The 57,671-nt window shown below is 68.7% G+C and carries 42 protein-coding genes and 1 tRNA gene (1 of these 43 only partly in view); 23 read left to right on the top strand and 20 right to left on the bottom strand.

All coding sequences use genetic code 11. The features are described from left to right. From IEX88_RS01280 to IEX88_RS01255, 6 genes are all read right to left on the bottom strand, one after another. On the bottom strand, positions 1–108 hold the 5' portion of the coding sequence (locus IEX88_RS01280; protein WP_188848746.1) for a BQ00720 family protein. It extends 147 nt beyond the left edge of the window; 108 of the gene's 255 nt are visible here — the first part of the coding sequence; the start codon lies at positions 106–108; its stop codon lies off the left edge, out of view. 55 nt (positions 109–163) lie between these two features. After that, positions 164–601 carry an Hsp20 family protein gene (locus tag IEX88_RS01275; RefSeq protein ID WP_188848745.1) on the bottom strand — a complete coding sequence of 146 codons (438 nt, stop codon included), beginning with the start codon at positions 599–601 and terminating at the stop codon, positions 164–166. 441 nt (positions 602–1,042) lie between these two features. After that, positions 1,043–1,543, bottom strand: coding sequence for a peptide-methionine (R)-S-oxide reductase MsrB (gene msrB, locus IEX88_RS01270; RefSeq protein ID WP_188848744.1), 501 nt, complete (start codon positions 1,541–1,543; stop codon positions 1,043–1,045). A gap of 158 nt (positions 1,544–1,701) precedes the next feature. Beyond that, on the bottom strand, positions 1,702–2,259 hold the full coding sequence (locus IEX88_RS01265; RefSeq protein ID WP_188848743.1) for a fasciclin domain-containing protein: 558 nt from the start codon (positions 2,257–2,259) through the stop codon (positions 1,702–1,704). A gap of 503 nt (positions 2,260–2,762) precedes the next feature. After that, positions 2,763–3,200, bottom strand: coding sequence for an alternative ribosome rescue aminoacyl-tRNA hydrolase ArfB (gene arfB / locus IEX88_RS01260; protein ID WP_188848742.1), 438 nt, complete (start codon positions 3,198–3,200; stop codon positions 2,763–2,765). Between the two features lie 188 nt (positions 3,201–3,388). Beyond that, positions 3,389–4,999: a phosphoenolpyruvate carboxykinase gene (locus tag IEX88_RS01255; protein WP_188848741.1), complete on the bottom strand. Its 1,611-nt coding sequence runs from the start codon at positions 4,997–4,999 to the stop codon at positions 3,389–3,391. 306 nt (positions 5,000–5,305) lie between these two features. Between IEX88_RS01255 and IEX88_RS01250 the strand changes: the two genes are divergently transcribed. The 6 genes from IEX88_RS01250 to IEX88_RS01225 all read left to right on the top strand — a co-directional run bounded on the left by IEX88_RS01250 (position 5,306) and on the right by IEX88_RS01225 (position 10,208). Then, on the top strand, positions 5,306–5,785 hold the full coding sequence (locus IEX88_RS01250; RefSeq protein WP_188848740.1) for a pyridoxamine 5'-phosphate oxidase family protein: 480 nt from the start codon (positions 5,306–5,308) through the stop codon (positions 5,783–5,785). Positions 5,786–6,061: 276 nt separating this feature from the next. Continuing rightward, entirely contained in the window at positions 6,062–6,760 is a 699-nt protein-coding gene (locus IEX88_RS01245; protein WP_188848739.1) for a response regulator transcription factor, read from the top strand. 80 nt (positions 6,761–6,840) lie between these two features. After that, a complete protein-coding gene (locus IEX88_RS01240) occupies positions 6,841–8,652 on the top strand; it encodes a sensor histidine kinase (RefSeq protein ID WP_188848738.1) in 1,812 nt (603 codons plus the stop codon). Beyond that, complete coding sequence (locus IEX88_RS01235; protein ID WP_188848737.1) at positions 8,649–9,113, top strand: HPr kinase/phosphorylase; 465 nt, start codon at positions 8,649–8,651, stop codon at positions 9,111–9,113. Before IEX88_RS01240 ends, IEX88_RS01235 begins: the two co-directional genes overlap by 4 nt. Before the next feature lie 367 nt (positions 9,114–9,480). Beyond that, complete coding sequence (locus tag IEX88_RS01230; RefSeq protein ID WP_188848736.1) at positions 9,481–9,882, top strand: PTS sugar transporter subunit IIA; 402 nt, start codon at positions 9,481–9,483, stop codon at positions 9,880–9,882. A 32-nt stretch (positions 9,883–9,914) separates the two neighbouring features. Next, positions 9,915–10,208, top strand: a complete 294-nt coding sequence (locus IEX88_RS01225; RefSeq protein ID WP_188849269.1) for an HPr family phosphocarrier protein — start codon at positions 9,915–9,917, stop codon at positions 10,206–10,208. A 576-nt stretch (positions 10,209–10,784) separates the two neighbouring features. Here the strand turns inward: IEX88_RS01225 and IEX88_RS01220 are convergent. Further along, on the bottom strand, positions 10,785–12,515 hold the full coding sequence (locus tag IEX88_RS01220) for an aq_1923 C-terminal domain (protein WP_188848735.1): 1,731 nt from the start codon (positions 12,513–12,515) through the stop codon (positions 10,785–10,787). Between the two features lie 219 nt (positions 12,516–12,734). Between IEX88_RS01220 and ahcY the strand changes: the two genes are divergently transcribed. The 7 genes from ahcY to trxA all read left to right on the top strand — a co-directional run bounded on the left by ahcY (position 12,735) and on the right by trxA (position 26,469). After that, a complete protein-coding gene (ahcY, locus tag IEX88_RS01215; RefSeq protein ID WP_188848734.1) occupies positions 12,735–14,153 on the top strand; it encodes an adenosylhomocysteinase in 1,419 nt (472 codons plus the stop codon). Positions 14,154–14,355: 202 nt separating this feature from the next. Further along, positions 14,356–16,899, top strand: coding sequence for a sensor histidine kinase (locus tag IEX88_RS01210; protein WP_244639757.1), 2,544 nt, complete (start codon positions 14,356–14,358; stop codon positions 16,897–16,899). Then, positions 16,899–18,425 (top strand): tRNA (adenosine(37)-N6)-threonylcarbamoyltransferase complex ATPase subunit type 1 TsaE, encoded by a 1,527-nt coding sequence (gene tsaE, locus IEX88_RS01205; protein ID WP_188849267.1) that lies wholly within the window; start codon positions 16,899–16,901, stop codon positions 18,423–18,425. The genes IEX88_RS01210 and tsaE overlap by 1 nt, the downstream gene beginning before the upstream one ends. 17 nt (positions 18,426–18,442) lie before the next feature. Then, entirely contained in the window at positions 18,443–19,189 is a 747-nt protein-coding gene (locus IEX88_RS01200; RefSeq protein WP_188848733.1) for a nucleotidyltransferase family protein, read from the top strand. Positions 19,190–19,336: 147 nt separating this feature from the next. After that, positions 19,337–22,456 carry a double-strand break repair protein AddB gene (addB, locus tag IEX88_RS01195; RefSeq protein WP_188848732.1) on the top strand — a complete coding sequence of 1,040 codons (3,120 nt, stop codon included), beginning with the start codon at positions 19,337–19,339 and terminating at the stop codon, positions 22,454–22,456. After that, complete coding sequence (gene addA / locus IEX88_RS01190; RefSeq protein WP_188848731.1) at positions 22,453–26,094, top strand: double-strand break repair helicase AddA; 3,642 nt, start codon at positions 22,453–22,455, stop codon at positions 26,092–26,094. The genes addB and addA overlap by 4 nt, the downstream gene beginning before the upstream one ends. A 54-nt stretch (positions 26,095–26,148) precedes the next feature. Beyond that, positions 26,149–26,469, top strand: coding sequence for a thioredoxin (gene trxA / locus IEX88_RS01185; RefSeq protein ID WP_188848730.1), 321 nt, complete (start codon positions 26,149–26,151; stop codon positions 26,467–26,469). A gap of 118 nt (positions 26,470–26,587) precedes the next feature. Here the strand turns inward: trxA and denD are convergent, their stop codons facing one another. Then, positions 26,588–27,568 (bottom strand): D-erythronate dehydrogenase, encoded by a 981-nt coding sequence (gene denD / locus IEX88_RS01180; protein WP_188848729.1) that lies wholly within the window; start codon positions 27,566–27,568, stop codon positions 26,588–26,590. A gap of 149 nt (positions 27,569–27,717) precedes the next feature. Then, complete coding sequence (locus tag IEX88_RS01175) at positions 27,718–28,470, bottom strand: SDR family oxidoreductase (protein ID WP_188849266.1); 753 nt, start codon at positions 28,468–28,470, stop codon at positions 27,718–27,720. Positions 28,471–28,807: 337 nt separating this feature from the next. Between IEX88_RS01175 and IEX88_RS01170 the strand changes: the two genes are divergently transcribed. Continuing rightward, complete coding sequence (locus IEX88_RS01170) at positions 28,808–30,094, top strand: DUF3422 family protein (RefSeq protein ID WP_188848728.1); 1,287 nt, start codon at positions 28,808–28,810, stop codon at positions 30,092–30,094. Between the two features lie 77 nt (positions 30,095–30,171). On the opposite strand, the gene IEX88_RS01165 is transcribed toward IEX88_RS01170, so the two are convergent. After that, positions 30,172–31,785, bottom strand: coding sequence for a BCCT family transporter (locus IEX88_RS01165; protein ID WP_188848727.1), 1,614 nt, complete (start codon positions 31,783–31,785; stop codon positions 30,172–30,174). Between the two features lie 158 nt (positions 31,786–31,943). Here IEX88_RS01165 and IEX88_RS01160 point away from each other — a divergent pair, with 158 nt between their 5' ends. The 3 genes from IEX88_RS01160 (at position 31,944) to IEX88_RS01150 (ending at position 35,352) form a co-directional block, all read left to right on the top strand. Next, a complete protein-coding gene (locus IEX88_RS01160) occupies positions 31,944–32,090 on the top strand; it encodes a hypothetical protein (protein ID WP_188848726.1) in 147 nt (48 codons plus the stop codon). A 109-nt stretch (positions 32,091–32,199) separates the two neighbouring features. After that, entirely contained in the window at positions 32,200–33,243 is a 1,044-nt protein-coding gene (locus IEX88_RS01155; RefSeq protein ID WP_188848725.1) for an aldo/keto reductase, read from the top strand. Between the two features lie 141 nt (positions 33,244–33,384). Beyond that, positions 33,385–35,352 (top strand): putative bifunctional diguanylate cyclase/phosphodiesterase, encoded by a 1,968-nt coding sequence (locus tag IEX88_RS01150; protein ID WP_188848724.1) that lies wholly within the window; start codon positions 33,385–33,387, stop codon positions 35,350–35,352. A gap of 28 nt (positions 35,353–35,380) precedes the next feature. Here the strand turns inward: IEX88_RS01150 and IEX88_RS01145 are convergent, their stop codons facing one another. Further along, positions 35,381–37,177, bottom strand: coding sequence for a chloride channel protein (locus IEX88_RS01145; protein WP_188848723.1), 1,797 nt, complete (start codon positions 37,175–37,177; stop codon positions 35,381–35,383). A gap of 141 nt (positions 37,178–37,318) precedes the next feature. Here IEX88_RS01145 and IEX88_RS01140 point away from each other — a divergent pair, with 141 nt between their 5' ends. The 3 genes from IEX88_RS01140 to IEX88_RS01130 all read left to right on the top strand — a co-directional run bounded on the left by IEX88_RS01140 (position 37,319) and on the right by IEX88_RS01130 (position 40,969). Beyond that, positions 37,319–39,088 (top strand): SLC13 family permease, encoded by a 1,770-nt coding sequence (locus IEX88_RS01140; protein WP_188848722.1) that lies wholly within the window; start codon positions 37,319–37,321, stop codon positions 39,086–39,088. Positions 39,089–39,211: 123 nt separating this feature from the next. Beyond that, a complete protein-coding gene (locus IEX88_RS01135; RefSeq protein ID WP_188848721.1) occupies positions 39,212–40,525 on the top strand; it encodes a DUF2254 domain-containing protein in 1,314 nt (437 codons plus the stop codon). 174 nt (positions 40,526–40,699) lie between these two features. Further along, positions 40,700–40,969: a hypothetical protein gene (locus IEX88_RS01130; protein ID WP_188848720.1), complete on the top strand. Its 270-nt coding sequence runs from the start codon at positions 40,700–40,702 to the stop codon at positions 40,967–40,969. Between the two features lie 126 nt (positions 40,970–41,095). Here the strand turns inward: IEX88_RS01130 and uxuA are convergent, their stop codons facing one another. Then, the gene (gene uxuA / locus IEX88_RS01125; RefSeq protein ID WP_188848719.1) at positions 41,096–42,280 is read right to left on the bottom strand and encodes a mannonate dehydratase; all 1,185 of its coding nucleotides are present in this window, start codon (positions 42,278–42,280) and stop codon (positions 41,096–41,098) included. A gap of 204 nt (positions 42,281–42,484) precedes the next feature. Here uxuA and IEX88_RS01120 point away from each other — a divergent pair, with 204 nt between their 5' ends. Next, positions 42,485–43,498, top strand: a complete 1,014-nt coding sequence (locus IEX88_RS01120) for an aldo/keto reductase (protein WP_188848718.1) — start codon at positions 42,485–42,487, stop codon at positions 43,496–43,498. Positions 43,499–43,642: 144 nt separating this feature from the next. On the opposite strand, the gene IEX88_RS01115 is transcribed toward IEX88_RS01120, so the two are convergent. Beyond that, positions 43,643–44,290, bottom strand: coding sequence for a pentapeptide repeat-containing protein (locus IEX88_RS01115; protein WP_244639804.1), 648 nt, complete (start codon positions 44,288–44,290; stop codon positions 43,643–43,645). Positions 44,291–44,729: 439 nt separating this feature from the next. On the opposite strand from IEX88_RS01115, the gene IEX88_RS01110 reads away from it, so the two are divergent. Continuing rightward, positions 44,730–44,806: transfer RNA gene (locus IEX88_RS01110), tRNA-Arg, on the top strand. A gap of 317 nt (positions 44,807–45,123) precedes the next feature. Here IEX88_RS01110 and IEX88_RS01105 read toward each other — a convergent pair. Next, positions 45,124–46,185: a siderophore-interacting protein gene (locus IEX88_RS01105; RefSeq protein ID WP_188848714.1), complete on the bottom strand. Its 1,062-nt coding sequence runs from the start codon at positions 46,183–46,185 to the stop codon at positions 45,124–45,126. Positions 46,186–46,520: 335 nt separating this feature from the next. Between IEX88_RS01105 and IEX88_RS01100 the strand changes: the two genes are divergently transcribed. Next, positions 46,521–48,728, top strand: coding sequence for a TonB-dependent siderophore receptor (locus tag IEX88_RS01100; protein WP_188848712.1), 2,208 nt, complete (start codon positions 46,521–46,523; stop codon positions 48,726–48,728). Between the two features lie 100 nt (positions 48,729–48,828). On the opposite strand, the gene IEX88_RS01095 is transcribed toward IEX88_RS01100, so the two are convergent. The 6 genes from IEX88_RS01095 to kdpF form a co-directional block, all read right to left on the bottom strand. Then, positions 48,829–49,542: a response regulator gene (locus IEX88_RS01095; protein WP_188848710.1), complete on the bottom strand. Its 714-nt coding sequence runs from the start codon at positions 49,540–49,542 to the stop codon at positions 48,829–48,831. Further along, positions 49,539–52,256: an ATP-binding protein gene (locus IEX88_RS01090; protein WP_188848708.1), complete on the bottom strand. Its 2,718-nt coding sequence runs from the start codon at positions 52,254–52,256 to the stop codon at positions 49,539–49,541. Before IEX88_RS01090 ends, IEX88_RS01095 begins: the two co-directional genes overlap by 4 nt. Before the next feature lie 12 nt (positions 52,257–52,268). Then, positions 52,269–52,841 carry a potassium-transporting ATPase subunit KdpC gene (gene kdpC, locus IEX88_RS01085; RefSeq protein WP_188848706.1) on the bottom strand — a complete coding sequence of 191 codons (573 nt, stop codon included), beginning with the start codon at positions 52,839–52,841 and terminating at the stop codon, positions 52,269–52,271. Between the two features lie 574 nt (positions 52,842–53,415). After that, positions 53,416–55,461: a potassium-transporting ATPase subunit KdpB gene (kdpB, locus tag IEX88_RS01080; RefSeq protein ID WP_188848704.1), complete on the bottom strand. Its 2,046-nt coding sequence runs from the start codon at positions 55,459–55,461 to the stop codon at positions 53,416–53,418. Between the two features lie 215 nt (positions 55,462–55,676). Then, on the bottom strand, positions 55,677–57,386 hold the full coding sequence (kdpA, locus tag IEX88_RS01075; RefSeq protein ID WP_188848702.1) for a potassium-transporting ATPase subunit KdpA: 1,710 nt from the start codon (positions 57,384–57,386) through the stop codon (positions 55,677–55,679). Positions 57,387–57,487: 101 nt separating this feature from the next. After that, a complete protein-coding gene (gene kdpF / locus IEX88_RS27235; RefSeq protein ID WP_188849265.1) occupies positions 57,488–57,574 on the bottom strand; it encodes a K(+)-transporting ATPase subunit F in 87 nt (28 codons plus the stop codon). Between the last annotated feature and the right edge of the window lie 97 nt (positions 57,575–57,671).

Raw genomic sequence — 57,671 nt, 5'->3', positions numbered from 1 at the left:
CTTGGCGCGGATATCGTCCGACGACATCCGGCGGAGATAGGCGACGTGTCCCTCGCCGATGGCGGCCAGTTCGCTCGTGGCGACGACAGGGCGCAATGTGTCGGTCATGATCTGTCTCCTGAGTAAGGCATCGTGGACATTGGACACGGGTGTCCGCCGGCGGTCATTCGGCAACGACAATCTCGATGCGCTTGACCACGCGCTCCGGTTCCGGTCGCGCCAGATCGATCATCAAAAGGCCGTTGCCGAGCTTGGCGCCGACGATCTGCATGCCATCGGCGAATAGAAAGCTCTTCTGGAACTGCCGCGCCGCGATGCCGCGATGCAGGTAGTCGCGATCCTTGTCGTCGGCCTGGCGGCCGCGGATGGTCAACTGGTTCTCTTCGGTCGTGACTTCAAGCTCGCCGGGGCTGAAACCGGCCACGGCCAGGGTAATGCGCAGGAGGGTCGCCCCGCCTGCCGCCTCGGCGGATTCGTCGCGGATCCGCTCGATATTGTAGGGCGGATAACCCTCGCCTCCCTTGCCGATCCTCTCCAGCGTCCGCTCGACGCTGTCGAAGCCAAGCAGCAGAGGACTGGAAAACGGCGTCATCCGGCTCATTCGGCAAGTCCTTGTTTAAAGCGACTTTTATGGAGGACCCGGTGGTATCGGCATCCTCCTCTGTGGTCCTGCATATGGCGCCGCCGGTGCGCAGTTTCAAGTTTGCGACGAGGCTCCTCTTCGACAAAACGGGGCGGTGCATGCTCGATGCTCCGCCTCTTGCGTTAACAAAGCGTGATGCCGGATCGGGGCCTGGTCGCAGGGGCGCTGGCGGCGCGAGCAAGCCGTCGCGCTGTCGGGGACGGCACGCATGGCAGCATGCCGCGGAGCTTGGCGGAAGGACGCGCGCTCTCGCCTGTCGACGTGTGCTTGGGATCGCAGCTGCCGATCCGCTCCAATGCAATGAAGAATTACAGGACAAGCGGACACGATCGCCGAGCGCCAAGGCGCAAACCGATCGCGGCGCATGGCGCGGCCGTCGAGGGCCGCGCGTTCAGGCGATCAGGACGCGACCGCGCCGGGCTTGAAGGTGAGCACCACGCCGTTGATGCAGTGGCGCTTGCCGGTCGGCGGCGGACCGTCGTCGAAGACGTGACCGAGATGGCCGCCGCAGGTCGCGCAATGCTCTTCGACACGGGGATAGATCAGCTTGTAGTCCGTGGTGTTCGCCGTGGCGCCGGGCAGGGCGGCATAGAAGCTCGGCCATCCCGTGCCGGAATCGAACTTCGTCGCCGAGGAATAGAGCGCCGTGTCGCAACCGACGCAGTGGTAGAGCCCGGACTGCTTGTTGTCGTTGAGTTGGCTCGAAAACGGCCTCTCCGTCGACTCCTGGCGGAGGACGGCGAACTGGTCGGGCGTGAGCAGCTTGCGCCACTCGTCGTCGGTCTTCGTCACGGGAAACTTGCCGTCGGCGCTGCGGGCTGCGGGGCTGAGGAAGAGCCCGGCGCCGAGGGCCGAAGCCGTCATCAGGCCACCGGTGAGGAGAAATTGTCTGCGCTGCATGGGTGATCTCCGGTGATGACGCTCGAAGCATGATTTAGACATCCCGGCCGTGCCTACCAGACCCACCGGCCGCAGCACGGCCGAAAGCACGAAAACTTGCGCGGGGCAGAGGGCGGCAGCGGCCGACCTCCCTGAGTTCGGCCGCTGCCCCTTGGATGTTACATCTTCGGCATCAGAACCGTGTCGATGACGTGCACGACGCCGTTCGACTGCATGACGTCAGCCTGCGTCACGGTCGCGACATTGCCGCTCGCATCGGTGACGGTCAGCTTGTCGCCGTCCATGGCCAGCGTCACCTCCTCGCCTTCGACGGTCTTGACCATGTGCTTGCCGCCGTCATCCTTGACCATCTGCATGGCGGCTTCCGACGTCGCCTTGGCCGGGACCACGTGGTAGGTCAGGATCTTGGTCAGCTTCTCCTTGTTCTCCGGCTTCACCAGCTCGTCGACCGTGCCGGACGGGAGCTTGGCGAAGGCGTCGTTGTCGGGGGCGAAGACGGTGAACGGGCCGGCGGTGCCGAGCGTCTCGACGAGGCCGGCGGCCTTCACGGCGGCGACGAGCGTCGTCAGGTTCGACGCGTTCGGGGCGTTCTCGGCGATGGTCTTGTCGGCATACATCGGCGCGCCGCCGACGGTGACGGTCTGAGCCGCGGCGCCGAGCGTGCCGGCGGCGAGGATCGAGGCGATGGCCAGCGAACGGATGGTGGACTTGATCATTGGGCGTTCCTTTTGGTGAAAAAGGGATGCCTTTCAGAATCGAAAGGTACCGAAGATACGGAGCGGGATGCCGATAGCTGCATTTCCTTCGGTCACAGATACTTGATGCCCGGCTATGCAGAAGCGGCCGCCGAGTGCTTCCCCGAGAGCAGTTCGACGCGAACCTGCGTCGGGGATCAGCGGGCTGCCGGCGGCAGTGTCCGGTGAGCAGGAACCTTACCCACGGCGCTCCCCTCTTCCGGCCCTTCGGGCCACCTTCTCCCCGAGGGGAGAAGAATGGCGCGAGATCTGTAGCGCTGCGAGGAGGGACGCCATTCCTCGCCCCTGTGGGGAGAGGGTGGACGTCGCGAAGCGACGGACGGGAGAGGGGGACGCCGCCCGACGAACAGAGCAAGACCCTCACCGCGCCACTGGCCACAGCGGGAGCCGCGGCAGAGGCGCCAAGTGAAGCACAAGGGCGGCAGAAGGCATAGCCGGGGCGAACGCACGACGCGGCGGCGGCGTCAGTCGTCGACGCGGCCGCGCCCCTTCTTGACGTCGGCCCTGACCCGCTTGGTCGTCAGGCGGCGCTCGACCGAGCCTTTCGACGGCCGCGTCTTCTTGCGCGGCGGCGGCGGCGGGACCAAAGCGGCGCGGATCAGCTCGGCGAGCCGCTCGCGCGCGTCCTCGCGGTTGCGCTCCTGGGTGCGGAAGCGCGAGGCCTCGATCAGGATCTCGCCGGCCTTGGTGGTGCGGCTGCCGGCCAGCCGCATCAGCCGCACCGCGACATCGTCGGCGAGCACCCGCGAGCCCCGCGCATCGAAGCGCAGCTGCACGGCGGTCGAGACCTTGTTGACGTTCTGGCCGCCCGGCCCGCTGGAGCGGATGAAGCTTTCCTCGAAATCGCCGCGCGGGATCAGAAGGCGGGCATTGATCCGCAGTCCCTCGTCCTCCTCGCTCATCGCCTCAGCCTCCGTTCCGCGCCCGGGCTTGCCGGCGCCCGACCATGTGCCCCTCCCGGCCGGCGAAGACAATGCCGCCCGATGCCGGAGAGGGTCACCGCGAAGGTTCCGGAAACGAAACGGCCCGCGACGCGCCCTTTTCGGGCAGCGGTCGCGGGCCGAGCTCCTCCCAGAGCAGGCGTGCGGCGCTATTGCGCCGCGATGGCGGAGATCGGCGAGGCTTCCATCACCTCGGCGTCGACATGCTCCTCGAACTTGCCGAAGTTCGCCCGGAACATCTCCACCAGGCGCGCGGCCTGGCGGTCATAGGCCTCGGCGTCGGCCCAGGTCGAGCGCGGATCGAGGATGGCCGGATCGACGCCCTCCACCGCCACGGGCACCTGGAAGCCGAAGGACGGATCGGTGCGGAATTCGGCATCCTTCAACGAGCCGTCGAGAGCCGCCGACAGCAGCGCGCGCGTCGCCTTGATCGGCATGCGGCTGCCCGTGCCGTAGGCGCCGCCGGTCCAGCCGGTGTTGACCAGCCAGCAGTCGACATCGTGCTCGGCGATGAGGTCGCGCAGGAGATTGCCGTAGACGGAGGGGTGGCGCGGCATGAAGGGCGCGCCGAAGCACGTCGAGAAGGTCGCTTCCGGCTCGGTCACGCCCTTTTCCGTGCCCGCCACCTTGGCGGTGTAGCCGGAGAGGAAGTGGTACATGGCCTCGGCCGGGGTGAGCTTGGCGATCGGCGGCAGCACGCCGAAGGCATCGGCCGTCAGCATGATGATGTTCTTGGGATGCCCGGCGCGGCCGCTGGCACTGGCGTTCGGAATGAAGTGCAGGGGATAGGCGGCGCGGGTGTTCTCGGTCAGCGACTTGTCGTCGAAGTCCGGCACGCGGTCCGAGTCGAGCACGACGTTTTCCAGAACGGTCGAGAACATCTTCGTCGTGGCGAAGATTTCCGGCTCCGCCTCGGCCGAGAGCTTGATCGTCTTGGCGTAGCAGCCGCCCTCGAAGTTGAAGATGCCGTCCTTGCCCCAGCCGTGCTCGTCGTCGCCGACGAGGGTGCGCTTGGGATCGGCCGACAGCGTCGTCTTGCCGGTGCCCGACAGGCCGAAGAACACCGCCGCGTCGCCGTCCGGGCCGACATTGGCCGAGCAGTGCATCGGCATCACGTGCTTTTCCGGCAGGAGATGGTTGAGGACGGTAAACACCGACTTCTTCATCTCGCCGCCATAGGAGGTGCCGCCGATCAGGACGATCTTGCGCGAGAGGTCGCAGGCGATGACGGTCTCCGAGCGGCACTCGTGGCGCTCGGGATCGGCGCGGAACGACGGCAGGTCGATGATCGTCAGTTCCGGATCGAAGTCGATCAGCGCCTGCCGGTCGGGCCGGATCAGGAGATGGCGGATGAACAGGGCGTGCCAGGCATATTCGGTGACGACGCGGGTGGCGATGGCATTCTCGGGATCGGCGCCGCCGACGAGATCCTGGACGAACAGGTCGCGGCCCGCGGCATGCGCCTTGAAGTCGTCGTAGAGACGCTCGAAGGCTTCTGGCGTCATTGCCCGGTTGTTGTCCCACCAGATCACCGGATCGGTGTTCTCGTCGCGGACGACGAACTTGTCCTTGGCCGAACGGCCGGTGTGCTGTCCCGTCGTCACCACCAGAGCGCCGTGGGCGGTGAAGCGGCCTTCGCCGCGACGGATGGCGGTTTCGACCAGATCGACCGCGTTGAGATTCCAGCGCAGCGATCCGAGATCCGCCAGTCCGGTCGTCTCGATGCCCCTGGTGCGATTGCGCAACCCGATCTCGTCCATCCCGCCCATTCTCCCGTCGCTGCGTCGGGCGCAGCGCCGACCGGCCAACCCAATACTGCGACGCGGCATGACCATCAAGCAAAAACCAAGAATCCGTTAGCTTAATCAGTGTATTAATCGATTAAAAGAATTCACGGCCAATCTAATCGGTTTGATTTTCGGCGCCTTGCCCGGCTTGGGCAGTCGATCGAGACGCCGACAGACAGTGCCAGGGTCGGGCTGATCACGGCACCTTTTGGCCGCTCGCTCATTCCTGTCCCGGTATACGGCTGCGGCCGACGCCGCCGATGGACGAAAGGATGCGACATGACCGAGAACAAGACCGACGAATTCTGGAAGCTGGTCGAGGATTTCGACACCTGCATGGTGGTGACCCGCAAGGGCGGCCGCTTGCGGGCCCGGCCGATGGCGCCGCGGGTCTCGGAGGAGCGCCGGGAGATCCTGTTCCTGACCGAGGCCGAGTCGCACAAGGTGGACGAGATCGAGGCCGACAGCGAAGTCGCGCTCACCTTCTCCAAGCACGGCAAGTACGTCTCGGTCTCCGGGCATGCCCGGATCTCCGGCGACCGCGCCCTGGTGGCGAAGATCTGGGACAGCGAGGCGGAAGCCTGGCTGCCGGAGGGCAAGGACGATCCGAACGTCGTGGTGCTCGTCGTCGATCCCCACGATGCCGAGCTCTGGAACGTCAAGGCGAGCAAGATCGAGCAGGCCTGGGAATTTGCCCGCGCCTATCTCGGCGACAAGGACCGGCCGGATACGACGCGTCACCAGACCGTCAAGCTCTGATCTCTCCCTGACAGAGGCGCCCCTCGAGCCGCACGCCGCACCCTTCAGAGGTGCGGCGGCGCGCTAATTCGGCGCGCCTGGGTGCTTGCCCTGGCTTTTGCCGGGTTTCGCCACATTTAATGCTGATTGATGTTGCGACAACAGCACAGCGTGCGCGCTGCTTTGTAGCGCGGCGTTGACAAAGGCGTATCGACGGATACGCGCCCGCAAAGGGCGCCTATCCCGCGCCAGGGCGGCCTTTGGCGCCGCCGGCCAACCGACGAGGAGTATGACACGATGCCGACTATCGCGCTGGTGGACGACGACAGGAACATCCTGACGTCGGTGTCGATCGCGCTGGAGAACGAGGGCTATCGGGTCGAAACCTACACCGACGGGGCCTCGGCCCTCGAGGGCCTGCAGTCCCGCCCCCCGCATCTGGCGATTTTCGACATCAAGATGCCCCGCATGGACGGGATGGAACTCCTGCGCCGTCTGCGGCAGAAGTCCGACCTGCCGGTGATCTTCCTGACGTCGAAGGACGAGGAGATCGACGAGCTGTTCGGCCTGAAGATGGGCGCCGACGACTATATCCGCAAACCCTTCTCGCAGCGTCTCCTGGTGGAGCGCGTCCGGGCGATCCTGCGGCGCGGCGCGGCCCGCGATGCGGCCAAGACCGGCCCGACGCCGGAGTCCTCGCTCGAACGCGGCCAGCTGGTCATGGACCAGGAGCGACACACCTGCACCTGGATGGAGCAGCCGGTGACGCTCACCGTCACCGAGTTCCTGATCCTGCATTCGCTGGCGCAGCGACCCGGCGTGGTGAAGAGCCGCGACGCCCTGATGGACGCCGCCTATGACGAGCAGGTCTATGTCGACGACCGCACCATCGACAGCCACATCAAGCGCCTGCGCAAGAAGTTCAAGGCCATTGACGACGACTTCGACATGATCGAGACCCTCTACGGCGTCGGTTACCGCTTCCGCGAGATCTGACCGCCGGGGACGGGATCGCCGTTCCGCCAAGCCGCCGGCGCCAGGGCGCCGGCTTCGCACTGACCTGCATGGACCGAAGAATGGTGGCGAACGCCGAAGGCGACACCGGGACGGACGCCGCGGCCGCGCGCCGGAGGCGACGCGAGGCGGCGACGCGCTCGCGGCTGCGCCGCCTGCCGCTGGTGCGGCGGGCGCTGCATCGCGCGCGCTGGGTGCTCGGCCATTCGATCTTCTCCTCCCTCACCCGTCGCATCGTCTTCCTCAACCTGGTGGCGCTGATCGTCCAGGTCTCAGGCATCTTGTATCTCAACCAGTTCCGCGCCGGCCTCACCGATGCGCGGGTGGAGAGCCTGTTGACGCAGGGCGAGATCATCGCCAGCGCCATCGCCTCCTCGGCGACGGTCGAAACCAACTCGATCACGCTCGATCCGGAAAAACTGCTGGAGCTGCAGGCCGGGCAGACACTGCAGCCGGGCCTCGATTCGGCCGACAGCCTCGACTTTCCGATCAATCCGGAGCGCGTCGCGCCGCTTCTGCGCCGCCTGATCTCGCCGACGCGCACGCGCGCGCGGCTCTACGACCGCGACGCCAACCTCATTCTCGACTCGCGCCATCTCTACTCGCGCGGCCAGATCCTGCGCTACGACCTGCCGCCGATCACCGACGACGAGCCGGAGATCGTCGACCGCATCACCGCCTGGGCGCAATGGCTGTTCCAGCGCGCCGACCTGCCGCTCTATGCCGAAAGCCCCGGCGGCTCGGGCACGATCTACCCGGAAGTGATGAATGCCCTGACCGGCGGGCCGGCCGCCGTCGTGCGCGTCACCGACAAGGGCGAGCTGATTGTCTCCGTCGCCGTGCCGATCCAGCGCTTTCGCGCGGTTCTGGGCGTCCTCCTCCTGTCGACGCAGGGCGGCGACATCGACAAGATCGTCCAAGCGGAGCGGATGGCGATCGTGCGCGTCTTCGCCGTCGCCGCCATCGTCACGGTGGTGCTGTCGATCCTCCTCGCCTCGACCATTGCGACGCCTTTGCGCCGGCTCTCGGCCGCCGCCATCCGGGTGAAGCGCGGGGTGAAGTGGCGCGAGGAGATTCCCGATTTCGGCGACCGCGCCGACGAAGTCGGCAATCTCGCCACGGCGCTCCGGGAGATGACCAACGCGCTCTACAAGCGCATGGACGCGATCGAGAGTTTTGCCGCCGATGTCAGCCACGAGCTGAAGAACCCCCTCACCTCGCTGCGCTCGGCCGTCGAGACCCTGCCGCTCGCGCGCAACGAAAACTCCAAGCAGCGCCTCCTGGCCGTGATCGAGCACGATGTCCGCCGCCTCGACCGGCTGATCACCGACATTTCCGACGCCTCACGGCTCGACGCGGAACTGGCGCGCGAGGGCACCGGCCGCGTCGACCTCGCCGCCCTGATCGGCTCGGTCGTTGACGGCGCCCGGGCCCACCGCAAGGAGGGCTGGGACACGGTGATCATGCTGAAGGTCGAGCCGCTGCCGGCCGGCCGCAGCTACGTCGTCGCCGGGCATGACCTGCGGCTCAGCCAGGTCTTCACCAATCTCATCGACAATGCCCGGTCCTTCGTCGCGATGGAGGGCGGTCGCATCGTCGTGACGCTCCGGCGCGAGGCGAAGCAGATCGTCGTCGGCGTCGAGGACAACGGCCCCGGCATCCAGGCCGAAAAGATCGAGCGCATCTTCGAGCGCTTCTACACCGACCGCCCCTCGGCAGAAGCTTTTGGCCAGAATTCCGGTCTCGGCCTGTCGATCTCGCGGCAGATCGTCGAGGCGCATGGCGGCACGCTCGAGGCCGAGAACATTTTTGACGCGCGCGAACCCGGCATCGTCCGCGGCGCCCGCTTCACGGTCCGGCTGCCCGGCGAATGAGCCCCGTCAACCTCCATGGCACCGTCATCGCGCTCGGCGGCATCGGCATCCTCATCCGCGGCCCGTCGCGCAGCGGCAAGTCGGCGCTGGCGCTCTCGGCCCTGCGCCGCGCCGAGATGCTGGGCCTGTCCGCCGCGCTGGTCGCCGACGACCAGGTCTTCATCGAGATACGCGAAGGCCAGGTCGAGGCCGTCGCCCCCGCCCCGATCCGCGGCCTGATCGAAATCTCCGGCGTCGGCATCCTGCACGAGGCCTCGATTGACCGGATCGCGCTCCAACTCGTCGTCGACCTCTGCGAACCCGAGACGCTTCATCGCCTTCCCGGCGTGCTGAGGACCGCCATTGCCGGCACCGACCTGCGGCTGATCGTCCTGCCGGCACGGCAGGCGGCGTTCTCGGCCGATGTCCTGGTCAGCCTGGCGCGCGGCGGCGCGGCGGATTTCGGGCTGCTGGAGGCCTGATCCCCCGTCGCGAATGCCCTCGCCAAGCCTGGATCGGTCGCCGTATTTCGGCCACAGTCCGGCCCGGTCTTTACCGAGTTTGCCGTGCAGCATTGCCGGACAGCCTTATCCTGGTGCATGATCTCGGAGCCTGTCGACTGGGATCGCCCTCGGCCGATCCCCAGCGTGAGATTCCGGCGCTGGGAAGCGTCGGCGCCTTGCGCATAAAGCCGTCGAAAAGAGACCGGAGCTCATCGATTGACGTTTACTCCTTCAGCGATGGCGCGATGCGCCCGAGACTGATCCTGCACGCCGGTTCGCCGATCCGCCTTTGCCGGCAGCACGCCTCTCCCCCGGGATTTCTGCCAGGCATCGGAGCCGGGCGCGCATGATCGGCCTTGTGCTCGTCACCCATGGACAGCTGGCGCGGGAGTTCCGCCTGGCCGTCGAACACGTCGTCGGTCCGCAGGATGCCTTCGAGACGATCTCGATCGGCCCCGAGGACGACATGGAGCAGCGCCGCAACGACATCGTCGAGGCCGTCGCTTTGGCCGACCGGGGCGAAGGGGTGATCATCGTCACCGACATGTTCGGCGGAACGCCGTCCAATCTCGCCATCTCGGTCATGGACGGCAGCAATGTCGACGTCCTCGCCGGCATGAACCTGCCGATGCTGATCAAGCTCGCCAGCGTCCGGCAGGACCGCAACATCACCGATGCCCTGGTGTGCGCCCAGGAGGCCGGCCGCAAATACATCAACGTCGCCAGCCGGATTCTCAGCGGAAAGTGACGATGGACAGCGGCGTGCCGAAAGGATCGGGGATGGAAGGCGATCAGGCTCGCGAGCCGCTGCTGCGGCATCTTCCGATCGTCAACAAGCGGGGCCTGCATGCGCGCGCCTCGGCCAAGTTCGTCCAACTCGCCGAGACCTTCGACGCCGAGCTGACCGTCAGCCGCGACGGCCTCAGCGTCGGCGGACAGTCGATCATGGGTCTGATGATGCTGGCCGCCGGCCTCGGCTCGACCATCGAGGTCTCCGCCACGGGCCCGCAGGCCCCGGAGGCCCTCGACGCCATCGCCCGCCTCGTCGCCGACAAGTTCGGCGAGGAAGCTTAGGGTCTCGGCCTCGACGGGGGGATTGCGAGTATCGCGCGGCGCCAGTGGCGGGTCTCATTCCCGCACGGCTTCGAACCTTGAATCAGAGAAGCTTCACTCTTGGAGCGGCTCACGACTGCTCTGGTGCCGGTGCCTGCCGGTTTGAAGCGGGATGCTCCCTCCGAAAGTTAGTCATCTTCGGGCTTGACCCGAAGACCCATGCCGAGACGGGGGACCATCCGTCACGCGGCCAGAGGGGATAATTCTGACCCGATTGGGCAGTTGCACCGCTGAGGCATGGGTTCTCGGGTCAAGCCCGAGAATGACTATCCTGAGAGGGATGCGCGGGGAGACGCACCTGGCGTCCACCCACCCCAACGGCAGTTTACGGGTCCGATTCAGGGTCCAGCGTCGTCATCCCGGCCTTGAGCCGGGATCCATTCCAAATCGCTGAACATGATCGGTCCGGTGGCCCTTCCGTTCTGCAACGGACCGCCCCGACCGCCGCTGAGGAATGGATCCCGGGTCAAGCCCGGGATGACGAGATTGGGGCGTTTGCGCCCAGCGGGCTCTACCTCTCACTCCTTGGCGCTCAGCTTACGGCTTGTCCGGCGCCGCCGGTTCGCCGGCCGCAGTGACGATCGTCTGCCAGATCGTCGCGGCATCGGCGCGGGCGACGTCCGGGGCGAAGGCGAGGCGGTTGGCGCGCAGGCCGGCCAGGAGGTCGTCGCGCAGCGTGGTGGCGATGCGGTCGCCGCCCGCCGCCGCGACGGACGCGAAGGTGAAGGCGCGCGTCACGTTGCGCGGCACGCCTGCGCCCTCGTAGTAGTCGAAGGCGAGATCGCGCAGCGCGCCCCAGTCGCGCGCCTCGATCGCGGCGCTCTCGCGGCCCTCCTGTCCCTCGCCGTCGCTCTCGCGCCATTGCGCCAGCGCCAGCTTTTCCTGCGCGGCGACCTGCTCCGGCGTCAGCCGGGCGCGGACGGCGCCGAGAATCGCCTCCGGCACCGCCGTGCCGCGCGCCTGGGCGAGGAGAAGCAGCACATAGGAGGAGGCGGCCGTGTCGGCGGTCACGGCGGAATCGGGATCGAGCACGATGCCGCGCACGACGATGGCGGCGGCCTCCGGCTGGCCGGCGGCGATGTCGGACAGAGCGAGCGCCACGCCGCGCTTCACGTCCTGCGGAATGCCGAGCCCCTCGACCAGCCGCTCGGCCAGCGACAGGTCGTCGGCGCCGATCGCCGCGCCCGAGCGGGGATCTACGAGGGCGGTGACCTCGCTCGCTTCGGCGGAAACCTCCGGGTTGAGCGCCAGGATCATCGTCTCGTCGAGTGCGACGCCCGGCTTCAACTGGGCGAGGTCGAAAGGTTCCTCCGGCGAGAAGCGGATCTCGATGTGCTGGGGGTCGGCGAGATAGGCCTGCAGCGCTCCCGACCAGCCGACGGCCCGCTGCATCAGTTCCGGGCTGGCGCCGCCCGGCATGTCCTGGAACAGGCTGGCGATCATCGGCACCAGCATGGTGGCGATCGCCCCCTGCAACTGGCCGGCCGTCATCTGCTGCGCCTCAGCCGCGATCTGGAAGCCGATTTCCGTGAGGCCGGCATCGTCATAGGTCAGCGAAGCGCTCTGCAGCCGGCCGGCGAGCACCGGCGCCTCGCTCGCCGCGTCCGGCTCGGCCGGCATGGCGCCGTCGGTCCCCGGCGGCTCCAGCTCGGCGGCGACCTCGTCCAGCGGCAGCAGCACGTGAAAACCCTCGACCTTCGCGGCGAGGCCGAGGGCGCCGATGTTCTCGAAGCGCGCCTTGACGTCGATGTCGTAGCTGGCGGAAGCGATGTCGGCGACGACCGAGGAGACGACGTCGCCGCGGATGATCTCGGCGTCCAGCTTTTTCAGCGTGTCGCGGGCTGCCGCCTCCATCGGGATGGCCCGCGTGTCGATGGCGATGCCCTCGTAGAGCTGGGTCGCGGCATTGATGCGGATCCGGTCGATGGCGACGTCGACCCCCGCGCGCCCGATCGACAGGCCGCGGACGACGAAGTCGCGGGTGACGGGGTCGTAGCCGCGCGACTGGTAGGTGATCACCGCCACGCTGCGCGCGAACGTCACCACGATGTCGAAGATGTAAGGCGCATAGGGCAGGACCCATTGCGAGAGGCTGAGGTTCGGCGAGCCGGCAAAGCTCGCCAGCGGCGCCATCGCCGTCAGGGCCTCCAGGCCCGCGTCCTGCGCCCGGGCAGGCGCCTGCGTCAGGAGGAGGGCCGCGGCGCAGCCGCTGGACAAAGCGAGGTTGCGAAAGCGGCGTAAGGGGCGGCCATGGGTGGAGCGGAACATGCGGTGATCTCCCGAGATGCGTTCGGGCGACGATAGCCGAACCGAGCGGGCCGGCGAAGGGGCATCGTATCGGAAGGGACGAGAACCATATAAAGAAATGCTTATATCCGCTTGTGTCGATGTCGGCTGGCTGGTAGAGGATCGGCAGCCGCGAGGCCCAAGGCCTGGCGCCGGGGGTTTTGCCTTCGACCTTCCCTTTTCCGCAGAGAGGACGCCCGCATGGCCTTCGCACAGGACTTCGTCATCGAGAATGACTTCGTCATTCGGGATCCCGAGCTGGCCTCGTGGGGCCGCAAGGAAATGGACATCGCCGAGACCGAGATGCCCGGCCTGATGGCCTGCCGCGAGGAATTCGGCACCGACAAGCCTCTGACCGGCGCGCGTATCACCGGCTCGCTGCACATGACGATCCAGACCGCGGTGCTGATCGAGACCCTGCAGGAACTCGGCGCCAAGGTCCGCTGGGCCTCGTGCAACATCTTCTCGACCCAGGACCACGCCGCGGCTGCGATCGCCGCGACCGGCACGCCGGTCTTCGCCGTCAAGGGCGAGAGCCTGACGGAATACTGGGACTATACCGACCGGATCTTCAACTGGACCGACGGCGAGCCGTCGAACATGATCCTCGACGATGGTGGCGACGCCACGATGTACATCCTCACCGGCGCCCGCGCCGAGGCCGGCGAAGACGTCCTGTCGAACCCGACCAATGAGGAAGAGGAAATCTTCGTCGCCCAGATCAAGAAGCGGATGGCGGCGACCCCCGGCTTCTTCACCCGGCAGCGCGACGCCATCAAGGGCGTCACCGAAGAGACCACGACCGGCGTCAACCGCCTGTACCAGCTGCAGAAGAAGGGCCTCCTGCCCTTCCCGGCGATCAACGTCAACGACTCGGTCACCAAGTCGAAGTTCGACAACAAATACGGCTGCAAGGAGTCGCTGGTCGATGGCATCCGCCGCGCCACCGACGTGATGATGGCCGGCAAGGTCGCGGTCGTCTGCGGCTATGGCGATGTCGGCAAGGGCTCGGCCGCCTCGCTGCTCGGCGCCGGCGCCCGCGTCAAGGTCACGGAAGTCGACCCGATCTGCGCCCTGCAGGCCGCGATGGACGGCTTCGAGGTCGTCACCCTCGAGGATGCGGCGCCCACCGCCGACATCATCATCACCACCACCGGCAACAAGGACGTGGTGACGCTCGACACCATGCGCCTGATGAAGGACATGGTGATCCTCGGCAATATCGGCCATTTCGACAACGAGATCGAAGTGCTCTCGCTGCGCAACATGAAGTGGACGAACATCAAGCCGCAGGTGGACATGATCCACTTCCCCGACGGCAAGCGTATCCTGCTCCTGTCGGAAGGCCGTCTCCTCAACCTCGGCAATGCGACCGGACACCCGTCCTTCGTGATGTCGGCCTCCTTCACCAACCAGACGCTGGCGCAGATCGAGCTCTTCACCAAGGGCGAGAAGTACGGCAAGGAAGTCTACGTGCTGCCCAAGCACCTCGACGAGAAGGTCGCCCGCCTGCACCTCGCCAAGCTCGGCGCCAAGCTGACCGTTCTCAGCGACGAACAGGCCGACTACATCGGCGTGTCGCCGCAGGGCCCGTTCAAGGCCGAGCAGTACCGCTACTGAGCACATAGCTTCGTTTCGCGTATGATTCAGACAAGCCGCCGGGGAGCAACCTCCCGGCGGCTTTTCTTTTTGTCCACCCGAGGCATGCCCGTGCTTTGCCGGGATTTGCGTTGCGGTTAAGTTGGCCGAATCATCCCCGGCAGCCGGTGCGGACAGACCGCGGCGGCCGGGACGAACATCAGCCGCAGCGAAGGACGGGGGCATGCCTTCGATGATGCCAAGACGCCGCATGGACCGGGTGCCGGGATCCGGCCGGCCCGAATTTTCGGCCACCCCGCGAACCGGAAGACCCGGGCTCGGTCTGGCCGGCCTGGCCGTCCTGGCTCTGTCGGCGAGGCCCGCCGCCGCCCAGTCGATCGAACAGCGCCTGGGAATCGACATCCCCGCCAACGAGATCCTTTATCTCGCCCTCTTCGCCCTCGTCGTCGGCGTCGCCATGCTGGCGGTGGTCTGGCTCATCCAGCAGCGCAGCCGCGTCGAGGAGGCCAACGAGCAGCTGCGGGCGGAACTGGCCGAAAGCCGCTTCGAGGCCGAGACGCGCGGGGCGCTGCTTTCCGGCGACGACCAGCAGATCATCGTCTATTCCGGCGATCGGGTGGTCGACATTCTCGGCGCCCTGCCCGCCGCCACCGGCGCGCCGTCCGATTCCCGGCGCTTTCTCGACTTTCACGAATGGCTGCAGCGGCCGGCCGCCGCGCGGCTGGAAGGGCTCATCGACCGGCTGAAGACCCGCGCCGAACCGTTCTCGCTCACCATCGACCATCTCGACGGCCAGCCGATCGAGGCGACGGGCCGCACCATCGGGGCGCGCGCGATCGTCCGCTTCTCGCCGCTCTCCGGCCTGCGCGAGGAACTGACCCGGCTCCGGCGCGAGCATGCGGGCCTCCTGGAGACCGTCGAGACGCTGCAGAGCCTCTGCGACGCGCTGGCCATGCCGGTCTGGCTGCGCGACCGCCAGGGACGGCTGGTCTGGGTCAACCGCGCCTATGCCGCCGCCGTCGACGGCAAGGGCGTGGCCGATGCGGTCGAACGCCAGCTGGAATTCCTCGGCGAGCAGGACCGCGCCGCGATCGCGCTGGCGCGCGAGACCAAGAGCGTCTTCGTCGACCGGCTGACCACCGTCGTCGACGCGGACCGCCGCAGCTTCAGCGTCATCGACGCCGCCGGCCCGCTCGGATCGGCGGGCCTTGCCGTCGACGTCTCGGAGGCCGAGGCCGTGCGCCAGGAGCTCAACCAGACGGTGAAGAGCCATTCGGAAACCCTCGACCATCTGACGACGGCGGTGGCCCGCTTCGACGAGAAGACCCAGCTGATCTACCATAATGCCGCCTTCCAGCGGCTGTTCGACCTCACCAGCGCCTATCTCGACACCGCCCCCGACCACGTCGCGATGATGGACCAGCTGCGCTCGCGCGGCGTGCTGCCGGAGGACCGCTCGCTGCGCGATCTCAAGCACGAGATCATCGCCGCCTACCGCGCCACCGAGCCGACCGAACTGATGTGGCACCTCGCCGACGGCCGGACGCTGCGCATCTTCGTCAGCCCGGAGCCGCAGGGCGGCGCAACCTGGGTGTTCGAGGACCTGACCGAGAAGCTGGAGCTGGAAAGCCGGCTGAAGGCGCTCGTCCAGCTGCAGGGCGAGACGCTCGATTATCTCAGCGAGGCTGTCGCGGTGTTCGGCCAGGACGGCCGCCTGCGCCTGTCGAACCCCGCCTTCGGCGAGATGTGGGGCGTTGCCGAAGAGCTTCTGGCCGCCAAGCCGCACATCAAGGCCCTCGGGAAGAACGTCGCGGTGGCGATCCGCCCGCCGGAAGACGACCGGCCGGCCGTCGACTGGGCCTTCTTCTGCCAGGCCGTCACCGCCTTCGACGAGGGTGCGCGCGAGGCCACCTCCGGCGAATTCGTGCTCGCCGACGGGCGCATCGCCAGCTTCGGCATCGTGCCCCTGCCGAACGGCCAGAGCATGCTGACCTTCTCCGACATTTCCGACGCCCGCCGGGCCGAGCGGATGCTGCGCGAGCGCAACGAGGCGCTGGAAGTGGCCGACCGGATCAAGACCGACTTCGTCAAGCACGTGAACTACGAGCTGCGCTCGCCGCTCACCAACATCATCGGCTTCTCCGCCCTCCTGCGCTCCAAGGAAACCGGGCCGCTGACGGCGCGCCAGAGCGAGTATCTCGACTACATCTCGATCTCGACCTCCTCGCTGATGACCATCGTCAACGACATTCTCGACCTCGCCTCGATCGACGCGGGTACGATGGATCTCGAAATGTCCGACGTCGACATCGCCGACACCGTGAACAAGGCCGCCGAGGCGGTGCGCGACCGGCTGAAGGAAGGCGACATCGGCATCGACATCGACGTCTCCGGGGCCGGCACGAGCTTTCGCGCCGACGAGCACCGGGTCACGCAGATCCTCTTCAACCTTCTGTCCAACGCCGCCAATTTCGCCCCGGCCGGCTCGACCATCGGCGTCCGGGCGCTACGCGACAATGGCGAGGTCGCCTTCCTCGTGCATGACGACGGGCCGGGCATCGCCCCCGACCAGGTGGCGCGCATCTTCGAGCGTTTCGAATCCGATCCCGTCGGCGGCCGCAACTCCGGGGCCGGGCTCGGCCTCTCGATCGTCAAGAGCTTTCTCGATCTGCACAAGGGCTCGATCGCCATCGATTCCTCGAAGGGCGGCACCACGGTGATCTGCCGCTTCCCGGCCGGCGACGCGTTCGGCGAGGCCGCGGAGTGATGGACGACCCGGCGCCGGCGCCCGTTCTGCTCCACCTTGCCGACGACGCCGCGACGCGCCGGCTCGGCGAGGACATGGTCCTCATGCTGCGCCAGGGCGACGTCGTCGCGCTTTCCGGCGATCTCGGCGCCGGCAAGTCGACGCTCGCCCGCGCCATGATCCGCGCCCATGCGGACGATGCCGATCTCGACGTGCCGTCGCCGACCTACACGCTGGTCCAGACCTACGACACGGCCCCGCCCATCGCCCATTTCGACCTCTACCGCCTGTCGGACGCGGCTGAACTGGACGAGCTCGGCTTCGACGAGGCGGCGGAGGCCGGCATCGTCCTCTGCGAATGGCCGGAACGCGCGCCCGCGGTGGTGACCGCCGCCAGCCTTCGCGTCGAGCTCTCGATCGACGGCGACGGCCGCCGCGCCGAGATTTTTGGCACGCCGCAGGCCCTGGCACGCCTGCGCCGGACGCTGGCGATCCGCGCCTTCCTCGATGCCGAAAACCTCCCGGTCACCCACCGCCGCCGCTTCTTCGGCGACGCCTCGCCGCGCCGCTACGAGAGCGTCCTGCGCGGCGGCCATCCGGCGCTCCTGATGGATGCGCCGAGACAGACGCAAGGCCTGCCGGTGCAGGACGGCCTGCCCTATGCCCGCATCGCCCACATCGCCGAGGACGTCTCGCCCTTCGTCGCCGTCGCCAAAGCCCTGCGCGCAGAAGGCTTTGCCGCGCCCGAAATCTATGCCGCCGATCTCGATCAGGGCTTCGTCCTGATCGAGCATCTGGGCGGGGGCACCGTGCTCGACGCCGAGGGCCGCCCGATCCCCGAGCGCTACGAGGCCGCCGCGCTGATGCTGGCCGAACTGCATGCGAAGCGCTGGGACCCGGCCCTGCCGGTCGAGGGCGACACCTTCCACACCGTGCCAGACTTCGACCGGCGCGCCATGGCCATCGAGGTCGGCCTCCTCCTCGACTGGTATTTTCCGCGCATGCGCGGTGCGCCGGCGACGGCGGAGGAAAGGGCGGAGTACACTTCCGTCTGGGCCGATCTCTTCGATACCCTGCGCGAGGCCGAGACGAGCCTCGTTCTGCGCGACCTGCACTCGCCCAACATCGTATGGCGGGGCGAGCGCGCCGGGCTGGACCGGATCGGGCTCGTCGATTTCCAGGACGCGATGATCGGCCCGGCCGCCTACGACCTCGCCTCGCTCGCCCAGGATGCCCGCGTCGACGTGGCGCCGGAACTGGAGATGCGGCTGGTCGCCGCCTATGCCGCGGCGCGCAGGGCCCAGGGCAGCTTCGACGCCTACGCTTTCGAGCGCGATTACGCGATCATGGCGGCGCAAAGGGCGTCGAAGATTCTCGGCATTTTCGTGCGGCTCGACGAACGCGATGGCAAGCCGCAATACCTGCGTCACATTCCGCGGCTTAAGGGATATCTCGCGCGCACGCTGGATCATCCCGCGCTGGCCGCACTGCAATCCCTGTATTCCCGGTGGGGCCTTCTCGGCGACGACGCGCCGAAGCGCCGCTGATGTTCGAGGCTCTGACGATGACGCGACGTGACAAATTCAGGCCGAAGACGGCGATGGTCCTGGCGGCCGGGCTCGGCAAGCGCATGCGGCCGATCACCTCGACCATCCCCAAACCCCTGATCGCGGTGCGCGGCAAGGCGCTAATCGACTATTCGCTGGATGCCCTGGCCCGCAACGGCGTCGAGAAGATCGTCGTCAACGTGCATTACCTCCCCGACCTGATGCGGGCGCATCTGCGCCGCCGCCAGGGACCGGAGATCGTCATCTCGGACGAGACCGACATGCTGCTCGAATCGGGCGGCGGCATCGTCAGGGCGCTGCCGGAACTCGGGCCCAATCCCTTCTTCGTCATCAATTCCGACACGTTCTGGATCGACGGCTACCGCGACAATCTCGACCTAATGACCGATCTCTGGGATCCCGCCCGGATGGACGCCATGCTGCTCATCGCCGACATGCGCCAAGCCACCGGCTACGACGGCAAGGGCGACTTCACCATGGATGTCGAGGGTCGGCTCGCCCGCGTCGGCGAGCGCGACATGTCGCCCTTCATCTATGCCGGCGCCGCCATCCTGAAGCCGGAACTCTTCGCCGGCATGGCGGAGGAGAAATTCTCGCTGAACCGCATCTTCGACCAAGCGATCGAGGCCGACCGGCTGTTCGGCGCAAGGCTCGACGGCTTGTGGCTGACGGTTGGCACCCCCGGCGCCATCGCCGAGGCCGAGGCGACCTTCTTGGCCAGCGCCAGCGCCAGCGCGGCCTGAGGCAGGGCCGGCCTGAGCCAGGGCCTGACTGAGACGGGGCTGGCCTGAGACGAGCCTGCCAAGAGCGGCGCTGCGCACGGCGGCGCGGGGAGCCGGAAAACTTCGGCAGGCGTGCGAATCGCAGCCATGGGGTGTAGACCGTCAGGCATGTCAGCTCATGTCCTGTCCATCGCGCCCGGCCTGCCTTTCCTGAGAACGCTGGCGGAAGCGGTCCTCGACGGGCGCGTCTTGCGCGGTGCCGTCGCGCCGGACGATCCGCTGGCGCTCGCCGCCATCACCCTCTTCGTGCCGACCCGCCGCGCCGCCCGCAGCCTCGGCACCGAATTCGCCCGCGCCCTCGGCGGTCGGTCGGCCATCCTCCCGGCTATCCGCACCATCGGCGACGACGAGGACGCCGCGCTCTTCGACGCCGGTTCGACCGGGCTCGAGCCGGTGATGTCGCCGCTCGAGCGGCGCATGCTGATCGCCCGCTTCGTCCGGCAGTGGAAGGCCGGGCTGAACACCCAGGCGCTCGAACTGCTGGCCGGCGAGGCCGTCGTTCTGCCCGCCTCGGCCGCCGATGCGCTCTGGCTCGCCGGCGATCTCGCCACCCTTTTGGACGAAACCACGAACGAGGCTGCGACGCTTTCCGGCCTGGTCGATCTCGCCCCGGAGAGGCTGGCCGGCTGGTGGCAGCTGACGCTGACCTTCCTGCAGATCCTGACGAAATTCTGGCCGGAGGTGCTGGCCGAGCGCGGCGCCATGGACGCCGCCGCCGCGCGCAACCTCTTCCTCGAGCGCGCCGCCGAGCGCTACCGCAGCCTCGGTTCGGCCGGGCCGGTGATCGTGGCCGGCTCGACCGCGACGGCGCCCGCGACCCTCGCGCTGATGCGGGCCGTGGCGCAGATGGAGAACGGCGCGCTGGTCCTGCCCGGCCTCGACCGTCATCTGGAACCGCGCGGCTTCGACGCCATCGACATCGCCCGCGCCCCCGGCCGCTCCGGCACCGCCCCCGGCCATCCGCAGTTCGGGCTGAAGAAGATCCTCGCCGGCTTGCTCATCCCGCGCGAGGTCGTCGAGCACATCGCCCCGCCGGAGAACTCCGCCGCCACGGCGCGCGAGGCCTTCGTCGCCGACGCGCTGCGCCCGGCCGAGACCACCGACGCCTGGGGTGAGGGCACCGCCCGCCATCCGCCCGAGGCGCTGGACGGGCTGGCGCTGGTCGAGGCCGTCGACGAGCGCGAGGAGGCGCTGGCCATCGCCATCGCCATGCGCGACGCGCTCTCCGCGCCGGAGGCGACCGTGGCGCTGACGACGCCGGACCGGAGCCTTGCCCGCCGCGTCGTCGCCGAGCTGAAACGCTTCGGCATCGAGGCCAATGATTCCGCCGGCCGCCCGCTCGCCGCGACGGCGCCGGGCACGCTCCTGACCCTCGCGGTCGAGGCGGCGCTGACGCCGGGCGACCCGATCGTGCTGGTCGGGCTCCTGAAGCACCCGCTGCTGCGGCTCGGCCTTCTACCGGGCGAGGCGCGGCGTGCGGCGCGGGCGATCGAGACCCTTTCCCTGCGCGGCACCGTCGGCATCGCCGACGCCGCGCGGCTCGCCGCCATCTTCGCAGAGGCGCGGGCGGCAGCGGAGGACGCCGCGACGCGCGCCCCGCCCCGGCCGGTGCGGCTGGTCCCGGCGGCCGACCGCGATCTCGCCGTGACGCTTTCCGCCCGGCTGGAGACGGCCCTCCTGCCGTTGACCGCGCTGCGCCCGGCCCCGCCCGCGACCGTCGATATTTTTGCCCGCGCGGTGACCGAGGTGCTGGAAGCGCTGGCAGCCGGTCCCGACGGCGATGCCTCCGAGCTCTACCGCGAGGAGGCGGGCGCGGCGCTCGCGACCTTCCTTGCCGGCCTCCTCGCCTGCCCGGACACCGGCTTCGCCTTCGCCTCCTCGGAACTCTCCGACGTGATGACGGCGCTGATGGCGGGTGAGACGGTGCGGCCGCGTGGCGGCCTGTCGGCGCGCGCCTTCGTCTGGGGCACGCTGGAAGCGCGGCTCCAGTCGGTCGACACCATGGTGCTCGGCGGCCTCAACGAGGGTAGCTGGCCGGCGCGGGCCGGCAGCGACGCCTTCCTGTCGCGGCTGATGCGGGCGGAAATCGCGCTCGACCCGCCGGAGCGCCGCATCGGCCTCGCCGCGCACGATTTCACCCAGGCACTCGGGGCCAGCCGCGTGGTGATGACGCGCGCGCAGCGCGTCGGCGGCGCCCCGGCGATCGCCTCGCGTTGGCTGCAGCGCCTGACGACGCTGGCCGGCGAGGCGGGCACGGCGCGGCTGCGGCAGGCGGGGGCGGCTTTTCTCGGCCATGCCCGCCGTCTCGACCAGCTGCCGGAGGTGCCGCGCAGCCCGCGCCCCGCGCCGCGGCCGCCGCTGGCCGACCGGCCCGGCAAATATTCCGTCACCGAGGTCGAGACGCTGATCCGCGACCCCTATGCCATCCACGCCAAAAAGATCCTGCGGCTGGAGCCGATGCCGGAACTCATGCGCGATCCCGGCGCCGCCGACCGCGGCAATCTCTACCATGCGGTGCTGGCCGGCTTCGTCACCGACGGCATCGACCCCGCCGACCCTGACGCCGAGGAAAAGCTGCTGACGCTCGCCCGCGAAAAATTCGACGCCGAGCAGCTGCCGGCCGAGGTCGAGGCGATCTGGTGGCCACGGATGGAGACACTGGCCGCGAACTACGTGGCCTGGGAGCGCGCGCGGGGGACGCGCGTCGTCCGCCGCTTCGAGGAGGCGCGCGGCTCCTGGCGCTTCGAGGACCTCGACACCGTGCTGTCGGGCTATGCCGACCGCATCGACGTGATGGAGGACGGCTCGGTCGAGATCATCGACTTCAAGACCGGCACCAGCCCCTCGGTGAAACAGGCACGCACGCTGCTCGCGCCGCAGCTGCCGCTGGAAGGCGCGATGGTCCGGCTCGGCGCCTTTGCCGTGACGAAGGGCCCGGTCGTCTCGATCTCGGACCTTCTCTATGTCCGCCTGCGCGAGCGCGAGCTCTACGACGAGACGCTGACGCATCTCGACAAGAAGACCGGCGTCGAAACCACCGGCGACCGCCTGTCGGACGCAGCGCTGGTGAAATTCCGGCAGCTCGTCGCCGCCTATCGCGATCCCGGACAACCCTTCGTCTCACGGCCGCGGCCGTTTCTCGCCGGCGACTATTCCGGCGCCTACGACCATCTGGCGCGGGCGCGCGAATGGTCGGTCGGCGACGACAGCGGCGAGGAGACGGAATGAGCGGGTTTCAGGTTTCCGACCGGACCGTCGAGGCGCAGCGCGGGGCGTCCGATCCCTCGAGCTCCGTCTTCGTCGCCGCCAATGCCGGCTCGGGCAAGACGCATGTGCTGACCGAACGCGTCGTGCGCCTGCTGCTCGCCAAGGCGCCACCGTCGAAAATCCTCTGCCTCACCTATACCAAGGCCGCCGCCGCCGAGATGGCGAACCGCGTGTTCAAGCGTCTGTCCACCTGGGCGACGGCGCCGCGCGCCGTGCTGGAGGAGGAGCTGAAGCGGCTCACCGGCCGCAAGCCCGATGACGCTGATATCGCCGACGCGCGAAAACTCTTCGCCGAGGCGCTGGAGACGCCGGGCGGGCTAAAAATCCAGACGATCCACGCCTTCTGCGAGGCGATCCTGCACCAGTTCCCGCTGGAGGCGAACGTTCCCGGCCATTTCGAGGTGATGGACGGCACCACCACGGCGCTTCTGCTCGCCGAGGCGCGGCGGCTGCTGATCACCGGATCGGGCAGCGAAAGCCGTCCGCGCGAGGAGCGCGCCGCGCTCGCCGAGGCTTTCGCCGCGGCGCTCTCGGTCGGCGGCGAGTTCGGCCTGGACCAGCTGATCGGCGAGATCGTGTCCAAGCGCGACGCCATCCGCCGCCATGTTACCGAAGCCGGCGGGCTCGATCCGGCGGTCGCGCTGCTGCGCCGCGCGCTGGGCCTCGCCGACGGCGAGACGGCGGAGACGATCCTTTCCGGCGTCTCGCCCGTTCCCGGCTTCGACGACGATTTCCGCGAGAACCTCGCGCCGCTCGCGGCCGCCAGTTCCAAGGCGACGGACCAGAAGCTGGTGCAGCGCCTCGCCGCGATCGAGGCGGCGGAAGAGCCCGGCGCCCTGCTCGAAGCGCTGAAGACGCTGTGCCTCACGCAGAAGGGCGAGCCCTTCAAGCCGGGAAGCGTCGCGACCAAGGCGGTCGCCGACCGCTTTCCCGACTTCGCCGAGCGGCTGGACACCCTCGTCGCCCACATCCAGGCGATCGACGACCGGATGACGACGCTGCGCCTCGCCGAGGCGAGCGCGGCCGCCCTCGTCATCGCCGACCGGCTGGAGGAGGACTATGCGAGCCTGAAGCGCCGCCGCGGAAAACTCGACTTCGAGGATCTGATCGTCAGGACCGCCGACCTCCTGTCGCGCTCCGCCGCCGCCGACTGGGTGCACTACAAGCTCGATCAGGGCATCGACCATGTCCTCATCGACGAGGCACAGGATACCAGCCCCCGGCAGTGGCAGGTGATGCGCTCGCTGGTGGAGGAGTTTTTTACCGGCGCCGCCGCGCGCAATGTCGTGCGCACGGTGTTCGCCGTCGGCGACGAAAAGCAGTCGATCTATTCCTTCCAGGGCGCCTCGCCGGCGATGTTCTCGGCCGAGCGCCGCCGGCTCGGCCAGCGCGCTGGCGAGGCGCGGCAGGCTTTTGCCGAGCTGCGCCTGCACCAGTCGTTCCGCTCGGCGCGCGACGTGCTCGACGCCGTCGACCGCGTCTTTTCCGATCCGGCCAACCGCCAGGGCCTGTCCTTCGACGACGTCGCGCCGACGCATGAATCGGCGCGTGGCGAGGAGCCGGGCCTCGTTGAGGTCTGGCCGGTGGTGCAGGCCCTGCCGCGGGCCGAGCCCGAGGACTGGCTGACGCCGCTCGACGTCGAGCCGGAGGCCTCGCCCGCCAACCGGCTCGCCCGGCGCATCGCCTCCCAGATCGGCGCCTGGATCGGCGACGCCATCACGGTGAAGGGCGAGACGCGGGCGATCACCGCCGGCGACGTGCTGATCCTGGTGCGCAAGCGATCGAGCTTCGTCGAGGCCATGGGCAAGGCGCTGCGCGACCAGAAGATCCCCGTTGCCGGAGCCGACCGGCTGGTGATCACCGACCATATCGCCGTGCAGGACCTGATGGCGCTCGGCCGCACCGTCGCCAATGTCGAGGACGAGCTGTCGCTGGCCGCGGTGCTCAAGAGCCCGCTCTTCGACTTCTCCGACGACGACCTGATGGCGCTGGCCTTGTCGCGCGAGGGCGGCGAGCCGCTGTATCTGGCGCTGCGCCGGCTCGCCGGGCCCGAAGGCCTCGCGCTCCTGCCCGACTTCGTGCCCGACGCCGGGGCGGCCGGGCTGATCGAGCGCGCGCAGTCGGCCTTCACGCGGCTCGAGGCCTTGCGCGACCGCGCCGGCTTCGAGAGCGTCTTTGCCTTCTACGCCCGGCTGCTGGGCCCCGAGGGCGGAAGGGCGAAACTCGCGGCCCGGCTCGGGCGCGATAGCGGCGAAGTGATCGACGCCTTTCTGGATCTCGCGCTCGCCGAGGAAGAGGCCGGCCAGCCCGGGCTGGACGCCTTCCTCGCCGACCTCGCGGCCGCCCCGCCGGAGATCAAGCGCGAGATGGAGCACGGCAAGGAGGAGGTGCGGATCATGACCGTTCATGCCTCCAAGGGCCTGGAGGCGCCGGTCGTCTTCCTCGTCGATCCCGGCTCGGCGCCGTTCAGCCACGCCCATGGCGCCCGACTGATGGCCTGGCACGGCATGCCGGGCCTCGCCCCCGACCAGGCACCCGGCTTTCTCTGGCGTGCCGACAAGAGCCTCGAAAACGAAGCCGTCGCCGCGCTGAAGGACGAGGAGAAGCGCCTCGCCGGCGAGGAATACCGGCGGCTCCTCTATGTCGGCATGACCCGCGCCGCCGACCGGCTGGTCGTCTGCGGCACCTCGGGCACGCGCGGGCCGCACGAGGAAAGCTGGCTGCAGCGCGTCGAGGCGGCGCTCCGCCCCGATGCCGCCGAGATCACGGATGCGGAAGGGACGGTCGTCGGCTGGCGCATCGGCCAGGCCGGCTCCGGCCAGCGCCTCGGTGCCAAACCCGCGACGGCGACCGCCGAGCTCGCCACCATCGACCTATCGACGCTGCCGCCGGAAGTGCTGGCGCCGCGGCCGCTGTCGCCGTCTTCCGCCGGCGAGGCGCACCGGATCGAGCTGGAGGAGGGTCCGGCACCGGAGCTGCCGCAGGGCACCGCCGGCTATGTCTCGCCCGTTCTCGCCGGCGCCGGCAGCCCGTCCTTCGCGATCCGCCGGGGCCTCGCCATCCACCGCCTGCTGCAGGTCCTGCCGGGCCTGCCACAGGACGAGCGTGCCGCGGCGGCCGAGCGCTATATCGCCGGCGCCGCCGCGGACATGCCGGCACCCGCCCGGGCGCAGGCGCTGGACAGTGTGCTAGCCGTCCTCGCCGATCCCGAATTCGGACCGCTTTTCGCCGAAGGGAGCCGCGCCGAGGTCGCGGTCACCGGCATGCTGACCCTCGGCGGTCGCGCCTACTCGGTCACAGGCACGATCGACCGGCTGGCGGTATCGGACGACGCGGTGCGGATCATCGACTTCAAGACCAACCGCCCGCCGCCCGAAAATCTCGACGCGGTGCCGCCCGCCTACGTGCTGCAGCTGGCGCTCTACCGCGCGCTGCTCATGCCGCTCTATCCGGACCGGGCGGTGCGGGCGGGCCTCCTGTTCACCGAGTCGCCCGTTCTGATCGACATCCCGCCGGCGGTGATGGACGACGCGCTGGCGCGGCGCGCGAACGTCGCGGAAAACCGAACACCCCGTCCACCAAACCCGACCCCGGCTTGATTTCGCAGCCGCACACTTCTAGCTATCACCCGAGCCAACATCGAGGAGCCTTCCATGGCCACGACCAAGATCGACAGCAGCAACTTCAAGTCCCACGTCCTCGACGCCGCCAATCCGGTGGTCGTCGACTTCTGGGCCGAGTGGTGCGGCCCGTGCAAGATGATCGGTCCGAGCCTCGAGGAGATCTCCGAGGAGATGGAGGGCGTCGACATCGTCAAGGTGAACATCGACGAGAATCCCGATATCGCCGCCCAGTTCGGCGTGCGCTCGATCCCGACGCTGATGCTGTTCAAGAACGGCGAGCCCGCTTCGGTTCAGGTCGGCGCCGCCGCCAAGTCGAAGCTCGTCGACTGGATCAAGAACGCCGCGGCCTGACGCCGCGCTCACCCGCGATCTGGCGGGCGACTTCGTTTCACGTGAATCAACCCGGGCCTCGCGCCCGGGTTTTTTGTTGGCCGCAACCGGACTTGCCGGCTGCGTCAGCAGCCGGCTTTCAGCCGGCCTTGGCGGCCTCGTCGGCGATGTGCTGGCGGATGATGTCGGCGAAATCGGCGTCGGCAGTGAAGCCGAATTCCGTCGCCCGCGCCGGATCGAAATCGCGCGCCCAACCGGCGACGATGCCCTGGATGGTCGCGTCCGGGACCTTCTTCACGTGCGCGGCCACGTCGTCGCCGGCAACCTGCCGCAGCGTCTCGACCATTTCGGCGACGGTGATCGACAGGCCGGGCATGGTCAGCGAGCGGCGGGCGCCGAGCCCGGACGTGTCCATTTGCGCGGCATGCATGAGGAAGCCGACGGCCGAGGCCGGGCTCGTCATCCAGTGGCGCACATCGTCGTCGACCGGCAGGATCGCGTCCTGGCCGGCGAGCGGCTCGCGGATGATGCCGGAGAAGAAGGACGAGGCCGCCTTGTTCGGCTTGCCGGGCCTGACCACGATGGTCGGCAGGCGGATGCCGACGCCGTCGACGAAGCCCTTTCGCGAGTAGTCGGCGAGCAAGAGCTCGCAGATCGCCTTCTGCGTGCCGTAGCTCGTCAGCGGCGCCATCAGGAAGGTGTCGGAGATCTTGTCCTCGAAGGGCGCGCCGAAGACGGCGATCGACGAGGTGAAGACCAGCCGCGGCAGGTAGCCGCCGTCATGGGCGCGGATCGCCTCGAGCAGGTGCTTCATGCCGTCGAGATTGATGCGGTAGCCCTTGTCGAAATCGGCCTCGGCCTCGCCCGAGACGATAGCGGCGAGGTGGAAGATGAGGTCGGGCTTGTCCTTGACGAGACTGGCGACGGTCGCCTCGTCGGCAATGTCGCCAGCGTAGCGGTGGATGGCGATGCCTTGGGCACCCTGGCCGGCGGTCGGCTCGACGACGTCGAAGAGGTCGAGCGTGGCGATCGGCCGGCCAGCGATCTGGCCGTCGGCGACCAAGCGGTCGACCAGGCGGTGGCCGACCATGCCGGCGGCGCCGAGAATGAGAATGCGCATGTTTCCTCCTTTGCGGGCCGGCCGTCGTCGCGACCTCTACCCTTTGATCTCCGACCCTCGGGCCCTCGACCCGGGGATCTCAGTCCCGTTGTTCCCCGACCCCGGGGCCGGATGCCGCCAAAGCGGCGTTGGACGACAGCCTGCCGCGATCAGAGCGACCAGCCGCCGTCGATGAGCTGCAGCGTGCCGGTGGTGAAGGACGATTCGTCCGAGGCCAGATAGAGCGCCAGCATGGCGATCTCGTCCGGCCGCCCGAGCCGGCCCATCGGCTGGCGCGAGATGAACATTTCCTCGGCCTTGTCGCGGCCGCCGACCTGTTCGCCGAGCGTCTCGATGCGCTGCTGCAGCGAGGGCGATTCGATCGTGCCGGGGCAGATGGCGTTGCAGCGGATGCCGCGGCCGACGAAGTCGACGGCGATGGATTTCGTCAGGCCGAGGACCGCCGCCTTCGAGGCGCCGTAGACATAGCGGTTCGGCGCCGCCTTCAGCGAGGAGGCGGCGGACGCCATGTTGACGATCGAGCCGCCGCCGTTCTCCAGCATGCGCGGCAGGACGCCCTTGATCAGCCGGTGCATCGCCTTGACGTTGAGGTCGAAGGAGAAATCCCAGTCCTTGTCGTCGCAGGCGAGGATGGTGCCGTGATGAACGTAGCCGGCGCAGTTGAAGACGATGTTCGGCACCGGCAGGCTGGCGGCATAGGCCGCGACCGCGGCGGCGTCGGTGACGTCGAGGCCCGCGACGTGCACCGTGCCGAAGGCGTCGAGACCGGCCAGCTTCGACGCGTCGAGATCCGAGGCGTGGACGGTCGCGCCCTCGGACAGGAAGACCTCCGCGACCCGTCGTCCGATGCCCTGTCCCGCCGCCGTGCAGACCGCGATCTTTCCTGCCAGCCGTCCCGCCATGCTGAAATCCTCCCCCGACCACCCGAATGGCAGCGCTGCCATTTACATTTTCACCGAGCTATACATCAAACGCCCGGCGATGCCAGTTCGCTCTTGGAATCCTTGGTCCGTCCGTCGCCGGATCCAGCCCCCGGAACCGCGGCGCGGCCGATGCGGCGTGAAGCGCGCGGGCGCGATGCGGCAGGAAGCACGGTTCGGCCTCGACATGCCCGGCAAACTCGCCGATCTTCGCGCCGATGCCTCGCCTGGTTCGGCGCCGTCCTCCGGGCGGCCGCGACCGGGGGTGGAACCCGCGCCGGACGAGGGAAGGCACGGCAACAGGGTGTGGAAACTGGACATGACATTGCCGCGCAACCATCCCCAACGCCTCGTCCTCAACGACGAGGTGCATGCCCGTCCGCCCGAGGCTCTCTCGGCGCCGCTGCGCCTGTCCTTCCTGGCGCTGACCTCGGCGGTCGGCGATCACGAGCGGCAGAGCGCGGAGATCGCCGCGCTCGCAAGCCAGTTCGGCGCGGTGCCGCCCGCGCCTGGCGCCAACCACTACAGCGCCGACCTCGGCCGCTTCCGGGTGAAATGGGAGCGGCACACCGAGTTCAGCCGCTACACCTTCATGGCGGAAGGGCTGGAGGGCGACGGCTTCGACCGACCGGCCATCGATCTCGTGCCAGCGGCGTGGCGTGACTCCCTGTCGGGCGAGGTGATCGTCGCCGCCCACGTCGCCTTCCTCGCCGCAACCGGGGCGGAGGCCGATTTCGAGGCGCTCTCGGCGCGCCATTTCGGCGGCAATGTCCTCGTCGGCGGGGCCGTCGGCGGCGGCGCGGCGCTCGCGGTCACCGATTTCCGCGTCCATGGCGATGGCTTCAGCCGCTTTCTCGTCGAGGACCGCAGCCTGACGCCCCGCCAGGCCGGGCGGATGATCCAGCGTCTCCTCGAGATCGACACCTACCGGATGATGGCCCTTCTGGCGCTGCCGGTGGCGCGCGATCTCGGCGGCGCGCTGACGGCCTCCGAGCGCGAGCTGGCCGGCATCGCGTCGGCGCTGGCCGGGCTCGGCGTCGCCGACGAGGCGGCGCTGCTCGACCGGCTGACGACGCTGGAGGCCGAGATCGAGAGCCGCCACACCGAGACGCTGTTCCGCTTCGGCGCCTCGACCGCCTATTACGCCCTGGTGCAGCGGCGCATCGCCGAGCTCCGGGAGATGCGCCTCCCCGGTCTGCAGACGATCGAGGAATTTCTGGAACGCCGGCTCACCCCGGCCATGCAGACCTGCCAGGCGGTCGCCGCGCGCCAGGCCTCGCTGTCGCAGCGCGTCGCCCATGCCTCGCAGCTCCTGTCGACGCGGGTGGAGATCGCCCGGCAGGGACAGGCGCAGATCCTGCTCCAGTCGATGGACCGGCGCGCCCGGCTGCAGCTGCGCTTGCAGGAGACGGTCGAGGGCCTGTCGGTCGCCGCCGTCACCTACTACGTCGTCTCGCTCGTCGGCCATCTCGCCGAAGGGCTGGAGGCGAGCGGCGTGCACCTGCAGCCGAAACTGATCGAGGCGCTGGCGATCCCGGTGGTGGCGCTGCTCGCCTTCCTTGGCGTGCGCCGCATCCGCCGCTCCGTCGCCCGCGACGCCGAATAGGGGTCAACGAAAAGCGGCGGCAGGTTGCCCTGCCGCCGCTCGTTTCGTGCCTCGAACCTTTGGTCAGACCTGGTCGCTCAGGCCGCCGTGGTTTCGAGGAAGGGCGACTTCAGTTCGCGCCGAAGGCCCATCAGCGTGCCGACGCAGAGCGCCAGCAGCAGGAAGGCGAAGGGGAAGCCGGTGGCGATCGCCGCCGCCTGCAGCGAGGCGAGACCGCCGCCGAGCAGGAGCGCGATGGCGACGAGGCCCTCGAACACCGCCCAGAACACCCGCTGCGGCACCGGCGAATCGGTCTTGCCGCCGGCGGTGATGGTGTCGATCACCAGCGAGCCGGAATCCGACGAGGTCACGAAGAAGACGATGACCAGGACGATGCCGATGACCGACGTGATCGCCGAGAGCGGCAGCTGGCCGAGCATGACGAAGAGTTTCACCGGCAGGTCGGCGTCGGTGACGCCGGTGAAGCCGGCGATGGTCTCGAAGATCGCCGTCTCGCCGAACACCGACATCCAGACGATGGAGACGAGGGTCGGGACGATCAGGACGCAGGTGAGGAATTCCCGAATGGTCCGGCCGCGCGAGACGCGGGCGATGAACATGCCGACGAAGGGCGACCAGGACATCCACCACGCCCAGTAGAAGGTCGTCCAGCCCGTGCGGAAGTTGTCGTCGGTGCGCCCGAAGGGGTTGGACAGGGGAACGATGTCGGCGAGGTAGGCGACGGTGTTGTGGAAGATGCCCGACAGGATCGTCATGGTCGGACCGACGAGGAAGACGAAGGCGAGGAGCAGGAAGGCGAGGCCCATGTTGAGCTCCGACAGCCGGCGCACGCCGGTATCCAGCCCGGCGACCACAGAGCCCAGCGCGATGGCGGTGATGACGACGATCAGCACGACGCGGCTCAGCGCCGTGTCCGGCACGCCGAAGAGATAATTCAGGCCCGCGATCGCCTGCTCGGCGCCGAAGCCGAGCGAGGTGGCGAGGCCGAACAGGGTCGCGAACACGGCGAGCGTGTCGACGACGTGCCCCGGCCAGCCCCAGACCCGCTCGCCGAGGATGGGATAGAAGGCCGAGCGGATGGTCAGCGGCAGGCCCCAGTTGTAGCTGAAGAAGGCCAGCGCCAGGCCGACGACGGCGTAGATCGCCCAGGGGTGCAGGCCCCAGTGGAAGATCGTCGCGGCCATGCCGAGCCGGCGGGAGGCCTCGACGTCGCCGGGCGCGCCGGCGAGCGGCGCCCAGCTCTCCGGGCTTCCCGCGGTCGCAGCGACCGATTCCGCATAATGCGTCATCGGCTCTGACACGCCGTAGAACATCAGGCCGATGCCCATGCCCGCGGCAAACAGCATCGAGAGCCAGGAGACATAGCTGTAGTCGGGCGTGGCGAGCTTGCCGCCGAGGCGGATCTTGCCGAAGGGGCTGACGATCAGGAACAGGCAGAACAGGACGAAGGCGTTCGCCGTCATCATGAAGACCCAGTCGAACTGCGCCGTCAGCGCCGGCCGCAGCCAGCCGAAGAACTCTTCCGACAGGCCGGGCATCAAGAGCGTCGCGGCGACGAAGACGATGACCACGGCGGCCGAGATGCCGAAGACCGGATTGTGGAAGTCGAGGCCGAATTTCTGGACGTTGTCCTGGCCAACTTCGTAGTCGGAAATGGAAGGCTCGATGCCCGCTGTCGTTTCATCCGTCAAAACTGATGATCTTTCTGTTGGTCGATTTTATTGGATCTGCTGATGCGCTTCTGCGCACAGCCGACCGATTGGCCGACTCGCATCACAACGGTGCTCCGCAGTCATAACAACGCTGCAGGAGGCGCGAGCACTTCGAGCTGGCGGCGGACTTTCACGGCATGGAAATACAGGGTGAAGATCGGCTCGATATTGGTATCGGGGCGCGGCCGCGCAGCGATATCGTGCTGGAACCTAACGCAATAATGCCGCAATTGCCAGTGCCGGGCAAAAATGCGCCGTGGAGTTGCATTGCCGAACCCGCCTGAAAGCCATCCGGGCGACCGTTCCGGGGGCGCTCGGGGGCACCCGACTTGCGGTTCCGGCCGTGCCAGCTAGGTATGGGCACTCCCTCTCCCCGCATCCAGGATCATTGCCATGAAAACCCGCCCGCTCGGCCGCACCGGCCTGAACGTCAGCGAAATCTGCCTGGGGTCGATGACCTGGGGCAGCCAGAACAGCGAGGCCGAGGGCCATGCACAGATGGACTTCGCCTTCGACCAGGGCGTGAACTTCATCGACACGGCCGAGGCCTATCCGACGACGCCGATGGCGAAGGAGACCATGGGGCATACCGAGGCGATCATCGGCACCTGGCTGAAGGCGTCCGGAAATCGCGACGAGGTGATCCTCGCCACCAAGATCGCCGGCGAAGGCAATGACAAGATCCGCGACGGCGGACCGATCACCGCTGCCGGGATCCGCGTCGCCGTCGAGGACAGCCTGTCCCGGCTCGGCACCGACCGGATCGACCTCTACCAGCTGCATTGGCCGAACCGCGGCTCCTACCACTTCCGCAAGTCCTGGACCTACGATCCGAGCGGCCAGCAGCCGGCGGCGGTGCTGCAGAACATGGAAGAGGTGCTGGAAGCCCTCGGCGCGCTCGTGAAAGAGGGCAAGCTCCTGCATGTCGGCCTGTCCAACGAGACGGTCTGGGGCACGGCGCAGTTCCTCTCCATCGCCGAGCGGACCGGCCTGCCACGCATGGCCTCGATCCAGAACGAGTACAGCCTGATGCACCGGATCTTCGACCTCGACTGGGCGGAACTCTCGCTGAACGAGGATGTCGGGCTTCTCGCCTATTCGCCGCTCGCCGCCGGCCTCCTCACCGGCAAGTACAGCGGCGGGGCGATCCCGGCGGGTTCGCGCGGCAGCATCAACAAGGGCCTCGGCGGACGGCACACCGAGAGCGCCGTCGGCGTCGCCGACGCCTACGGCGCGGTCGCCCGCCAGCACGGCCTCGACCTTGCCCAGATGGCGCTCGCCTTCTGCCTGACCCGGCCGTTCATGACCTCGGTGATCATCGGCGCCACGACGCCGGAGCAGCTGGCGAACAACATCGCCGCCCTAGACGTCACGCTGGATGCGGCGGTGCTGGACGACATCGCCGCCGTCCATCGCTGCCATCCCCAGCCGATGTAGGCCGGGGAAGGGACCAGCGTCGCGCCGGGAACCGGGGTTGGCCGGGCAGGCGAGCAACCCTCGCCGGTCGGAGGAATGCCGGCGCCTGTTATCAGCGCATTAAGCTCTTGGCAGCATCCTTTCCGGAGACGGGAAGCGACCATGAAGACACTGATGACAAGACTGGCGAGTTCGCTCGGACTCGACTTCAAGGACGCCGGCCTCGCCATGGCGCAGGCTGCCGGGCTCCGCCGGCAGGTTCCGTTGTTATATGCGCTGCTCGTCGTCAATGCGGCCGCACTGGCCTATACGCACTGGTCGGTCGCCCCTCGGCTCCTGACGCTCGGGATACCCTGCGTCCTGTTCTGCGCCTGCGTCCTGCGCGCCATCGCCTGGGCGCGCCAGCGCGACCGGGTGATCGAGGCGGGCGCCGCCGTCATCCAGCTGCAGCGCACGGTCGTCCTGTCCGCAGTGCTCGCCATCGCCTTCGTCTCCTGGGCCCTGGCCCTCGAGGAATACGGCGGGCCCTACGAGCGCAGCCATGTCGCGCTGTTCATCGCCATCACCGTGATCGGTTGCATCTTCTGCCTGATGCAGCTGCCGCAGGCCGCCCTGGTGGTGACGGGCGCGGTGACGATCCCCTATCTCGTCCACTATCTCAGCATGGGCAACAGCGTCTTCCTGGCCTTCGCGCTGAACATCGCGCTGGTCACCGGGGTGATGATCCAGGTTCTCCTCAACAGTTTTTCGAGCTTCCGGCAGCTCATCCATTCGAAGGCGGACCTCGCCTGCAAGCAGGCCGAGGCCGAAAGGCTGAGCGCCGAGAACGCCCGTCTGGCGCATACGGACAGCCTGACGGGCCTGCCCAACCGGCGGCACTTCTTTGCCGATGCCGAGGCGCTGATCGCCCGCTCGCGGGAGGCCGGCGCGCGCTTTGCGCTCGGCACGCTCGATCTCGACCGGTTCAAGCCGGTGAACGACACCTATGGCCATGTCGCCGGCGACCGCATCCTGGCGGCGGTGGGCGAGCGGCTGGCCGCTGCCTGCGACGAGGGCATCGTCCTGTCGCGGCTCGGCGGCGACGAGTTCGGCTTCGTCGTCGTCGGCGACGTCACCCGCGCCGAGGCGGTCGGCCAGCACTTCTGCGATCTTCTGGCCGAGCCCTTCCAGCTGGACGAGTGCCACGTCTCCCTCGGCTGTTCTGGCGGGATGGCGATGTTTCCCGAAGCCGGCTCCAGCCTCCAGGAACTCTTCGACCGCTGCGACTACGCACTCTACCACGCTAAATCCAAGCATCCGGGACGGGCGGTGTTGTTCTCTCTGGAGCACGAGACGGAGATCCGCTCGGCGCGCATGGTCGAGACGGTGCTGCAGGCGGCCGATTTCGACGGCGAGATGGCGGTCCACTTCCAGCCGATCGTCGATGCGACGACGCGCCGGACCGTCGCCGTCGAGGCGCTGGCCCGCTGGACGAGCCCGGTGCTCGGCAGGGTTCCGCCCGATCAGTTCATCGCCGTCGCCGAGCGCCTCGGCTGCATCCACCGCCTGACGTTGACGCTGTTCGGCAAGGCGCTGGCCGAGGCCCGGCGGCTGCCGCCCGGGGTCGGCCTGTCGTTCAACCTGTCGGCGCGCGACATCACCTCGCCCGAAACCATCCTGTCGATCATCGCCGCCATCGGCCGCAGCGGCTTCGATCCGCGGCGCCTCACGCTCGAACTGACCGAAACCGCGGTGATGCGCGATTTCGATGCCGCTCGCCGGGCGATCGGCGAGTTGCAGGCTCTCGGCATCGCCATCGCGCTCGACGATTTCGGCACCGGCTATTCCAGCCTCGGCTATCTCCGGCGGCTGTCGCTCGACAAGGTCAAGCTCGACCGCAGCTTCGTCGGCGATCTCGACAGCGTTTCCGGGCGCAACATCGTCGGGGCGATGATTGCGCTGTGCGGCACGCTCGGCCTCGAATGCATCGTCGAAGGCGTCGAGGAGGAGACGCAGCTGGCGAATCTCCAGCAGCTCGGCTGCACCTTCGTCCAGGGCTATCTCGTCGCCCGGCCGATGCCCACCGGCGAGGTCGTGCCTTGGCTGGCGGCGAACGAGCCCGGCACGGCACGGCATCGCGCCATCGCCTGACCGAGGCCCGCCCCGCCCGGGCAGACGATCAGGCGCCCTCGCCCGAGGCCTCCCGCCGGCGCAGTTCCAGTTCCTCGCTGTAGCGCCGCAAGGTGTGGCTTTCGGTGAGCAAGCCGACCACGGTCCTCTTCTGCAGCGACTCCACGACCGCCAGCGCCTCGCTTTCCGAGCGGTCGAACAGCGCCGCCGCCTCGCGGGCGCTCATCTGCGGCAGGAGGACGGCGTCCTGGAAGCGCAGGAGGCCCTCGATGCTGGCGTCGAGATCGACGATCGCGTCGGAATAGGCGTCGGGAACGAGGACGATGCCGGCATAGGCGCCGGCCTCGTCGGTGACGACGACGCGCTGGGTCGAGCCGAGGGGGAAGTCGCGTCGGAAGGTCCGGAGCGTCGTCGACAGCGGCGTGGTGCGGGCGTCGCGCCGCATCATCCGGCCGACCGTCAGGTTGCGGATCCAGCCGACGTCGTGAGCCGAGCGGATGCTTTCGCCGCGCAGGTGGAAGCGCCAGGTGGCGAAGGAATAGCCGAAGGTCTTGCGCACCGTCAGCGAGGCCGTGACCACGGCGACGAGGACCAGCGCCGTGATCGGGAAATCGCCGGTGACCTCCAGCGCCAGGAAGGTCATGGTCAGCGGGCCGCCGATGATCGACACGGCCAGCGCGCTCATGCCGACGATGGCGAAGACCACGGGCGTCAGCGTGGCGTCGCTGAACAGAAACGGGCTGAAGATCGCAAACAGCTTGCCGAGCAAAGCGCCGAGGAAGAGCGAGGCGAAGAACAGGCCGCCGCGAAAGCCGCTGCCGATCGACACCGCCGAGGCCAGCGCCTTCAGCCCCAGAAGCAAAACGAGGCTCGACGCGGCCACCGGCAGGTCGAGCTGGAGATGCAGCGCGCCGTGCCCGGACGACAGGACCTGCGGGGTGACGAGGGCGAGCAACGCCAGCACCACGCCGCCGAGAACCGGGCGCAAGGCAAGCGGCACGCCGCTGCGCCGGACGCCGGCCTCGATCATCGTCACCCCCTGCATGATCAGGATGCCAAGCCCGGCGGCGAGGATGGCCAGGAGGATCGCCGGGGGATAGTCGGCATTGCCGACCGGCCCGGGCGCGCCGATGTCGATCAGCAGCGTGTTGCCGACGATGAGCCGCGAGACGAAGGCGCCGCCGAGGGCGGCCACGACCACGGGCGCCAGCGTGGCGATCGAATAGGCGCCGATGATCAGCTCGAAGGCGTAGAAAGCACCGGTGAGCGGCGCGTTGAAGGCCGCCGCGATCGCCGCCGCCGCGCCGCAGCCGACCAGCGTCCTCAGATCGCCGCGGCGCATTTCGAAGGCGATGCCGATGCGCGAGGCGATGCCGGCGGAAATCTGCGTATAGGCCGCCTCGAGCCCGACGGAAGCGCCAAAACCGTTGGAGATGAGATTCTGCACCACGACGGTGATGCTGTCGCGGATCGACATCCGGCCGCCATGCAGGGCATTGGCCTCGATCGGATCGACCATGGGCCGCGTCTTGCGGCGCGACAGGAGATAGAGGTAGAGGCCGAGGAGAGCGCCGCCGGCCACCGGCATCAGCACCAGCCAGGGCGAAGCGAGCCGCGTGAGCCCGCTGAGATGTTCGCCGTCCGACAGGCCGAACAGCACCGTGTGCAGGAACTGCGCGATCGCGCTCATGGCGATGACGAGGAGACCGGAGAGAACGCCGACGACGGCGGCCACCATCACGAGGCCGATTTCGTTGCCGCGGACCATGGCGCGAAAGCGGCTGGGTGCCTGGACGACGGCCACGTCGGCGGTGGGGGGTGGCGGCGGCAGGGTGGTCTGATCCATCGGGCGCATCAAATTCCAGATCTCGGGGCGAATTTCGTATAGAGCAGCCGCGGCGATCCGCCACGAAGGAATCTGCTGCGACCCCTTGCGTCTTTATTGGCGCGCCCGCGTTACGGGCGGGGTCTGAACAAGGAAGCCGACATGACACTGCAGCAGATGATGGCTTTCGGCATTGTCGCCTTGATGGTCGGCGCCTTCGTCTGGGGACGCTGGCGCTATGACCTCGTGGCGGCCGGGGCGCTCCTGGCGGCCATCGCCTGCGGCATCGTCAGCCCGCAGGACGCCTTTACCGGCTTTTCCGACGACATCGTCATCATCGTCGCCAGCGCGCTCATCGTCAGCACGGCGATCTCGCGCTCGGGCATCATGGAAGTGGCGCTGCAGCGCTTCGGTCCGGACATTTCGGCGCCGCGCACCCAGCTTCTGGTCCTCGTCGCCATCGTCACCGTGCTCTCGGCCTTCGTGAAGAACATCGGCGCGCTCGCCATCATGATCCCGATCGCCTTCCAGATGGCCAAGCGCTCCGGCGTCACGCCCTCGATGTTCCTGATGCCGATGGCCTTCGGCTCCCTGCTCGGCGGCCTGATGACGCAGATCGGCACCTCGCCGAACATCATCGTCTCGAGGCTGCGCGGCGAAATCACCGGCACGCCCTTCACCATGTTCGACTTCACTCCCGTCGGTGCGATCCTCGCCCTCGTCGGCGTGGTCTTCCTGGCGCTGTTCTACTGGCTTCTGCCCGAGCGCCAGGCGGCGGGCGGGTCGATGGACACGGCCATCGACATCAAGAACTACACCACCGAGGCGACCGTCACCGCGCAGTCGGCGGTGGTCGGCAAGACCGTCGCCGACCTGCGCAAGCTCGGCGGCGGCAGCGCCACGGTGACGGCGATCGTCAGCCCCTCCGGCACGCGCCGCACGCCCTTGCCCGACAGCGTGCTGCAGGCCGACGACGTGCTCCTGATCGAGGGCGACCCGGAGGCGCTGGACAAGCTGGTGGCGCAGGGCGTGCTGGCGATGGCCGAGCGCAAGTCGGCGGTCAAGTCGTCGCAGGACCTCGGCACGGTCGAGGCGATCGTCGGACAGAATTCCGGCTTCATCGGTCGCAGCGCGCGAACCCTGGCGCTGTTCCACCGCAGCGGCCTGACGCTCCTGGCGGTCAGCCGGCGCGACAAGCGCTTCACCGAACGCCTCGGCGAGATCGTCTTCGAGATGGGCGATGTGCTGGTGCTGCAGGGCGAGATCGATCGCCTGCCCGACCTCCTGCGCAACTGGGACTGCCTGCCGCTCGCCGAGCGCAAGCTGCGGCTCGGCAGCGTACGCAAGGGCCTCGTGCCGCTGATCATCCTCGGCGCGGCGATGGTCTCGACCGCGACCGGCCTCGTCCCCGTCGCGGTCGCCTTCTTCGCGGCGGCGGTGCTGATGGTGATCGTGAAGGCGGTGCCGGTTCGCGAGGTCTACGGCTCCCTCGACGCGCCGATCCTGCTGATGCTGGCGGCGCTGATCCCGGTCAGCGACGCGCTGCGCACCACCGGCGGTACCGACCTCATCGCCGGCTGGCTGTCGACGGTCGCCCACTCGCTGCCGTCCTACGGCGCGCTGGCGCTGATCATGGTGGTGGCGATGGCGGTGACGCCCTTCCTCAACAATGCCGCGACCGTGCTGGTGATGGCGCCGATCGCCGCGACCTTCGCCTCGCAGCTCGGCTTCCGCCCGGACGCCTTCCTGATGGCGGTCGCGATCGGCGCCGGCTGCGACTTCCTCACCCCGATCGGCCACCAGTGCAACACGCTGGTCATGGGACCGGGCGGCTACCGCTTCGCCGACTATTCCCGTCTCGGCCTGCCGCTGTCGATCCTCGTCGTGCTCGTCGCCGTGCCGGCCCTGATGCTGGTCTGGCCGCTGAACTGACCCGGCGCGGCGGCGCCGCGTCCCGCCGGGCCTTGCCAGCCTTGCGCCGCATCGGGCACTTTACAGACCGGCCCCGCCCTGATCTGGCAGACCGTCTCTGACACGCCGGGCATCGGACGCTGCATGACATCACGCTGGATTTGGCTTCTCACCCAGGTCACCCGCCGCATCTGGTTCCGCGCCGCGCTCTTCTCGGTCGCGGCCGTCGCCACGGCGCTGGTGGCGATCCTCGTCGCCCCCTACATCCCGAGCGACCTGCCGACGCAGATCGGCGCCGACGCCGTCGACAACATCCTCGGCATCATCGCCTCCTCCATGCTGTCGGTGACCACCTTCTCGCTGTCGACGATGGTCTCGGCCTATTCGGCCGCGACCAGCAACGTGACGCCGCGGGCGACGACGCTGGTGATGGAGGACACCACCACGCAGAACGTGCTGGCGACCTTCGTCGGCTCCTTCCTGTTCAGCCTCGTCGGGATCATCGCGCTGTCGACCGGCGCCTATGGCGACCGCGGCCGCGTGGTGCTGTTCGCCGTGACGATCGTCGTCGTCGGACTGATCGTCGTCACGCTCCTGCGTTGGATCGACCACCTCTCGCGCCTCGGCCGCGTCACCGAGACGACCGAGCGGGTGGAGAAGGCGACGACCGACGCCATGCGCCGGCGGATCGAGAGCCCCTATCTCGGCGGCGCACCCTTGAAGAACCGCCTGCGCGACACTCCGGACCGGGCCCGGCCGGTGCGGGCCGGCTCGATCGGCTACGTCCAGCATGTGGACGCCGCGGCCCTGTCCGACATCGCCGAAGCGGCGAAGGGCGACATCTATCTCGCGGCCATCCCCGGCGACTTCATCGATCCCTCGGAGGCTTTGGCCTATGTCACCGGATTCGACGAGGATCGCGACGACGCCATCCGCAACTGCTTTTCGACCGGGGACACGCGATCCTTCGACCAGGACCCGCGCTTTGGCGCCTGCGTCCTGACGGAGATCGCTTCGCGCGCTCTGTCGCCGGGAATCAACGATCCCGGCACCGCCATCGACGTCATCGGCCGCGCGGTGCGGGTTCTGGCCGTCTGGATCGAGCCGAAGGACGAAGCCGAGACGACGATCCTGTTCCCCCGGCTGCATGTGCCCGGCATCGCCATCGGCGACCTGTTCGACGATTTTTTCACCCCGATCGCGCGCGACGGCGCCGGGATCGTCGAGGTTCAGCTGCGATTGCAGAAAGCCTTCCGTTCGCTCGCCCGGCTCGGCGACGACCGCTACGAAGGCAACGCCGCGCGCCACGCGCGCCAGGCCCTGCAGCGCGCAGAGCTCGGACTTTCGCTGGAGGAGGAAAAGCAGCGGGTGCGCGACATCGCGGCCGACGTCGAGGCGGCCTCCTCCGCGTCCGCCGAGACCCCCGTCTTCTGGCCGACCAGACCCACGCCCCTGTAACGGGAAGGCGTGTCGCGGCCGTTCTGCGCCGGCCCGCGGCCCTGAAGGGGCTCCGGCGGAGCCAGCGACGGGGGCCGCCCCGTTCAAGGCGCTTTTTTGTTCACAAGGAGGCGGAACCACACCTGGTCTATCGTGTTGTAAAGGCAGATAGAAATTCTCAGGCAGGCAAGACCCGTGAACACCAGAACATCGCTGATTTGTGCCGCCGTCATCGGCTTCGGTTTCCTGACGGCAGCGCAGGCAGCTTCGTCCCAGAATGAAACAGACGGCCAGACCATGGCCGAGCTCTCGACAGGCAAGACCGGCCGCATCGCCATTCCCGCGCCCCGTCCCGACCGCGAAGCCATTCTGATCAGCGCCAGCGGCAGCGACCAGACCCCGGTTAACCGGACCAAGTCCGGCATCCGCATCATCGGCGCGCCCTTCTTCCCGACCGACATGTAATCGGCATCTGCCTCGACGGATGCCAGCCGGGCTTTAAGCCCAGGCGTGACGCCCTGGCCTTCTCCTAATTCTGATCACGGTCCCAGCGCGATATGGCGCCGGCGTTGCCAGGCCGGCTTCTCGCGCTTACGCGCTGCGGGCGGCGGCATGGTCAAGCGCCCGCATCACCCCGCGCAGTTCCGCCAGGCCCTTCAGCCGGCCGATCAGCGAATAGCCGGGATTGGTCGCCTTCCCCAGATCGTCGGCGAGGACATGGCCGTGGTCCGGGCGCATCGGGATCGGCAGAGCGTCGCCCGCCGCGCGGCGCCGCACCTCTTCGGCCAGAAGAACCGCGATCACCGCGACCATGTCGGTATCGCCCTCCAGATGCTCGGCCTCGTAGAAGGAGCCATCGGGCTCGGTCGTCACATTGCGCAGATGTGCGAAGTGGATGCGCCCGGCAAATTCCTTCGCCATCGCCACCGGATCGTTGTCGGGGCGCGAGCCGTAGGAGCCGGTGCACAGCGTGATGCCGTTGGCCGGGCTGTCGACCGCGGCGAGCAGCGCGCGCACATCCGACGGCGTGGAGACCACGCGCGGCAGACCGAACAGCTGGAAGGGCGGATCGTCGGGATGGATGGCGAGCCTCACGCCGAATTCTTCGGCGACAGGAACGACCGCGCGCAAAAAAGTCTTGAGATTGTCGCGCATGGCTTCGGCCGACAGGCCGTCATACCGGGCGATCAGCGCGGCAATCGCGGCGCGGTCGTAGCTGCCGTCGCCGCCGGGCAGGCCGCGGATGATGTTGGCCTCGAGCCGCTCCAGCGCCGCCGCGTCCATCGCCGCGATGCGTGCCTCGGCCGCGGCGACGAGCGCGGCGGGATAGCTCTCTTCGGCCTTCGGCCGTCCGAGAACGAAGACGTCGTAGCCAACGAAATCCACCATGTCGAAGCGCAAAGCGAGGCCCGAGGTCGGCAGGCGGAAGGCCAGATCCGTGCGCGTCCAGTCGACCACCGGCATGAAATTGTAGCAGACGGTACGGATGCCGGCGCGGCCGAGACCGGCCAGCGTGTCCTTCCAGACGGCGATCGCCTGCGGCGCCTCGGCATCGCCGAGCTTGATCGCGTTCGGCATGGGAATCGATTCGCAGACGCTCCAGACGAGGCCGGCGGCGGCGATGGCGTCCTGTCGCGCGGCGATCGCCTCCGGGCGCCAGGCCGCGCCGGGCTCTGCCTGATGCAGCGCCGTGACGATGCCGGTCGCGCCCGCCTGCCGGATCTGGTCCAGCGTCACCGGGTCGCTCTCCCCGAACCACCGCCATGTCTGTTCCATCGCCGTCTCCTGCTCGCGCGGGCTCCCGCCGCCCGGGTCCGGCTTAGCGCGGGACGGGCCACCGTTCCAGCCCGGGTTCGCCGGGTCTTGCGGGAGGCGCCCTGCTCGGTGGGCGGCGAGCTTCCTGCCGCTACCATCGCCGCGGCAAAACGTGCCAATAGACGGCGGCCGGGGAGCGATGCTGGCAGAGTCTGGGAGGACACCATGGAATTCGACCATCGACGCGTCGGCAGCACCGATCTGACGCTGCCGGTCTACGGTTTTGGCGGGGCGCCGCTCGGCAATCTGTTCCGGCCGATCCCCGACGACGAGGCGGAGGATCTCGTGACCCTCGCCGTCGCCGCGGGCCATACCTTCATCGACACCGCCCCCTTCTACGGCTCGGGCCTCAGCGAACGCCGGGTCGGCGCCGCGCTGCGGCGGATCGACCGGGCCAAGGTCGTGCTGTCGACAAAGGTCGGCCGCCTGCTGCGCCCGGACGCTTCGCACGACGCGACGAAGAACAGTTTCTTCGACGCCTCGCCCTTCCGGCCGGACTTCGACTATTCCTATGACGGCGTGATGCGCTCCTTCGAGGACAGCCTGCAGCGCCTCGGCACCGACCATGTCGAAATCCTGTTCATCCACGACATCGGCAAGATGACGCATGGCGACAGGGCCGAGACGCGGTTCCGGGACGCGATGGAGGGCGGCTACCGCGCCCTCGACGAATTGCGGGCCGGCGGCGCGGTGAAGGCGATCGGGCTCGGCGTCAACGAATGGCAGGTGTGCGAGGACGCCATGGACCATGGGCACTGGGACGTGTTCCTGCTCGCCGGCCGCTACACCCTGCTCGAGCAGACCGCGCTCGACAGTTTTCTGCCGCGCTGCATCAGCGAGAAGGTCTCGATCGTCGTCGGCGGGGCGTTCAATTCCGGCATTCTTGCCACCGGCGCGGTCGAGGGCGCGACCTACAACTACGCCCCGGCCCCGGCCGAGATCCGCGCCAGGGTCGATCGGATCGAGGCGATCTGCCGCGCCCATGGCGTGCCGATGGCGGCGGCTGCGCTGCAGTTTCCGCTGACCCATCCGGCCGTCGCCTCGGTCATTCCCGGCATCGCCGCCCGGGAGCATATCGGCCGCAACCGCGACCTGATCGACACGGCCGTCCCGTCGGCGCTGTGGTCCGATCTCAAAAGCGAGGGCGTGCTGCGCGCGGATGCGCCCGTTCCCGGCTGATCCCGGCCGAACAGCCGGGACCTTCAAGGCCGACAGAATCCTGAGGTCCGGCGCGCCCTCTCGCCGATCAGCCGGCGTCGCGCCGCAAGGACTGCGGCTTGGCAAGGACGAGGCGGTTTCGCGGCCTCGCGTCCCCGCCTGCCTTCAGTCGTAGGGGCCGCAGGGCCAGGAGGCCGGCGCGACCAGGCCGCCCGGCAGCACCGTCTTCGCATCGCCGCAGGACAGATCCACCTGCGCCTGGACGAGGCCCTTGGCACCGGACAGGTCGACGCCCTCAATCCGCGTCAGGAACATGTAGGCGCCGGTGAAATCGAGCGCGCCGCTGATGGCGGCACCGGGGAACTCGGCGCGCGCCAGATTGGCGTAGGCGAAGCGGTTGTCGGCGAGCTTCGTGCCCTTGAAGCGGGCCCGCCCGAGTTCGGCCTTCTCGAAATTGGAGCCTGAGAGCACCGCATCGGTGAAGTCGGCCCGCTGCAGCTCGGCGCTCTGGAACGAGGCGCCCTGCGCCGAAGCGCCGGTGAAATCGGTGCGATAGCCTTCGACGCGGGTGAAGTTCGCCTTGTCGGCCACGGCGCCGGCGAGCAGGGCGCGCACGAGACTCGCCTTCTCCAGATTGGCCTGCGAAAGCTGGCCGTTGCGCAGGTCCGTCAGGCTGAGATCGGTGCGCAGGAGATTGGCGCCCGACAGGTCGGCGCCGGACAGGACGAGATTGCTGCGGTCGCAGCCGCTCCAGTCGATGCCGGCACCGGCGGCGCCGGAGCAGTCGGCTGCCTGGGCCGGCCCGACTGCCATCCCGCAGGCGAAAGCCAGGAGCGGCGCCAAGGCCGCCGCCACGGCCGCCGGCCGGCCCCTGAGTCGCCTCACCGAAGGCTGGAAGGCGGGGCCAGGCCGCGACAGCAGCCGCACCGCGCCGGTCGCTTGCGCCCGGTCACCCGCCTGCCCACCCGTTCGCCGATTTTCGCTGGCTGTCATGAAAAATTCTCCCCGTCGTCATTGGGACTGAAAGTACAGCGCCGTCCCGCCGGTTCCCCCGCGACCTCGCTTCCATTTCCCGTCCCGGCCTGCTGGCCGCCGTCTTGCCGCCACCCGGCCGCCGAGCCAAATACCGGTCCGCCGGAGCACGATGCACGCCCCGCGACATCCCATCTTGCCCGGCCCGCCTCTATCGGCTAGATACGAACGCGTTGCGACCCTCTTGTGGCAACACCGTCCTCGCCCCCGGCGATACGACGCACCCGTAGCTCAGCTGGATAGAGCGCTGCCCTCCGAAGGCAGAGGTCACTGGTTCGAATCCAGTCGGGTGCACCATTTCCCTCGATACTTTTCCCATTGCCCGATGACGGCGTGCGGCCGCAACGGCGCCGTGCCGATGCCAGCAGAGCGTGGTCCGGTAGCGCTCCGCGAGATGGCGGTCGATGTCTTCGGCCGACTCCTCCGCCCGGATTGGGTCCTTCAGCATCGCCCCAAACGTGGCTAAACGGGCGCGGTCGATGATGGGGGCAGGCTCCCACAGGCGCAAGCGCTGTAAGGCTTTCGCGCAGTCGAGATAGACCTCCGCGGTCCGCACGGAGGCGAGCCGAGCCGCCTAACGCCGTCGTCAGACAGACGGGCGCGAGGGCCGGGCGTCAACTGCCGGCATGGCCCCGCCGCCAGTAGGCCACCGCCATGTGCCGGTCGCGGGGCAGGCGCAGCTGGCCGCGCAGATGCGCCCGAATGGCCTTGAAGTCCTGGAACTCGCAGCCGACCCAGACGAAGGGGTCGGCGCCGATCGCCTGCCAGTCGAAGGCGCGCAGTTCGCGCGGCAGGATCCCGAGCGTTCCCGGCGCGGCGCCGGCGCGGTGGTGGAAGCGGACATCGAGCTGGGCTTTGGAGACGAGGTCGATCTCGTCCAGCGGCCCGTCGACCTCGGCCACGACGGTCGCGCGCGCGCCGGCCGGCAGTTCCTCGAGAATGCGGGCGATGGCGGGCAGCGCGGTGTCGTCGCCGAAGAGGACGATGTTGCTTCCCGCCGGCGCCTCGCCGCCGCCCGGCCCGGTGATGCCGACGAGATCGCCCGGACGGGCACTGACGGCGAAGTCGGAGCCGGGCGTCCCGTCGCCGGGATGGACCACGATATCGACGACGATCTCGCCGCGGGCGGCATCGACCCGCCGGATCGTGTAGACGCGCCGGGTCAGGGCGTCCTCGCCCTGTGGCCAGACCGGCAGCCCGCTCTCGCCCATCACCGGCCAGAGGGGCGCACGGCCCTTCGGCGGGAAGATCAGATAGACGTGGTAGCCGCCATCGGCGAAGCGGCCGAGGTCCCGGCCGCTGAGGTGGATCCGCCGCATGTGCGGCGTCAGGATTTCCGAGCGCACCACTGCGAGCTCGCGGAACCAGGGCAGAGGAGAGCCGGCCGGCAGGCCGTCGCCTTGCCAGACGATCTCCGGCGGCGCGCCCTCGTGAAACTCGGCGAGATGCTCGGCGATGCCGATCTTGAGATAGCTGAGCTGGATGGGATCGGCGGAGGCGACCTCGACATGCAGCGCGTCGCCGCGGAGGGCGAGGACGGCCGTTCCGTGCTCGAAGGCTACTTCGCCGCGTCCGTCCCCGGACACGACCTCGCCATGCTCGGCAAAATGTTCGCACAGAAGCGAAAGAAGGCGCCCGGCGCCCGTCACCTCGATGGTGGAACAAGCCTGAAGCATGAGGAGCCCTCCCGACGATCTGCACCACCGCGCCGCGTTCCGGTCGGACGGCTTGGCGGCTTTCCACGCGAGGCTTAGGATTGTTGAGCGGATCTTTCAAGTTCTGCAGGGCCGTCTTTCGGGCCTGTCGGCCCCCCGGGCGGCCGCCGCTGGCGGCCTCACCGTCGGCCCGGCGCCACCGGCAGACTATGGCGGCAGAGACACACCCGGCCCCGCTGCCGTGACAATTTCGCCACATTTGCCGAGCGGTGCGGCCCAGCAACTCGAAAGGGTTACAAACCGTTCGGAAATATGACTAGAAAACTCAAGTTGCATTCCAGCTGAGAGTTTGTTCGATGGTCCTACGTCCTTCGCTGCGGCCCTTGCGCCGCGACCGGAACGCTTTCCTGTTCTCGTCGACGGCCGTCATGGTCGCCTTGTGCGCGATGGGAACGGCGGCGGCCCAGGACGTCATCGAGCTCGACACCGTCACCCTGACCGGCACCGAGGGGGGTGACGGCACCGGGCCGGGCGAAGCGAACGAGCAGACGGGCTTCGTCGCCAAGCGGAGCGGCGGCGCGACCAAGACCAACACGCCGCTGATCGAAACGCCGCAGTCGATCACCGTCGTGACGGACGAGCAGATCCAGCGGCAGGAAGTGCGCACCATCCGCGCCGCGGCCCGCTATTCGGCCGGCGTCACGCCGGAGACGACCGGCGGCGGCGATACCCGCTTCGGCGGCTTCAACATCCGCGGCTTCGACGCCACGGCCAACGCGACCTTCCTCGACGGCCTGCGCCTGCCCTCCAGTTCGGTGATCAATTTCCTCGGGCTCGACCCTTACGGCGCCGAGCGGATCGAGATCCTCAAGGGTCCCTCCTCCGTCCTCTACGGCCAGAACGGCCCGGGCGGCCTCATCAACTATGTCTCCAAGAAGCCGACCGACGCGCCGCTGCGCGAGATCGAGATCAATGGCGGCAGCTACGGCCTGCTCGAAGGACGCTTCGACGTCTCGGGGCCGCTGTCGAAGGACAGCCCGTTCGGCTACCGCCTCACGGGCGTCGCGCGCACCGCGGACAACCAGGTGGACACTGTCGACGACGACCGTTTCTTCATCGCGCCCGTCATCGAGTGGAAGCCGGATGCGGACACCTCGCTGACCCTCCAGGCCAACTACCAGCGCGACCGCGCCGGCTGGGGCCTGCAGTTCCTGCCGGCATCCGGCACGGTCTACGCCAACAACGGGCGCAAGATCCCGAACAACCGCTTCCTCGGCGAGCCCGGCTTCGACCATTACGACACCGATCTCGGCTCGATCGGCTACCAGCTCGACCATCGCATCGACGAGGTCTTCACCGTCCGCCAGAACGCGCGCTATTCCTTCCTCAAGCACGACGAGGCGAGCATCTACGGCGGCGGCTATGCCGACGAGGCGGCGGGCCTTCTGAACCGCAGCGGCGGAACCGGCGACACCGACCTCCAGACCTTCTCGATCGACAACCAGGTGCAGGCGGAGTTCGACACCGGCCCGCTCGCCCACACCCTGCTCGGCGGACTCGACTACCGCACGACCAGCTATTCCGACCGCGTCGATCTCTACGGCGCCGATCCGATCAACGTCTTCGACCCGGTCTATGGCAGCCCGATCACGTCCTTCGGCACCTATTACGACAATGACGTCGACCAGGATCAGACCGGTCTCTATCTCCAGGACCAGATCAAGATCGACCGGCTCTCGGTGGTCCTCAGCGGCCGCTACGACTGGGCGACGACGGAGCTGCAGCGGCCCGACAGCGTCTACCTGACCGCCGTCGACGCGAAGAAGGATTCCAGCGCCTTCACCGGGCGCGTCGGCCTCATCTACAACTTCGACAATGGCCTCGCGCCCTACGTCACCTATTCCGAATCCTTCCTGCCGCCCCTCGACGTCAGCACCACGGGCGGGCTGTTCGAGCCGGAAACCGGGACGCTCTACGAAGCCGGCGTGAAGTATCAGCCGCCCGGCTGGGACGCGATGCTGACCGCCTCGGTCTTCGAGATCACCCGCGACAACGCCATCCGCTTCGGTTACGACGCCGTCGCCAACCGCTCGCTGGTCGAGCAGACCGGTCAGATCACCTCGCGCGGCTTCGAGCTGGAGGGCGTCGCGAGCGTCAGCGAGGATCTGAACCTGCGGCTCGCCTACACCTATCTCGACGTCGAGATCACCAAGGACCTGGAAGGCGGCTACGAGGGCAAGGTGCCGACCACCGTTCCCGAGCACACGATCGCCGCCTGGGCCGACTACACCCTCCACAACGACTCGATGTTCGACGGTCTCGGCGCCGGTCTCGGCGTGCGCTATGTCGGCTCGAGCTTCGGCGACGACGCCAACACCTTCAAGGTGCCGGGCGCCACGGTGTTCGATGCCGTCGTCAGCTACGAGAAGGACAATTACGCGCTGTCGGTGAACGCCAGCAACCTGTTCGACAAGGAATACGTCGCCTCCTGCGGCAACCGCGACTTCTACTGTTTTGCGGGCGAGGGGCGGCGCATCACCGGCAAGGCCACGTTCCGCTGGTAGGGGGCGGACAGCGCGCCGGTAGGCCTATGGTAGAAGGCGCGGCGCGCCGGTGGAGCGTGGCGCGCCACGCTTCGGCGGCCAGCGCCGGCAGCCGCCGTGTTCAGGCCGGCGGCATCTTCTCCGGCTCCGACGCTTCGCCCGCGCGGTAGCCGACGCCGGGCTCGGTCAGGATCAGCGCGGGATTGGCGGGGTCGGCCTCGAGCTTGGCCCGGAGCTGCCCGATATAGACGCGCAGATAGGGCGTGTCGTGCTCGTGCGGCGCGCCCCAGACCTGGTTGAGGATGTGGCGGTGGGTCACCACCTTGCCGGAATGGCGCACCAGCATGGACAGGAGGTCGAACTCCTTCGGCGTCAGCTTGACCTCGACGCCCGACCGCGTGACGCGGTGGCGGGGAATGTCGATCTCGATCGCGCCGAGCTTCAGAACCGGCGTCTCGCCCTTGGCCTGCATCTGATGGCGGATCGCCGCGCGGATGCGCGCCATCAGCTCGCCGACCCCGAAAGGCTTGGCGACGAAATCGTCGGCGCCGAGGTCCAGCGCCTCGATCTTGGCGCTCTCCCGGTCGCGCGCCGACAGAACGATGATCGGCACGTCGGTGAACGCCCGGAGACGCCGGATCACCTCGGCGCCGTCCATGTCGGGCAGGCCGAGGTCGAGCACGACGACCGCCGGCCGGCGGCTGGCGACGAGCGCCAGCCCCTGCGTGGCGGTGTCGGCGCGTAGGGCCAAGAAGCCGTTCGCCTCGAGCGCCGGCGTCAGGAAGCGGTGGATGGCCGGCTCGTCGTCGACGACGAGAATGGTGGCACCGATCAAAGCGGCGTTCCTTGCGTGAGGGGGAGGCGGATGAGGAAGGACGCGCCGCGGTCCTTTCCGGCGGGCGGGCTCGCCGCGACGACGCTGCCGCCGTGCGCCTCGACGATGCCCTTGGTGATCGCGAGCCCGAGACCCGAGCCCTCGCCGCCGTCGGCGCCGCTCGCGGCGGCCCGGACGAATTTCTCGAAGACATGCGGCAACAGCGAGGCCGGAATGCCCGGGCCGTCGTCGTCGATGCGGATTTCGACGGCCTCGCCACGGACGCCCACCGACAGCTCGACATCCGCCGCCGGACCGGCATGGCGCACGGCATTGCCGATGACGTTGGCCAGCACCTGGTCGACGAGGTTCTGGTCGGCGAAGACCAGCGGCAGATCCGGCGCGATGGTGACGCCGAAATGCTGCGGCGCGCCGCGCTTTCTGGCGAGCGCGACGGCCCGGTGCACGGCTTCCTCGATGTCCAGCCAGTCGCGCCGGATGTCGAGGCCGCCGGCCTCCAACCGCGTCATCGACAGGAGATTGCGCACCATGGCGTCGAGATGCTCGGCCTCCTCGCGCATCTGCACGAGGAGGTCGCGCCGCCCCGCCTCGGAAATCTGGTCGCCATAGTCGAGAAGGCTGGTGGCCGCCCCCAGTACCGAGGCGAGCGGCGTGCGGAAATCGTGGCTGATCGAGGCGAGGAGGATGTTGCGCACCCGCTCGGTCTCCGCCGCCGTGCGTGCCGTGGCGACTTCCGTCGAGAGCGCGGTGCGGGCGAGCGCGGCCGCGGTCTGCTCGGCGAGCGTCTCGATCAGCACCATCGCCTCCTTGTCCAGCGTCTCGCCGCCGGGCCCGCGCTCGACGCCGAGGACGCCGACGCGCCGCCCCGGCACGCGCAGCGGCACGAACAGCCAGGGCGCGCTCGGCAGCGTGCCGGTACTGGCGCCGGCATTCTCGTCATGCTGGAGCGCCCAGTGCGCGGCCGTCATCGACGCCGTGTCGAGCCGGTCTTCCGGCGGCCAGGCCGCGGCGACGGCAAGGTCGTCTCCGCCGCCCGGCACGGCCCGGTCCTTGCCGGCGTTGGTCAGCGGGACGAGGAGGATCACCGTCGCCCTCCCGGTCGCGGCGTGGACCTCCGTCACCGCGGCGTCGGCCACTTCCTGCTCGCCGGGAAGCGCCGACAGACGACGGGTGAATTCGTAGAGGCGCCGCGTCGCCCGCGTCAGCCGCACCGTCGCCTTGGCCTGCTCGCGGGTCTGTCCGGCCAGCGCCGACATGGCCGCGGCGACGGCGAAGAAGATCAGCAGCGTCACCACCTCGTGCGGCCGGGCGACGGTGAAGGAGAGGGTCGGCGCGATGAAGAAGAAGTTGTAGGCGAAGAAGGCGAGCGCCGAGGCGAAGACGGCCGGCCAGACGCCGAAGCGGAAGGCCGGGACGATGACCGCGATCAGATAGAACATCGACATGTTCGGCAGCGCGATGACGCCCGACAGGCCGTGGCCGACAAGGGTGACGAAAGCGACGCACAGGGCCGCCACGGCATAGCCCTTGAGCTCGCCGAGCGGCGGCAGGGCAAAGCGCGCCGCCGGAGAGACGTCTGCCTCCTCGGTGGTGACGATGTGGATGGCGATGCCGCGCGCCTGCCGGGTCAGCGCGTCCGCCAGATTGCGGCGCCAGCGCTGCCAAAAACCATGGCCGCGCGACTGGCCGATAACGATCTGGGTGACGTTCTCGAAGCGGGCCGTGCGCAGGAGTTCGGCGGGAAAGTCGTCGGCGACGAGCGAGCGCGTCTCGGCGCCGAGACTTTCGGCCAGATGCATGCCCGCATCGAGCCAGCGCCGGGCCGCGGCGGTGACGGCGACGCCCGGACGCTCGATCGTCACCGCCATGAAAGGCGCGTCCATGAGATCGGCGAGGCGCTTCGCCTGCCGCACCACGCGCTCGGCGTTTCTGTTCGGCCCGACGCAGACGAGAATCTTCTCCCCCGCCGCCCAGGGGCCCTGGATCGCCCCGCCCTGCATGCGTTCGAGGAGGTCTGTGTCGACATGCGCGGCGACGCGGCGCAGCGCCAGCTCGCGCAGGGCCCGGAGATTGCCGGGCTTGAAGAAGCTCTGGATGGCGCGCTGGGCGGTGTCCTCGACATAGATCTTGCCGTCGGCGAGGCGCTTTAAAAGTTCGTCCGAGGGCAGGTCGACGAGGATGATCTCGTCGGCCTTTTCCAGCGCCGTGTCCGGCACGGTCTCACGGACGCGCACGCCGGTGATGCGCTGGACGACGTCGTTGAGGCTCTCGACATGCTGGATGTTCAGCGTCGTCCAGACGTCGATGCCGGCGGCGAGGAGATCGCGGACGTCCTGCCAGCGTTTGGGGTGCCGGCTGCCCGGCACGTTGGAATGGGCGTATTCGTCGACAAGGAGCAGCGCCGGACGCCGGGCGAGCGCCGCGTCGACGTCGAACTCCGGGACAAGGCGGCCGCGATAGGGCACGCCCTTCTTCGCGATGGTCTCGAGCCCGGCGACCATGGCCTCGGTCTCGGCCCGCCCATGCGTCTCGACGAGGCCGACGACGACGTCCGTGCCGTCGGTCCTCGCCGCCTTCGCCGCCTGCAGCATGGCATAGGTCTTGCCGACGCCGGGCGCCGCGCCGAGGAAAATCCGCAGGGATCCCCGGCCCTCGCGCTCGGCGGCGGCGATCAGCGCATCGGGCGAGGCGCGAAGGGGGGGGTCGGCGGACATCGGGGCGGACTCTTAGGGCTTCGGCGCCGCCTGGTCGAGGGCGAGGTTCAGGGCGAGGACGTTGACGCGGGGCTCGCCGAGGATGCCGAAGGTGCGTCCCGCCGTGTTCCGGACGACCAGCGCTTCGACGTCGGCCGCCGCCATGCCGCGGGCGGTGGCGACTCCGGCCACCTGCGCCCGTGCATAGGCCGGCGAGATGTCGGGGTCGAGGCCGCTGCCGGAGGTGGTGATCGCGTCGGCCGGGATCGGCCCCGTGGCGCCGGCGGCGCGCAGGGCATCGGCGTCGGTCATCAGCCGCTCGGCGAGCTTGGCCGAGGTCGGACCGAGATTGGTGCCCGAGGAGGCGCTGGCGTCGTAGCCCGTGCCGGCCGCGGAGGGGCGCGGCTTGAAGTATTCGGGACGGGTGAAGGCCTGGCCGATCAGCCGCGAGCCGACCACTTTTCCGTCGCGCAGGACAAGGCTGCCGTTCGCCTGATCGGGGAAGATCGCTCCGGCGACGCCGGTCATGCCGAGGGGATAGGCGATGCCGGTGAGCGCGGCGAGGAGGACGAGAAGGGTCAAGGCGGGGCGGAGTTGGGTGAGCATGGGTGTTCCTTTGGAGGTGTCAGGTAATGTTCTTCTCCCCTCCGGGGAGAAGGTCGCGGCAGCGGGATGAGGGGGCGCTGCGGTGGCTGGTCGAACGCCGGCCCCTCATCCGCCCCTTCGGGGCACCTTCTCCCCCGAGGGGAGAAGAAAACCGCTGGTTCAGACGAGGCCCAATAGGGTCAAGGCGGGGCGAAGCTGTGAGAGCATCGAGGTTCCTTGGGAGTGTCAGGGTTATGTTCTTCTCCCCTCCGGGGAGAAGGTCGCGGCAGCGGGATGAGGGGGCGCTGCGGTGGCTGGTTGAGCGCCGGCCCCTCATCCGCCCCTTCGGGGCACCTTCTCCCCCACGGGGAGAAGAAAACCGCTGGTTCAGACGAGGCCCAATAGGGTCAAGGCGGGGCGAAGCTGGGTGAGCATCGAAATTTTTTTCGAAGTGTCAGGGTTATGTTCTTCTCCCCTCCGGGGAGAAGGTCGCGGCAGCGGGATGAGGGGGCGCAGCGGTGGCGGGTCAAACGCCGGCCCCTCATCCGCCCCTTCGGGGCACCTTCTCCCCCAAGGGGAGAAGAAAATTGCTGGTTCAGACCAGCCCCATCCCCGCCACCGCCATGTCGATCAGCTTGATGCCGGCGAAGGGCACGAGGATGCCGCCGAGGCCGTAGATCAGGAGGTTGCGGCGCAGGATCGAGCCGGCGTCGCCGGGTGTGTATTTCACGCCCTTCAGCGCCAGCGGGATCAAGGCGACGATCACGAGGGCGTTGAAGATCACCGCCGAGAGGATGGCGCTTTCCGGCGAGGCGAGGCCCATGACGTTGAGGAGGCCGAGCTCGGGGATCGCCGTGATGAACAGCGCCGGGATGATGGCGAAGTATTTCGCCACGTCGTTGGCGATGGAGAAGGTGGTCAGCGCGCCGCGCGTCATCAGCAGCTGCTTGCCGATGCCGACGACCTCGATGAGTTTCGTCGGATCCGAGTCGAGATCGACCATGTTGCCGGCCTCGCGGGCGGCCTGGGTGCCGGTCTGCATGGCGACGCCGACATCGGCCTGCGCCAAGGCAGGCGCGTCGTTGGTGCCATCGCCGCACATGGCGACGAGCCTTCCCTGGCGCTGCTCGTTGCGGATGTAGTTCAGCTTGTCCTGCGGCGTCGCCTCGGCGATGAAGTCGTCGACGCCGGCCTCCGACGCGATGGCCGCGGCCGTGACCGGGTTGTCGCCGGTGACCATCACCGTGCGGATGCCCATGCGCCGCATCTCGGCGAAGCGCTCCTTGATGCCGGGCTTGACGACGTCCTTGAGGTGGATGACGGCGAGCAGACGCCCGCCCTCACACAGGCCGAGCGGCGTGCCGCCGGAGCGGGCGATGCGTTCGACGGCCTGGGTGAAGGCGGCAGGCTCGGCGCCGGTATTCCCGGCTGCTGCGACGAATTTCCGGATCGCGTCGATCGCGCCCTTGCGGATCTGCCTTCCGTCGACGTCGACGCCAGAGAGGCGCGTCGCGGCGGAGAATTCGATGAACGCGGCGCCGACGCCCGGGCCGCGCGGCACCTCGATCGCATACTTGTCGCGGGCGAGCGTCAGGATCGAGCGGCCCTCGGCCGTCTCGTCGGCAAGGCTTGCCTGCACCGCGGCCAGCGCCGCCTCGGCTTCGCCGACGCCGGGCACCGCGACGATCTCCGACGCCATGCGGTTGCCGAAGGTGATGGTGCCGGTCTTGTCGAGGAGCAGCGTGTCGACGTCGCCGGCCGCCTCGACCGCCCGGCCGGACATGGCGAGCACGTTGTGGCGCATCAAGCGGTCCATGCCGGCGATGCCGATGGCCGAGAGCAGGCCGCCGATGGTCGTCGGGATCAGCGTCACGAGGAGGGCGACGAGGATCGGCACCGGCACGATGGCGCCGGCATAGCGGCCGAGGCCCGCGAGCGTCGCGACGGCGATCAGGAAGATCAGCGTCATGCCGACAAGGAGGATGGTCAGCGCGATCTCGTTCGGCGTCTTCTGCCGCTCGGCGCCCTCGACGAGGGCGATCATCTTGTCGAGGAAGGACGAGCCGGGCGCCGCGACGATGCGCACGACGATCCAGTCGGACAAGACGGTGGTGCCGCCGGTGACGGCCGAGCGGTCGCCGCCGGCCTCGCGGATGACGGGCGCGGATTCGCCGGTGATCGCCGCCTCGTTGACCGAGGCGATGCCCTCAACGATCTCGCCGTCGCCGGGGACGATGTCGCCGGGCTCGACGAGGACGAAGTCGCCGACCTTCAGCTCCAGCGCCGAGACCTCGGCATAGCCGCCGCGGTCCTTCGCGTTGACGAGCCGCTTGGCCACCGTGTCGGTGCGCGCCTTGCGCAAGCTATCGGCCTGGGCGCGGCCACGCCCTTCGGCGACGGCCTCGGCGAAATTGGCGAAGAGCACGGTGAACCAGAGCCAGGCCATGATCTGGCCGGTGAAGGCGAGCGGGTTCCCGGCGAGAACGTCGCGGGCAAACAGCACGGTGACGAGGACGGCGACGATTTCGGTAACGAAGATCACCGGGTTCTTGGCGAGCTTGCGCGGGTCGAGCTTGCGGAAGGCGTCGAGCGCGGCGCGGCCGAGAAGATCGGGCGAGGCGATGGCGGATGCGGCGGCCATGGGAGGGACTCCAAGGGTTGAGGAGCCGGCGCGAGGGGCGCGGCGGAGGGATTATTCTTCTCCCCTCCGGGGAGAAGGTGGCCCGGAGGGCCGGATGAGGGGGTGCGGCCTGTCCGGAGAGGGCGAGCGGTGCTGCGCACCGGCCCCTCATCCCGCTGCCGCGACCTTCTCCCCGGCGGGGAGAAGAAGCAGCGTCGGCCGGCGGAGACTCTTCGTCAGAACGTCTTGCCGCCCAGCATCTGCACCTGTTCGGCGAGCGGCCCGAGGGCGAGCGCCGGGAAGAACTGCAGGCCGCCGAGGATCAGGATCAGGCCAGCGAGCAGGCCGACGAAGAGCGGGCCGGTGGTCGGAAACGTGCCGGACGAGGCGGAAAGGCGGGTTTTCCCGACCAGCGAGCCTGATATCGCCATCATCGGCACGATGTAGGCAAAGCGCCCGAGCAGCATGGCGAGACCGAGCGTCGTGTTCCACCAGGGGCTGTTGGCGGAGAGGCCGCCGAAGGCCGAGCCGTTGTTGCCGGCCGCCGAGGAGTAGGCGTAGAGGATTTCCGACAGGCCGTGCGGGCCGGCATTGCCGAGACCGGCCAGCGCCGTCGGCAGCACCGAGGCCACGGCGGAGAAGCCGAGGATCGCCGTGGGCAGGATGAGGATCGCCAGCACCGCCATCTTCACCTCCTTCACCTCGATCTTCTTGCCGAGATATTCGGGCGTGCGCCCGACCATCAGGCCGGCGACGAAGACGGCGATGATCGCCATCACCAGCATGCCGTAGAGGCCCGAACCGACACCGCCCGGCAGGATTTCGCCGAGCTGGATCAGGAACATCGGCACCATGCCGCCGATGGGCGTGAACGAGCCATGCATGGAATTCACTGCGCCGTCCGAGAGGCCCGTGGTGACGGCGGCGAACAGCGCCGAGGCGGAAAGGCCGAAGCGGACTTCCTTGCCCTCCATGTTGCCGCCCGACGGATCGAGGCCGGCGGCGACGAGCGACGGCGTGCCAGCGCTTTCGGCCCAGTAGGCGACGCCGACGCCGGCGACGAGGAGGAGCGCCATCACCGCGATGATCGCCCTGCCCTGCCGACGGTCGCCGACGAGATGGCCGAAGGCGAAGACGAGGCCCGCGGAGACGACCAGCATCTGCCAGATGGTCAGGAAGTTCGAGAGCGGCGACGGGTTCTCGTAGGAGTGGGCGGCATTGGCGTTGTAGAATCCGCCGCCATTCGTGCCGAGCTGCTTGATGGCGATCTGCGAGGCGACGGGCCCCAGCGCCAGCGTCTGCTCGCCGCCCTCGAGCGTCGTCGCGGTGACGGAGGCTTCGAAGGTCTGCGGCGTGCCCATCGCGACCTGGGCGAGGCCGGTGACGATGGCGAGCGGCAGCAGCACGTAGAGAACGGCGCGGGTCATGTCGACGTAGAAATTGCCGACGGTCTGCATGCCCGAGCGGGCGAAGGCCCTGATCAGCGCCACGGCGAGCGCGATGCCGGTGGCAGCCGAGAGGAAATTCTGCACGGCAAGGCCCGCCATCTGGCTGAAATGGCTCATGGTGGTCTCGCCGCCATAGGACTGCCAGTTGGTGTTGGTGACAAAACTCACCGCCGTGTTGAAGGCGAGATCCGGCGAGACACCGGCAAAGCCCTGCGGGTTGAATGGCAGCACGCCCTGCAAACGCAGCATCGCGTAGAGCAACACGAAGCCGAGCCCGTTGAAGACGAGCATGCCGACCGTGTAGGCGAGCCAGCCCTGCTCCTTCGCGGGATCGATGCCGGAGAGCTTGAAGAAGCCACGCTCGACCGGGCCGAGCACGGGGGACAGGAAGGTGCGCTCGCCCGCAAACACGCGCGCCATGAAGGCGCCGAGCGGCACGGCGCAGACGAGCACCGCGCCGAACAAAAGGACGATCTGAAGCCAGCCGATCGCTGTCATCGCTTGGGGTCTTTCGATGGGAGAGTGCCGGCGCCGTGCGGGCGCCCCGCCGCGGCCGAAAGGCGGGGCGAGGCGGGCGGGCGGCGAGCGGCGCTGAAGGGTTAGAACTTCTCGGGGCGCACGAGCGCGAAGACGAGATAGGCGAGCAGCCCGAGGGCGACGGCGGAGCCGAGAAAGAGGTCCAGCATGGCTCAGGCCTTCGCGGCCCAGCGGGCATAGCCCGCCATGATGCCGAAGAAGCCGATGCCGACGAGGAGGTAGACGATGTCCATGGTTCAGGTCCCT

The organism is Aureimonas glaciei, from assembly GCF_014643375.1.
In the GTDB taxonomy this organism is placed as follows: Bacteria; Pseudomonadota; Alphaproteobacteria; order Rhizobiales; family Rhizobiaceae; genus Plantimonas; species Plantimonas glaciei.
This window is presented reverse-complemented; position numbering and strand designations above follow the sequence as displayed.

Coding starts and splice junctions, on each gene's coding strand:
- IEX88_RS01275 (WP_188848745.1), bottom strand. CDS start 601: ATGAGCCGGATGACGCCGTTTTCCAGTCCTCTGCTGCTTGGCTTCGAC.
- msrB (WP_188848744.1), bottom strand. CDS start 1,543: ATGCAGCGCAGACAATTTCTCCTCACCGGTGGCCTGATGACGGCTTCG.
- IEX88_RS01265 (WP_188848743.1), bottom strand. CDS start 2,259: ATGATCAAGTCCACCATCCGTTCGCTGGCCATCGCCTCGATCCTCGCC.
- arfB (WP_188848742.1), bottom strand. CDS start 3,200: ATGAGCGAGGAGGACGAGGGACTGCGGATCAATGCCCGCCTTCTGATC.
- IEX88_RS01255 (WP_188848741.1), bottom strand. CDS start 4,999: ATGGACGAGATCGGGTTGCGCAATCGCACCAGGGGCATCGAGACGACC.
- IEX88_RS01250 (WP_188848740.1), top strand. CDS start 5,306: ATGACCGAGAACAAGACCGACGAATTCTGGAAGCTGGTCGAGGATTTC.
- IEX88_RS01245 (WP_188848739.1), top strand. CDS start 6,062: ATGCCGACTATCGCGCTGGTGGACGACGACAGGAACATCCTGACGTCG.
- IEX88_RS01240 (WP_188848738.1), top strand. CDS start 6,841: ATGGTGGCGAACGCCGAAGGCGACACCGGGACGGACGCCGCGGCCGCG.
- IEX88_RS01235 (WP_188848737.1), top strand. CDS start 8,649: ATGAGCCCCGTCAACCTCCATGGCACCGTCATCGCGCTCGGCGGCATC.
- IEX88_RS01230 (WP_188848736.1), top strand. CDS start 9,481: ATGATCGGCCTTGTGCTCGTCACCCATGGACAGCTGGCGCGGGAGTTC.
- IEX88_RS01225 (WP_188849269.1), top strand. CDS start 9,915: ATGGAAGGCGATCAGGCTCGCGAGCCGCTGCTGCGGCATCTTCCGATC.
- IEX88_RS01220 (WP_188848735.1), bottom strand. CDS start 12,515: ATGTTCCGCTCCACCCATGGCCGCCCCTTACGCCGCTTTCGCAACCTC.
- ahcY (WP_188848734.1), top strand. CDS start 12,735: ATGGCCTTCGCACAGGACTTCGTCATCGAGAATGACTTCGTCATTCGG.
- IEX88_RS01210 (WP_244639757.1), top strand. CDS start 14,356: ATGCCTTCGATGATGCCAAGACGCCGCATGGACCGGGTGCCGGGATCC.
- tsaE (WP_188849267.1), top strand. CDS start 16,899: ATGGACGACCCGGCGCCGGCGCCCGTTCTGCTCCACCTTGCCGACGAC.
- IEX88_RS01200 (WP_188848733.1), top strand. CDS start 18,443: ATGACGCGACGTGACAAATTCAGGCCGAAGACGGCGATGGTCCTGGCG.
- addB (WP_188848732.1), top strand. CDS start 19,337: ATGTCAGCTCATGTCCTGTCCATCGCGCCCGGCCTGCCTTTCCTGAGA.
- addA (WP_188848731.1), top strand. CDS start 22,453: ATGAGCGGGTTTCAGGTTTCCGACCGGACCGTCGAGGCGCAGCGCGGG.
- trxA (WP_188848730.1), top strand. CDS start 26,149: ATGGCCACGACCAAGATCGACAGCAGCAACTTCAAGTCCCACGTCCTC.
- denD (WP_188848729.1), bottom strand. CDS start 27,568: ATGCGCATTCTCATTCTCGGCGCCGCCGGCATGGTCGGCCACCGCCTG.
- IEX88_RS01175 (WP_188849266.1), bottom strand. CDS start 28,470: ATGGCGGGACGGCTGGCAGGAAAGATCGCGGTCTGCACGGCGGCGGGA.
- IEX88_RS01170 (WP_188848728.1), top strand. CDS start 28,808: ATGACATTGCCGCGCAACCATCCCCAACGCCTCGTCCTCAACGACGAG.
- IEX88_RS01160 (WP_188848726.1), top strand. CDS start 31,944: ATGGAAATACAGGGTGAAGATCGGCTCGATATTGGTATCGGGGCGCGG.
- IEX88_RS01155 (WP_188848725.1), top strand. CDS start 32,200: ATGAAAACCCGCCCGCTCGGCCGCACCGGCCTGAACGTCAGCGAAATC.
- IEX88_RS01150 (WP_188848724.1), top strand. CDS start 33,385: ATGAAGACACTGATGACAAGACTGGCGAGTTCGCTCGGACTCGACTTC.
- IEX88_RS01145 (WP_188848723.1), bottom strand. CDS start 37,177: ATGGATCAGACCACCCTGCCGCCGCCACCCCCCACCGCCGACGTGGCC.
- IEX88_RS01140 (WP_188848722.1), top strand. CDS start 37,319: ATGACACTGCAGCAGATGATGGCTTTCGGCATTGTCGCCTTGATGGTC.
- IEX88_RS01135 (WP_188848721.1), top strand. CDS start 39,212: ATGACATCACGCTGGATTTGGCTTCTCACCCAGGTCACCCGCCGCATC.
- uxuA (WP_188848719.1), bottom strand. CDS start 42,280: ATGGAACAGACATGGCGGTGGTTCGGGGAGAGCGACCCGGTGACGCTG.
- IEX88_RS01120 (WP_188848718.1), top strand. CDS start 42,485: ATGGAATTCGACCATCGACGCGTCGGCAGCACCGATCTGACGCTGCCG.
- IEX88_RS01115 (WP_244639804.1), bottom strand. CDS start 44,290: ATGGCAGTCGGGCCGGCCCAGGCAGCCGACTGCTCCGGCGCCGCCGGT.
- IEX88_RS01105 (WP_188848714.1), bottom strand. CDS start 46,185: ATGCTTCAGGCTTGTTCCACCATCGAGGTGACGGGCGCCGGGCGCCTT.
- IEX88_RS01100 (WP_188848712.1), top strand. CDS start 46,521: ATGGTCCTACGTCCTTCGCTGCGGCCCTTGCGCCGCGACCGGAACGCT.
- IEX88_RS01090 (WP_188848708.1), bottom strand. CDS start 52,256: ATGTCCGCCGACCCCCCCCTTCGCGCCTCGCCCGATGCGCTGATCGCC.
- kdpC (WP_188848706.1), bottom strand. CDS start 52,841: ATGCTCACCCAACTCCGCCCCGCCTTGACCCTTCTCGTCCTCCTCGCC.
- kdpB (WP_188848704.1), bottom strand. CDS start 55,461: ATGGCCGCCGCATCCGCCATCGCCTCGCCCGATCTTCTCGGCCGCGCC.
- kdpA (WP_188848702.1), bottom strand. CDS start 57,386: ATGACAGCGATCGGCTGGCTTCAGATCGTCCTTTTGTTCGGCGCGGTG.
- kdpF (WP_188849265.1), bottom strand. CDS start 57,574: ATGCTGGACCTCTTTCTCGGCTCCGCCGTCGCCCTCGGGCTGCTCGCC.